This is a genomic window from Sphingobacterium sp. E70 (assembly GCF_019285695.1).
Taxonomy (GTDB): Bacteria; Bacteroidota; Bacteroidia; order Sphingobacteriales; family Sphingobacteriaceae; genus Sphingobacterium; species Sphingobacterium detergens.
Genome location: NZ_CP079104.1, coordinates 1,217,962 through 1,274,729, shown reverse-complemented (window position 1 = coordinate 1,274,729; position 56,768 = coordinate 1,217,962). Strand labels below are relative to the sequence as shown.

General features: G+C 36.9%; 77 protein-coding genes and 1 pseudogene (2 of these 78 only partly in view). 43 read left to right on the top strand and 35 right to left on the bottom strand.

Annotated features, from left to right (window positions below; all coding sequences use genetic code 11):
* Window positions 1–108, bottom strand: partial view of an ADP-ribosylglycohydrolase family protein gene (locus KUH03_RS09280; protein WP_257092779.1) — the 5' end (the start) only. The gene continues 765 nt to the left of window position 1, outside the view; the window shows 108 of its 873 coding nt (coding positions 1–108); it begins with the start codon at window positions 106–108; the stop codon falls past the left edge of the window.
* A gap of 154 nt (window positions 109–262) precedes the next feature.
* Between KUH03_RS09280 and KUH03_RS09275 the strand changes: the two genes are divergently transcribed.
* The 24 genes from KUH03_RS09275 (at window position 263) to KUH03_RS09165 (ending at window position 17,437) form a co-directional block, all read left to right on the top strand.
* The gene (locus tag KUH03_RS09275) at window positions 263–514 is read left to right on the top strand and encodes a hypothetical protein (RefSeq protein ID WP_257092777.1); all 252 of its coding nucleotides are present in this window, start codon (window positions 263–265) and stop codon (window positions 512–514) included.
* Window positions 515–981: 467 nt separating this feature from the next.
* Window positions 982–1,935 (top strand): S41 family peptidase, encoded by a 954-nt coding sequence (locus KUH03_RS09270; protein WP_257092775.1) that lies wholly within the window; start codon window positions 982–984, stop codon window positions 1,933–1,935.
* An 832-nt stretch (window positions 1,936–2,767) separates the two neighbouring features.
* Window positions 2,768–3,160 (top strand): hypothetical protein, encoded by a 393-nt coding sequence (locus KUH03_RS09265; RefSeq protein ID WP_257092773.1) that lies wholly within the window; start codon window positions 2,768–2,770, stop codon window positions 3,158–3,160.
* 417 nt (window positions 3,161–3,577) lie between these two features.
* Window positions 3,578–3,865, top strand: coding sequence for a hypothetical protein (locus KUH03_RS09260; protein WP_257092771.1), 288 nt, complete (start codon window positions 3,578–3,580; stop codon window positions 3,863–3,865).
* A gap of 44 nt (window positions 3,866–3,909) precedes the next feature.
* Complete coding sequence (locus KUH03_RS09255) at window positions 3,910–4,023, top strand: nuclear transport factor 2 family protein (RefSeq protein WP_257092769.1); 114 nt, start codon at window positions 3,910–3,912, stop codon at window positions 4,021–4,023.
* A 533-nt stretch (window positions 4,024–4,556) separates the two neighbouring features.
* Window positions 4,557–5,174, top strand: coding sequence for a cysteine peptidase family C39 domain-containing protein (locus tag KUH03_RS09250; RefSeq protein WP_257092767.1), 618 nt, complete (start codon window positions 4,557–4,559; stop codon window positions 5,172–5,174).
* Window positions 5,125–5,361 (top strand): vitamin K epoxide reductase family protein, encoded by a 237-nt coding sequence (locus KUH03_RS48390; protein WP_373564670.1) that lies wholly within the window; start codon window positions 5,125–5,127, stop codon window positions 5,359–5,361. The genes KUH03_RS09250 and KUH03_RS48390 overlap by 50 nt, the downstream gene beginning before the upstream one ends.
* A gap of 188 nt (window positions 5,362–5,549) precedes the next feature.
* On the top strand, window positions 5,550–5,930 hold the full coding sequence (locus KUH03_RS09245) for a hypothetical protein (RefSeq protein WP_257092765.1): 381 nt from the start codon (window positions 5,550–5,552) through the stop codon (window positions 5,928–5,930).
* Complete coding sequence (locus KUH03_RS09240) at window positions 5,908–6,231, top strand: DsbA family protein (RefSeq protein ID WP_257092764.1); 324 nt, start codon at window positions 5,908–5,910, stop codon at window positions 6,229–6,231. Before KUH03_RS09245 ends, KUH03_RS09240 begins: the two co-directional genes overlap by 23 nt.
* A gap of 563 nt (window positions 6,232–6,794) precedes the next feature.
* Window positions 6,795–7,709 carry a TlpA disulfide reductase family protein gene (locus KUH03_RS09235; RefSeq protein ID WP_257092762.1) on the top strand — a complete coding sequence of 305 codons (915 nt, stop codon included), beginning with the start codon at window positions 6,795–6,797 and terminating at the stop codon, window positions 7,707–7,709.
* Window positions 7,710–7,721: 12 nt separating this feature from the next.
* On the top strand, window positions 7,722–8,138 hold the full coding sequence (locus KUH03_RS09230; RefSeq protein WP_257092753.1) for a hypothetical protein: 417 nt from the start codon (window positions 7,722–7,724) through the stop codon (window positions 8,136–8,138).
* Window positions 8,139–8,143: 5 nt separating this feature from the next.
* On the top strand, window positions 8,144–8,491 hold the full coding sequence (locus KUH03_RS09225; protein WP_257092751.1) for a hypothetical protein: 348 nt from the start codon (window positions 8,144–8,146) through the stop codon (window positions 8,489–8,491).
* Window positions 8,492–8,496: 5 nt separating this feature from the next.
* Complete coding sequence (locus tag KUH03_RS09220) at window positions 8,497–9,252, top strand: hypothetical protein (protein WP_257092749.1); 756 nt, start codon at window positions 8,497–8,499, stop codon at window positions 9,250–9,252.
* 89 nt (window positions 9,253–9,341) lie between these two features.
* Window positions 9,342–11,012, top strand: a complete 1,671-nt coding sequence (locus KUH03_RS09215) for a glycosyltransferase family A protein (protein WP_257096817.1) — start codon at window positions 9,342–9,344, stop codon at window positions 11,010–11,012.
* A 6-nt stretch (window positions 11,013–11,018) separates the two neighbouring features.
* Window positions 11,019–12,167 (top strand): TlpA disulfide reductase family protein, encoded by a 1,149-nt coding sequence (locus tag KUH03_RS09210; RefSeq protein ID WP_257092747.1) that lies wholly within the window; start codon window positions 11,019–11,021, stop codon window positions 12,165–12,167.
* A 172-nt stretch (window positions 12,168–12,339) separates the two neighbouring features.
* Window positions 12,340–12,573 carry a hypothetical protein gene (locus KUH03_RS09205; RefSeq protein ID WP_257092746.1) on the top strand — a complete coding sequence of 78 codons (234 nt, stop codon included), beginning with the start codon at window positions 12,340–12,342 and terminating at the stop codon, window positions 12,571–12,573.
* 242 nt (window positions 12,574–12,815) lie between these two features.
* A complete protein-coding gene (locus KUH03_RS09200) occupies window positions 12,816–13,352 on the top strand; it encodes a bifunctional 2-polyprenyl-6-hydroxyphenol methylase/3-demethylubiquinol 3-O-methyltransferase UbiG (protein ID WP_257092744.1) in 537 nt (178 codons plus the stop codon).
* A 16-nt stretch (window positions 13,353–13,368) separates the two neighbouring features.
* Window positions 13,369–13,797: a hypothetical protein gene (locus KUH03_RS09195; RefSeq protein WP_257092742.1), complete on the top strand. Its 429-nt coding sequence runs from the start codon at window positions 13,369–13,371 to the stop codon at window positions 13,795–13,797.
* A 259-nt stretch (window positions 13,798–14,056) separates the two neighbouring features.
* On the top strand, window positions 14,057–14,884 hold the full coding sequence (locus tag KUH03_RS09190) for a hypothetical protein (RefSeq protein ID WP_257092740.1): 828 nt from the start codon (window positions 14,057–14,059) through the stop codon (window positions 14,882–14,884).
* A 33-nt stretch (window positions 14,885–14,917) separates the two neighbouring features.
* Window positions 14,918–15,145 carry a cysteine peptidase family C39 domain-containing protein gene (locus KUH03_RS09185; protein WP_257092738.1) on the top strand — a complete coding sequence of 76 codons (228 nt, stop codon included), beginning with the start codon at window positions 14,918–14,920 and terminating at the stop codon, window positions 15,143–15,145.
* A gap of 524 nt (window positions 15,146–15,669) precedes the next feature.
* Window positions 15,670–16,293, top strand: coding sequence for a hypothetical protein (locus KUH03_RS09180; RefSeq protein WP_257092735.1), 624 nt, complete (start codon window positions 15,670–15,672; stop codon window positions 16,291–16,293).
* The gene (locus KUH03_RS09175) at window positions 16,293–16,751 is read left to right on the top strand and encodes a S41 family peptidase (protein WP_257092733.1); all 459 of its coding nucleotides are present in this window, start codon (window positions 16,293–16,295) and stop codon (window positions 16,749–16,751) included. The genes KUH03_RS09180 and KUH03_RS09175 overlap by 1 nt, the downstream gene beginning before the upstream one ends.
* Window positions 16,752–16,992: 241 nt before the next feature.
* Window positions 16,993–17,256: a hypothetical protein gene (locus KUH03_RS09170; protein WP_257092731.1), complete on the top strand. Its 264-nt coding sequence runs from the start codon at window positions 16,993–16,995 to the stop codon at window positions 17,254–17,256.
* Between the two features lie 67 nt (window positions 17,257–17,323).
* Complete coding sequence (locus tag KUH03_RS09165) at window positions 17,324–17,437, top strand: nuclear transport factor 2 family protein (protein ID WP_257092728.1); 114 nt, start codon at window positions 17,324–17,326, stop codon at window positions 17,435–17,437.
* Window positions 17,438–17,642: 205 nt separating this feature from the next.
* On the opposite strand, the gene KUH03_RS09160 is transcribed toward KUH03_RS09165, so the two are convergent.
* The 9 genes from KUH03_RS09160 to KUH03_RS09120 all read right to left on the bottom strand — a co-directional run bounded on the left by KUH03_RS09160 (window position 17,643) and on the right by KUH03_RS09120 (window position 24,170).
* Entirely contained in the window at window positions 17,643–18,350 is a 708-nt protein-coding gene (locus KUH03_RS09160; protein WP_257092726.1) for a hypothetical protein, read from the bottom strand.
* The gene (locus KUH03_RS09155) at window positions 18,347–18,628 is read right to left on the bottom strand and encodes a hypothetical protein (protein WP_257092724.1); all 282 of its coding nucleotides are present in this window, start codon (window positions 18,626–18,628) and stop codon (window positions 18,347–18,349) included. Before KUH03_RS09155 ends, KUH03_RS09160 begins: the two co-directional genes overlap by 4 nt.
* An 11-nt stretch (window positions 18,629–18,639) precedes the next feature.
* Window positions 18,640–18,792: a hypothetical protein gene (locus tag KUH03_RS09150; RefSeq protein WP_257092722.1), complete on the bottom strand. Its 153-nt coding sequence runs from the start codon at window positions 18,790–18,792 to the stop codon at window positions 18,640–18,642.
* Between the two features lie 137 nt (window positions 18,793–18,929).
* Window positions 18,930–19,262: a hypothetical protein gene (locus tag KUH03_RS09145; protein ID WP_257092720.1), complete on the bottom strand. Its 333-nt coding sequence runs from the start codon at window positions 19,260–19,262 to the stop codon at window positions 18,930–18,932.
* Window positions 19,263–19,518: 256 nt separating this feature from the next.
* Complete coding sequence (locus tag KUH03_RS09140) at window positions 19,519–20,979, bottom strand: hypothetical protein (protein WP_257092718.1); 1,461 nt, start codon at window positions 20,977–20,979, stop codon at window positions 19,519–19,521.
* Between the two features lie 10 nt (window positions 20,980–20,989).
* Entirely contained in the window at window positions 20,990–21,469 is a 480-nt protein-coding gene (locus tag KUH03_RS09135) for an IPT/TIG domain-containing protein (RefSeq protein ID WP_257092716.1), read from the bottom strand.
* Window positions 21,454–22,725: a DUF4873 domain-containing protein gene (locus tag KUH03_RS09130; protein ID WP_257092714.1), complete on the bottom strand. Its 1,272-nt coding sequence runs from the start codon at window positions 22,723–22,725 to the stop codon at window positions 21,454–21,456. Before KUH03_RS09130 ends, KUH03_RS09135 begins: the two co-directional genes overlap by 16 nt.
* Before the next feature lie 16 nt (window positions 22,726–22,741).
* Complete coding sequence (locus KUH03_RS09125; RefSeq protein ID WP_257092712.1) at window positions 22,742–23,482, bottom strand: hypothetical protein; 741 nt, start codon at window positions 23,480–23,482, stop codon at window positions 22,742–22,744.
* A 112-nt stretch (window positions 23,483–23,594) separates the two neighbouring features.
* Window positions 23,595–24,170: a hypothetical protein gene (locus tag KUH03_RS09120; RefSeq protein WP_257092710.1), complete on the bottom strand. Its 576-nt coding sequence runs from the start codon at window positions 24,168–24,170 to the stop codon at window positions 23,595–23,597.
* A gap of 475 nt (window positions 24,171–24,645) precedes the next feature.
* Here KUH03_RS09120 and KUH03_RS09115 point away from each other — a divergent pair, with 475 nt between their 5' ends.
* The gene (locus tag KUH03_RS09115; protein ID WP_257092708.1) at window positions 24,646–24,945 is read left to right on the top strand and encodes a hypothetical protein; all 300 of its coding nucleotides are present in this window, start codon (window positions 24,646–24,648) and stop codon (window positions 24,943–24,945) included.
* Between the two features lie 936 nt (window positions 24,946–25,881).
* On the opposite strand, the gene KUH03_RS09110 is transcribed toward KUH03_RS09115, so the two are convergent.
* The 3 genes from KUH03_RS09110 to KUH03_RS09100 all read right to left on the bottom strand — a co-directional run bounded on the left by KUH03_RS09110 (window position 25,882) and on the right by KUH03_RS09100 (window position 27,346).
* Window positions 25,882–26,583, bottom strand: coding sequence for a S41 family peptidase (locus tag KUH03_RS09110; RefSeq protein WP_257096807.1), 702 nt, complete (start codon window positions 26,581–26,583; stop codon window positions 25,882–25,884).
* Between the two features lie 47 nt (window positions 26,584–26,630).
* On the bottom strand, window positions 26,631–26,843 hold the full coding sequence (locus tag KUH03_RS09105; RefSeq protein ID WP_257092707.1) for a hypothetical protein: 213 nt from the start codon (window positions 26,841–26,843) through the stop codon (window positions 26,631–26,633).
* Between the two features lie 65 nt (window positions 26,844–26,908).
* Entirely contained in the window at window positions 26,909–27,346 is a 438-nt protein-coding gene (locus KUH03_RS09100; protein WP_257092705.1) for a hypothetical protein, read from the bottom strand.
* A gap of 340 nt (window positions 27,347–27,686) precedes the next feature.
* Between KUH03_RS09100 and KUH03_RS09095 the strand changes: the two genes are divergently transcribed.
* Together KUH03_RS09095 and KUH03_RS09090 are read left to right on the top strand one after the other, a co-directional pair.
* On the top strand, window positions 27,687–27,965 hold the full coding sequence (locus KUH03_RS09095) for a hypothetical protein (RefSeq protein ID WP_257092704.1): 279 nt from the start codon (window positions 27,687–27,689) through the stop codon (window positions 27,963–27,965).
* A gap of 4 nt (window positions 27,966–27,969) precedes the next feature.
* A complete protein-coding gene (locus KUH03_RS09090) occupies window positions 27,970–28,131 on the top strand; it encodes a nuclear transport factor 2 family protein (RefSeq protein WP_257092702.1) in 162 nt (53 codons plus the stop codon).
* A 111-nt stretch (window positions 28,132–28,242) separates the two neighbouring features.
* Here KUH03_RS09090 and KUH03_RS09085 read toward each other — a convergent pair whose 3' ends face one another.
* Window positions 28,243–29,109, bottom strand: a complete 867-nt coding sequence (locus KUH03_RS09085) for a nucleotidyl transferase AbiEii/AbiGii toxin family protein (protein ID WP_257092699.1) — start codon at window positions 29,107–29,109, stop codon at window positions 28,243–28,245.
* A gap of 418 nt (window positions 29,110–29,527) precedes the next feature.
* Between KUH03_RS09085 and KUH03_RS09080 the strand changes: the two genes are divergently transcribed.
* The 8 genes from KUH03_RS09080 to KUH03_RS09045 all read left to right on the top strand — a co-directional run bounded on the left by KUH03_RS09080 (window position 29,528) and on the right by KUH03_RS09045 (window position 34,031).
* Complete coding sequence (locus tag KUH03_RS09080; RefSeq protein ID WP_257092697.1) at window positions 29,528–30,709, top strand: hypothetical protein; 1,182 nt, start codon at window positions 29,528–29,530, stop codon at window positions 30,707–30,709.
* Between the two features lie 71 nt (window positions 30,710–30,780).
* A complete protein-coding gene (locus KUH03_RS09075) occupies window positions 30,781–31,584 on the top strand; it encodes an McrB family protein (RefSeq protein WP_257092695.1) in 804 nt (267 codons plus the stop codon).
* Window position 31,585: 1 nt separating this feature from the next.
* The gene (locus KUH03_RS09070; protein ID WP_257092693.1) at window positions 31,586–31,786 is read left to right on the top strand and encodes a hypothetical protein; all 201 of its coding nucleotides are present in this window, start codon (window positions 31,586–31,588) and stop codon (window positions 31,784–31,786) included.
* 20 nt (window positions 31,787–31,806) lie between these two features.
* Window positions 31,807–32,235, top strand: a complete 429-nt coding sequence (locus KUH03_RS09065) for an McrC family protein (RefSeq protein ID WP_257092691.1) — start codon at window positions 31,807–31,809, stop codon at window positions 32,233–32,235.
* Window positions 32,222–32,506 carry an McrC family protein gene (locus tag KUH03_RS09060; RefSeq protein WP_257092689.1) on the top strand — a complete coding sequence of 95 codons (285 nt, stop codon included), beginning with the start codon at window positions 32,222–32,224 and terminating at the stop codon, window positions 32,504–32,506. The genes KUH03_RS09065 and KUH03_RS09060 overlap by 14 nt, the downstream gene beginning before the upstream one ends.
* Entirely contained in the window at window positions 32,488–32,679 is a 192-nt protein-coding gene (locus tag KUH03_RS09055) for an McrC family protein (protein ID WP_257092687.1), read from the top strand. Before KUH03_RS09060 ends, KUH03_RS09055 begins: the two co-directional genes overlap by 19 nt.
* 332 nt (window positions 32,680–33,011) lie before the next feature.
* Window positions 33,012–33,632 (top strand): nucleoid-associated protein, encoded by a 621-nt coding sequence (locus KUH03_RS09050; RefSeq protein WP_257092685.1) that lies wholly within the window; start codon window positions 33,012–33,014, stop codon window positions 33,630–33,632.
* An 84-nt stretch (window positions 33,633–33,716) separates the two neighbouring features.
* A complete protein-coding gene (locus KUH03_RS09045; RefSeq protein WP_257096805.1) occupies window positions 33,717–34,031 on the top strand; it encodes a nucleoid-associated protein in 315 nt (104 codons plus the stop codon).
* A 1,402-nt stretch (window positions 34,032–35,433) separates the two neighbouring features.
* Here KUH03_RS09045 and KUH03_RS09040 read toward each other — a convergent pair.
* The 17 genes and pseudogenes from KUH03_RS09040 to KUH03_RS08960 all read right to left on the bottom strand — a co-directional run bounded on the left by KUH03_RS09040 (window position 35,434) and on the right by KUH03_RS08960 (window position 46,404).
* Complete coding sequence (locus KUH03_RS09040) at window positions 35,434–36,201, bottom strand: HNH endonuclease signature motif containing protein (RefSeq protein WP_257092683.1); 768 nt, start codon at window positions 36,199–36,201, stop codon at window positions 35,434–35,436.
* A complete protein-coding gene (locus KUH03_RS09035) occupies window positions 36,198–37,550 on the bottom strand; it encodes a hypothetical protein (protein ID WP_257092681.1) in 1,353 nt (450 codons plus the stop codon). The genes KUH03_RS09040 and KUH03_RS09035 overlap by 4 nt, the downstream gene beginning before the upstream one ends.
* On the bottom strand, window positions 37,496–37,942 hold the full coding sequence (locus KUH03_RS09030) for a hypothetical protein (protein ID WP_257092679.1): 447 nt from the start codon (window positions 37,940–37,942) through the stop codon (window positions 37,496–37,498). The genes KUH03_RS09035 and KUH03_RS09030 overlap by 55 nt, the downstream gene beginning before the upstream one ends.
* Window positions 37,943–38,223: 281 nt before the next feature.
* Window positions 38,224–38,895 carry a hypothetical protein gene (locus KUH03_RS09025; protein ID WP_257092670.1) on the bottom strand — a complete coding sequence of 224 codons (672 nt, stop codon included), beginning with the start codon at window positions 38,893–38,895 and terminating at the stop codon, window positions 38,224–38,226.
* A 25-nt stretch (window positions 38,896–38,920) separates the two neighbouring features.
* A pseudogene (locus KUH03_RS09020) lies at window positions 38,921–39,801 on the bottom strand (DUF3387 domain-containing protein).
* Between the two features lie 19 nt (window positions 39,802–39,820).
* Window positions 39,821–39,919: a DUF3387 domain-containing protein gene (locus KUH03_RS09015; RefSeq protein WP_257096804.1), complete on the bottom strand. Its 99-nt coding sequence runs from the start codon at window positions 39,917–39,919 to the stop codon at window positions 39,821–39,823.
* 32 nt (window positions 39,920–39,951) lie between these two features.
* Window positions 39,952–40,407: a hypothetical protein gene (locus KUH03_RS09010; protein ID WP_257092669.1), complete on the bottom strand. Its 456-nt coding sequence runs from the start codon at window positions 40,405–40,407 to the stop codon at window positions 39,952–39,954.
* Window positions 40,404–41,264: a DEAD/DEAH box helicase family protein gene (locus KUH03_RS09005; RefSeq protein ID WP_257096802.1), complete on the bottom strand. Its 861-nt coding sequence runs from the start codon at window positions 41,262–41,264 to the stop codon at window positions 40,404–40,406. The genes KUH03_RS09010 and KUH03_RS09005 overlap by 4 nt, the downstream gene beginning before the upstream one ends.
* Before the next feature lie 8 nt (window positions 41,265–41,272).
* A complete protein-coding gene (locus tag KUH03_RS09000; protein ID WP_257092667.1) occupies window positions 41,273–42,034 on the bottom strand; it encodes a type I restriction endonuclease in 762 nt (253 codons plus the stop codon).
* Between the two features lie 85 nt (window positions 42,035–42,119).
* Window positions 42,120–42,428, bottom strand: coding sequence for a hypothetical protein (locus KUH03_RS08995; RefSeq protein WP_257092665.1), 309 nt, complete (start codon window positions 42,426–42,428; stop codon window positions 42,120–42,122).
* A gap of 150 nt (window positions 42,429–42,578) precedes the next feature.
* Entirely contained in the window at window positions 42,579–43,076 is a 498-nt protein-coding gene (locus tag KUH03_RS08990; RefSeq protein ID WP_257092663.1) for a hypothetical protein, read from the bottom strand.
* 8 nt (window positions 43,077–43,084) lie between these two features.
* On the bottom strand, window positions 43,085–43,396 hold the full coding sequence (locus tag KUH03_RS08985) for a hypothetical protein (RefSeq protein ID WP_257092661.1): 312 nt from the start codon (window positions 43,394–43,396) through the stop codon (window positions 43,085–43,087).
* Between the two features lie 2 nt (window positions 43,397–43,398).
* Complete coding sequence (locus tag KUH03_RS08980; RefSeq protein WP_257092659.1) at window positions 43,399–43,569, bottom strand: hypothetical protein; 171 nt, start codon at window positions 43,567–43,569, stop codon at window positions 43,399–43,401.
* Window positions 43,527–44,345: a restriction endonuclease subunit S gene (locus KUH03_RS08975; RefSeq protein ID WP_257092657.1), complete on the bottom strand. Its 819-nt coding sequence runs from the start codon at window positions 44,343–44,345 to the stop codon at window positions 43,527–43,529. The genes KUH03_RS08980 and KUH03_RS08975 overlap by 43 nt, the downstream gene beginning before the upstream one ends.
* The gene (locus KUH03_RS08970; RefSeq protein WP_257092655.1) at window positions 44,335–45,294 is read right to left on the bottom strand and encodes an SAM-dependent methyltransferase; all 960 of its coding nucleotides are present in this window, start codon (window positions 45,292–45,294) and stop codon (window positions 44,335–44,337) included. The genes KUH03_RS08975 and KUH03_RS08970 overlap by 11 nt, the downstream gene beginning before the upstream one ends.
* 182 nt (window positions 45,295–45,476) lie before the next feature.
* A complete protein-coding gene (locus KUH03_RS08965) occupies window positions 45,477–45,854 on the bottom strand; it encodes a type I restriction-modification system subunit M N-terminal domain-containing protein (RefSeq protein ID WP_257092653.1) in 378 nt (125 codons plus the stop codon).
* Window positions 45,855–45,996: 142 nt separating this feature from the next.
* Complete coding sequence (locus tag KUH03_RS08960; RefSeq protein ID WP_257092651.1) at window positions 45,997–46,404, bottom strand: helix-turn-helix domain-containing protein; 408 nt, start codon at window positions 46,402–46,404, stop codon at window positions 45,997–45,999.
* Between the two features lie 243 nt (window positions 46,405–46,647).
* Here KUH03_RS08960 and KUH03_RS08955 point away from each other — a divergent pair, with 243 nt between their 5' ends.
* The 6 genes from KUH03_RS08955 to KUH03_RS08930 all read left to right on the top strand — a co-directional run bounded on the left by KUH03_RS08955 (window position 46,648) and on the right by KUH03_RS08930 (window position 53,268).
* Window positions 46,648–46,839, top strand: coding sequence for a hypothetical protein (locus KUH03_RS08955; RefSeq protein ID WP_257092649.1), 192 nt, complete (start codon window positions 46,648–46,650; stop codon window positions 46,837–46,839).
* 367 nt (window positions 46,840–47,206) lie between these two features.
* Window positions 47,207–48,739 carry a TlpA disulfide reductase family protein gene (locus KUH03_RS08950; RefSeq protein ID WP_257092647.1) on the top strand — a complete coding sequence of 511 codons (1,533 nt, stop codon included), beginning with the start codon at window positions 47,207–47,209 and terminating at the stop codon, window positions 48,737–48,739.
* On the top strand, window positions 48,723–51,179 hold the full coding sequence (locus KUH03_RS08945; RefSeq protein WP_257092645.1) for a SusC/RagA family TonB-linked outer membrane protein: 2,457 nt from the start codon (window positions 48,723–48,725) through the stop codon (window positions 51,177–51,179). Before KUH03_RS08950 ends, KUH03_RS08945 begins: the two co-directional genes overlap by 17 nt.
* A gap of 5 nt (window positions 51,180–51,184) precedes the next feature.
* Window positions 51,185–51,913: a hypothetical protein gene (locus KUH03_RS08940; protein ID WP_257092643.1), complete on the top strand. Its 729-nt coding sequence runs from the start codon at window positions 51,185–51,187 to the stop codon at window positions 51,911–51,913.
* A 3-nt stretch (window positions 51,914–51,916) separates the two neighbouring features.
* Window positions 51,917–52,366 carry a RagB/SusD family nutrient uptake outer membrane protein gene (locus KUH03_RS08935; RefSeq protein WP_257092641.1) on the top strand — a complete coding sequence of 150 codons (450 nt, stop codon included), beginning with the start codon at window positions 51,917–51,919 and terminating at the stop codon, window positions 52,364–52,366.
* Window positions 52,297–53,268 carry a RagB/SusD family nutrient uptake outer membrane protein gene (locus tag KUH03_RS08930; RefSeq protein WP_257092639.1) on the top strand — a complete coding sequence of 324 codons (972 nt, stop codon included), beginning with the start codon at window positions 52,297–52,299 and terminating at the stop codon, window positions 53,266–53,268. The genes KUH03_RS08935 and KUH03_RS08930 overlap by 70 nt, the downstream gene beginning before the upstream one ends.
* A 160-nt stretch (window positions 53,269–53,428) precedes the next feature.
* Here KUH03_RS08930 and KUH03_RS08925 read toward each other — a convergent pair whose 3' ends face one another.
* From KUH03_RS08925 to KUH03_RS08910, 4 genes are all read right to left on the bottom strand, one after another.
* Window positions 53,429–53,713 carry a hypothetical protein gene (locus KUH03_RS08925; protein WP_257092638.1) on the bottom strand — a complete coding sequence of 95 codons (285 nt, stop codon included), beginning with the start codon at window positions 53,711–53,713 and terminating at the stop codon, window positions 53,429–53,431.
* A 48-nt stretch (window positions 53,714–53,761) separates the two neighbouring features.
* The gene (locus KUH03_RS08920; protein WP_257092636.1) at window positions 53,762–54,553 is read right to left on the bottom strand and encodes a hypothetical protein; all 792 of its coding nucleotides are present in this window, start codon (window positions 54,551–54,553) and stop codon (window positions 53,762–53,764) included.
* Between the two features lie 158 nt (window positions 54,554–54,711).
* Window positions 54,712–55,065, bottom strand: coding sequence for a helix-turn-helix domain-containing protein (locus KUH03_RS08915; protein WP_257092634.1), 354 nt, complete (start codon window positions 55,063–55,065; stop codon window positions 54,712–54,714).
* Entirely contained in the window at window positions 55,035–55,673 is a 639-nt protein-coding gene (locus KUH03_RS08910) for a hypothetical protein (RefSeq protein ID WP_257092631.1), read from the bottom strand. Before KUH03_RS08910 ends, KUH03_RS08915 begins: the two co-directional genes overlap by 31 nt.
* A 389-nt stretch (window positions 55,674–56,062) precedes the next feature.
* Between KUH03_RS08910 and KUH03_RS08905 the strand changes: the two genes are divergently transcribed.
* Window positions 56,063–56,737, top strand: a complete 675-nt coding sequence (locus KUH03_RS08905; protein WP_306429712.1) for an RNA polymerase sigma-70 factor — start codon at window positions 56,063–56,065, stop codon at window positions 56,735–56,737.
* A protein-coding gene (locus KUH03_RS08900) for a hypothetical protein (protein ID WP_257092629.1) crosses the window boundary here: on the top strand, window positions 56,659–56,768 show its start. It continues 172 nt past the right edge of the window; 110 of the gene's 282 nt are visible here — the first part of the coding sequence; it begins with the start codon at window positions 56,659–56,661; the stop codon falls past the right edge of the window. The genes KUH03_RS08905 and KUH03_RS08900 overlap by 79 nt, the downstream gene beginning before the upstream one ends.

The following is a 56,768-nucleotide window of genomic DNA, read 5'->3' as shown; positions in this document are numbered from 1 at the left end:
AAACAATGCTCCATACATTCTATTTTTCGCTTGGCTAGCCGATGTATTCGGATCACTAGCAGATCTGTTTGATTGTTCGTTCATAAATGATTGGATGAATGATTTCACATTAAGATAATAAAAATATTTACCTGCCCATTTCCACCATTCACCGAGTTTTCCTATCTATTAGTCTAAAGCCCATAGGCTAGGGGCGTATTGTGTTGTAGTTTTGAATCAACAAATAAGAACAATATAACTAACAATATAAAATAAAGACATTATGAAAGCATTAGTAAAAACATTCGCAGCAGCAGCTTTAATCGCAGTATCAACATTTGCAATGGCAGCTGAAGGACCCGGCTCAAAATCAGCAAAAGCAAATGTTAACCTTTCCACAGCAGATTTTGCCCTTGAGCATTATGTTGCGGTAACGACAGAAGGCGAGTCAGCGGGAGAGAGCAATTGTTTACAGGAGACTTCAGCCAAAAGGTTCAAGCTTCTAATGCGCAAAGCCATAGTCGTAGCGCGTTGATCAAATCTTTGAAAAAACAAAAAGGCGAGAAGCTAAACTGTGCAGTTAGTACTGACATCATCGAAGAATCAGCAGATTATATGGTAGCCAAAGTAACTCTAAAATTTGAAAACTTTACCAAGACTGATCTTGTGACTTTGGTACGTGAAGGTAATAATTGGAAAGTAACTAGTTCAGTTAACTCCTATAAATAGTTCCCAATAACTAGTTGTCAGCTCGGTCATACCGAGAGCTGACAACTAATGAATCATATGTTTATTTAAGGCCATGTCGTGAGATGTGGCTTTTTCAGTATATATTTCTACAAACGTTAAATAGAATTGGTGTTATTTCTTTATTTTTGATATATTATTAATCTTTAATTTATGTACAAAGCCTTTTTTTTCATAGCTTGTTTTTCCATTTTAAATATTTGCCGTGCTCAAAATAGGGAGGTAATCAAATTAGCAAATCAATTTATCGATACGTTGGAAGTCCATTCTTTTATGCGTAGCAAGATCAACTTCGACCAATTACGCACAGAGACCAATGCAAAGGTTAAGCATATGAATAAGACAGATTCATTATTGCCGACATTTAAAGAAATAGTTTCCGGATTAAGTGACCTTCATTCCAGCGTGGGCTACGTTAAAGATACAATGGATAATTTGGCATTAATTAAAATGATCGCAAGTACGACCTATGAGAAAGAAGGAATGCCTCCGCTCAATTTTCAACATCGTTTCATTGAAGATAAATATGCATATATCAATGTTCCTGGTGTACTTTTAGAGCATAGACGCTATATTGATACTTTACAAAAACAGTTGCGTGAACTGGATGGAAAGCAGCCGAAAGCCTGGATTATTGACTTAACTGAAAATGATGGGGGCGCTTTTGTACCAATGGTCACTCCATTCCATAGCTTAATTGATACGACTCAAACTTTTTCTTATTTCGATGGAACCTTAGATAAAGATGGTAAGGAGGTTTTAATCAATAAATTTCAGATTCCTCAAAATGGTCTATATATTGACAATAGCATTGAAGCTAAATATTGTAAATTCGATACCGTCCAAGCTCAACCACTTAGAAATAATCAGATACCCATTATTGTCCTGGTCTCAAATATCACTGCAAGTTCTGGCGAAATTACTGCGAGTCATTTCCTAGGACAAAAGAATGTCACTTTAATCGGAGCGAAGACGAATGGTTTAACTTCGAACAATGAACTCTATTATGTGGATAAAGGTTATTCCGTTAATTTAATGACAGCATTGTTGCATGATCGGAAAGGAAAGTCTTATCATGTCGGGGAAGGTGTAATCCCAGATATCATCGTTGACCTGGAATATCCGGAAAATATCCGAACTTTTAAAGAACGTTATCGATTTACATTAGAAAAAAATCAGTATTTATCAATAAAGCAATTGAGTTTTTGAGAGCAAAGGGGATTTAACTTCGAACAGTAAAATTGAAGTTTATAGAGTAAAAGACAGATGGACGAAAAGGAACTATTTGATTTGTTTTGAAATTTTTGAAAAAGGTATTACTATTGAGCTTCTTTTGTTTTGTTATTAGTACAGCTAAATCACAAACCGGAAATGATTTTCCCTAATAGAGAAGGTGGATAAAAGATTGGAAAGGGTATTTTTAAAGAGGATTCTACAAGCGGAAAGGTCATTCATGACATGGATGCTATTTTGTATTTCGATAAACGAGATTCTATACTCGAGATTTATTATATGGATAGGTCTGCATTTTACAATTATCTTTTGAGTAACTCAAGTTCTATATATGGGATTTTTATTCATAATAAACTCCTTGCGATAGATCGCGGTGCTAAAGAATTCTTCCAATTTCAAAGTGAGTCGCGGATTTCTTCTTCAATATTGATTAAGAAACGAAAAAATAATTCGAAAAATTTAATCGAGATACCTGAACCTACTGATTATAGATATTCAAAATATAAAAAAATTCAGTCCGGTTTTAAATTTATCAATAGAAATTTTTTAGTTCCAGAGTAATCTTATGAATTGGACTAATAATCTAGGCATAGTAAATAGAACAGGTAATTGGGGAAAATATATTATCAGAAAAGCCACATCGTGAGATGAGGCTTTTTGCTTTATTCATAGTCGGATGTATACCCACGGTAAATGGATTGATGCTATACAGCGAATAATAACTGGTGCATGGCGAATATTAAAAAGTTAATTTATACGAAGGAGAAATGATGTAGCTTTAAGTAAGCTTCCTTGCTTAGGTGCACAAATGACAAATCAAGTAATCACGATGTACATCAGGAAGATGTGGGAAATAAAACAACACCAAAGACTTCAATCAGAAAGAATGGACAATAAACCCAAAACCGATTTTATGGGAGGAATAGCAGGCGTTTTTAAGCCGCTGATGATATTACTCGTAGGACTCTTCTTTGTAGGAAAAAGCATAAAAGAAGATTATGATAAATATCATAAAATCTATGAGCAGGTTCCAATTACGGCACTTGATCGCATGCAATCAGATGAATTTGAGCTTACAGGATTTAAGATTAAAGAAGCACAGCTAAATGGAAAAAAAAGCGGAGGTATTGATTTGTATGTAGATGATAAAGAAAGCGAATCTAACGTTACTGTAATCGTTGATGATATAGGCTATTTTTAGAAGACTATCACTCAAAAAACAAGATAATCGTTAAAAATTTGAAGGCGTACATCAAGGTTCACCAAACGAAGTAAAAGAGTATATTGCTACTTATGGAGTCAATAATAGCAATCATAAACCGACAAAAATTCTTATCTACGAAGAGTATTTCAGATGGAAATCTGTGTTAGGCATATATGCGCTATTTGCAATAGGTATTTTATTTATTGTGTTTATCCTATTAGCAAGAATAAGAGTCTATTAAAAACAGCTAGAACGCTCAAGTTTATTTTTATGTAAACTTCACCTCCCCATTCCTGTCATTCACCGAGTTTTCCTGTCCGTTGGTCTAAAGCCCATAGGCTAGGGGCATATTGTGTTGTAGTTTTGAGTCAACAAATAAGAACAATATAACTAACACAATAAAATAAAGACATTATGAAAGCATTAATAAAAACATTTACAGCAGCAGCCCTAATCGCAGTATCTACATTCGCTATGGCCGCTGAAGGACCAGGTTCAAAATCAGCAAAAGCAAACGTTAACCTTTCCACAGCAGACTTTGCCCTTGAGCATTATGTTGCAGTTACGACAGAAGGCGAGTCAGCAGGCGTAGAGCAATTATTTGCTGAAGATTTCAGCCAAAAAATTCAATCAGCAAATGCAAAGACCAACAGCCGGAATGAAGTCGTTAAATACTTGAAAAAACAAAAGGCGAGAAGCTAAACTGTACAGTTAGTACTGACATCATCGAAGAATCAGCAGATTATATGGTAGCAAAAGTGACCCTGAAGTTTGAAAACTTCACCAAGACTGATCTTGTGACTTTGGTACGCGAGGGTAATGACTGGAAAGTATCCAAATCGATCAATTCATATAAATAGTACCTTATCACTGGTGGATTGCTCGTAATAAAACCCAATCCACTAGTGAATCATATGTTTATTTAGGGCCACGTCGTGAGATGTGGCTTTTTTAGTTTGTCCATTTGTTGATAATTATGAATTTATTTTTAATATCTATATAATTTTCTAAAACAATAAGACCAATATTAGTACAATCGATAACCACCTTGTCAATTATAGACTTTACATTATCCCAAACTATATCCCAAAAACCAAGACCTATTTTGGGTCGTGCTTTCATATTTGTGGGAGCAAAAAGACAATGGTAAATATTACTAATTAACAAGTTTACAAATATGTTCATAACAAACGATGTCCCTGTTATGAATTGATAGTACGAAAAGGTATTCGTAAATAGAGCAAACGTTTGTGTACTAAAAAAATGTTGAAAATTTTTATCTCAATCCATACATTGGTAATACTTAATGCGTAAATGATCATTACTTAGTTATCATTTAAAGTAATATCTTTCGAGGATAAGTAACCAAACAAGAACCGTAAATATAAACTTAATGAGATTTTTAAAGGAGATAGTAAAATCTGAATCCGCCGTAAAAATTGCCTGCGCATGTATTCTAAAATTTTATCAAGTAAAATTTACATCTTCCAATTTATTGTCATTGATTGATGGACATAATGATCCTCATTCTATGTTGGCAATAAAAGATGTTCTTGATGAATATAGCGTAAAAAGTCTCGCTATTTTGAGAAAGAATATAAAATATGAAGACATTGAGACACCATTCGTCAGTGTAATTCAAAAAGAAGACTGGCCAGCTGCTAGCTTCACGGTGGTTATCGCAGTAAATGGAAATAAAATTAGCTTTCTTGATCCTCAAACCAATAACCTGGTTACAGCAGAAATCAGCTATTTTGAATCTATTGATAAAGATGTTTTACTGCTTCTCGATGGTAGAAAGAAAAAGATGAATACAATTATGAGCAAAATAGGATCAATGAGAAAACAAGCAATTTTTTTCAAATCTACCCTTCTATCTTGGAGGCTTTTTAATTTTAACCCTACTTTTTCTACAAGTATTTATTTTCAAAAATACAGCCTGGATTTCGCCAATTTTTCTGTTGACTTCAACAATTGGGACACTCTGTTCTACACTATTGATATGGCATGAAATTGATGCTTTTAATCCACTTATAAGAGAGGTCTGCGGCAGTCTTGGTAGCAAATCAAATTGTAATGCTGTACTTTCATCCAGAGGAGCGAGGTTTCTTGGGATAAGCTGGTCCATATGGGGATTTGCCTACTTCTCTTCATTTTTTTATATCAATTACTGTTTGCGGATTCTGTTTCTCATGTAAACCTATGGTCGTACATAGCTTTAATGACATTTCCGTATGTTATTTATTCCTTATACTATCAAGCTAAAGTAGTCAGGCAATGGTGTCCTTTATGTTTAATTGTTCAGTGTGTTATAACATTTAACGCGTGTGCAAGTCTTATATATATATCGGTTCAAAATAACTTCACGGAGTTTGGTTTAATGCCTTTGATCAATACAATTTCAATTTTTTCCATTTCTCTGATGCTAACCTATTTCCTTCTACCTGTTTTGAAAAAGGCTCAGCAGGCTAAAAACCACGAATTGCAATTGAAGAAAATACGCTACAGGCGAGAAGTATTTGACGCATTGCTCTCCACCAGCAATTCTATTACACAGTCTCCAGACGGGCTTGGGATACTCCTTGGAGACCCGAATGCAAAGAATGAAATTATAAAAGTCTGTAATCCGTATTGCGGGCCCTGTTCAAAAGCCCATCCAGAATTAGAAGCCATCGTAGCCGGTAATCCAGATACGAAACTCAGAATTATTTTTTCTGCAACTGGCGAAGACTGGGATATAAAAAATGCGCCTGTATCCTCTTTCTAGAGATACAGGAAAAAATGGGGACCAAGTAGCACATACTGCCCTAGATAAATGGTATGCTGGTGGCTCAAAGGATTTTAATAAGTTTTCTGAAGAATACCAATTGGATAACTATTTAGTACATCAGCATCATAAAATACGTAAAATGAGGGAATGGTATGATACAATGAAAATAAGAGTGACTCCGACGATATTCGTTAATGGACGTGAAATGCCCGATGGTTATAGGGTAAAGGAGCTAAAAATTTCTTTTTATAGAGTCTATATAGATCATTGTTGCGGTTGCAAACGTAACAAAATATAAGCTGGCAACTTCAAATGCCCTCTCAAGATGTTCCGGAGCGAATGAACATCATCAGAACAAAAATATAATTATGAAAAAAATTTCATTAGAAAATTTGAACTTGAAAGAGATAGAACAACTATCTCGTGAGCAGTTAAAAGATGTTTTAGGGGATGGTCTATAAGCACAGCACAAACTGGTGGCTCTACAGTAAATTGTAATGATCACTCCGGAGATCCGGAAAACTGTTCAGGTAGCTGTGAGATATCCGCCGGAAATCCCGGCACATGTTTGACGGAATCCAACGGTTGTTATTGCGGCTAAACATCTGGTAGAATAACTGGAGCAGTAAACTCCAGTTGTTCTACTTTTAAATAATAAGAACTGATATGAAAATCCTGCTATCCTTACTACTTCTCATTGGCAATAGCTTTTACCTATTTAGCCAAAATATACTAAGAGTCGATATCAACGGGAAAAAATATGCAAACCTTATTTTAAAAGTCAATGTAGAAAAAGAGGTGCTTTTCTTTGAGGGCATCGAAAAAGAACCTAATTCATGGGTCTTCTCTTATCCCGACAGCGTGTATAAGAAAGCAATTTTCTTTAGCCTTTTTTCCAAAGAGGATTCTATTCAAAATGATATCGTCCTGCATCAAAAGGTAGAAAACAAGGAGCTCTTTTGTATTTCCTGCTTTTATTCTCCTAAAAGTACCACTGTTCTGTCTTATGACTCAATAGGAAGCTCTTCTTATAATGCACTAGCATATGATTTTCGAGCAAAAAGGCGTGTCATGACTAAAAATATTCGGGATCATTTTAGTATAATTCACACTGATGATAGTGAATTAATCGCTGCAATGGTCTCAACCGACTCAAAGTTCTCAGAATTTAAGCAAGATAATTATACAGAAAGAATTGATGAATTCCGGACTATTGTCAAAAGATATCCCAGATCTAGTGCTTTAATGGCCCGATTAGCTTTAAATGCCAATCGATTCTCTGATAAAAATGATCTACGTTCTATTTTTAATCAATTTGGGGCTAGTCTTTTGGAGACTTTTTATGGGGAAAAAATACGGAATTATTTAATGGATAGATTTCCGAATAGCCTGCTTTTAAATGTTGCTACGGGCGCTACAGAACCTATTATTTTAAAACCAGAAATTCCGACTTTAGTGGTCTTTTCTGCTTCATGGTGTATTCCATGCCATAAAATGATACCACTGGTTAAAGAAATAAATAATGATTTAGGTGATAGATTAGCAATCGTTTATATATCTGTGGATCTCGAAAATACGAGAGATAATTGGAAAAAGATGCTCAAGCAAGAGAAATTTCCCTTTCGGAGCCTCTTTCCAGCCGATGTAAATGCTTTCAAACAGCGTATCGGTGCGACATCTTTGCCACTATGTTACCTCGTTGAAAAAGATGGTTTTTTTCAGCTGTGGAGATCAGATCACAAGCCGGGAAAAATAAACTGTATGAAACAGTTATGAACTAATTTTATCATGAATAGTACAATTTTCCTATCAGCGCAACCCGACAATATTTATTTTATATGGCAATTGGAACTACAGTTGCGTAATCTAAAGTCACTAGCTATAGATAAAGAAGCTATTCATGTTGTGGTAGGATATAATCCCAAAAGGGGTATAAATCCAGCGTTCAATAAATTTATCAATGACCATTTGGATTTTGCGCAGTTTTTCCTTTACCCAGACAATCGTATTGAGCCCTGTTATACATCTTCTATACGCCCACACATTCTGAAACAGCATTTTTCAAGCTTTTGTGAACTTCAATTCAAGACAATCTTTTATCATGATTCGGACGTTCTTTTTCAAGAATACCTCAAACTCCAAAATCCGATATTAATGAGTGTTTTGTTTCTGACACGAGAGGCTACCTCGATCTTAACTATATAAGACGGGTGGCAAACGAGGCTCTTTTGGACGATATGCTGTCAATTGTGGGCTTAGATAAAAGCATAATTGAAGGTGAAGATGCAAATACAGGTGGAGCACAGTATATATTAAATGGGATCGATGCCAATTTTTGGGATAAGGTCGAAAGAGATGCTGAATCTTTATATCTGTGCATGCGAGAATATAATGATAAGTTATGGCAAAATAATTATGAGCAAACAAGGGAATATCGGTCAAAAAAAAAGGGGAATACAGGCCTGGTGCGCAGATATGTGGGCTGTGTTATGGAATCTATGGTTAGTTGGAAAAAAAGTATCTATTCACCAGGAACTCGATTTTTCTTGGCCCTATAGCCCGATTGAGCAATGGACAACAAAAGCGATTTTGCATTATTCAGGAGATGTCAAACGCAAGGAAGATTTCTTTAAGAAAAATGAGTATCTCAATAGGGTTCCCTGGTATGACTGTTCCCTTTGTCTATCCCCAGCAAAACTGCAGCTCAAAGATCGTAGAATTCATACTCCAAAGAAAGAGAGAACTGGACAGTCAACGAAATAGCTATTTAAAATCTTGTTTGATTTTAGAGATTGATACAATCGATAATAATATTATTAGCGATTTAGATTTATTTCACACAGTTATTTCCAAATATCTTAATATTTCATTTTATGTTTTAACAAAATTTGGAATAATAGAACCCAATGAAATACATCAACCTATTTTAACATATTCAGATTTACTTCCTGAAAATTATCAGCAAGTTATTTTTATACCGATAGCAAGTATACCTGCCATCAAAGATCTGAAGGAGATGTTGCGTATCGGAGAAAAGGATAATCTAAACAATACTTATCTCAAAGTTTTACCCAATAAAAATTTGCATGTTGACGCTTTGTTTAAAGAGGTATTTACTAAAGTATTAGATTTTGAAGTCTTGTCAGCCAACCAAGGGAAATTCAATCAGTCTCTTCCACGAAAGGCGCATGAAATTCGAATCCTAAATTTTAAACATGGTTATTCAGCCTCTAAATCAATTGGAGATCTTCTACATGATCCTACCATCTCCAGAAAACATTTCGGATATGTACTTGATTCCACTTATAATTTTTCTTAAATCATGGTAATAACCGATACAAATAATACCTATACAATATTGTCTACGATTATTGAGGATATCTTAGACAAAAAAACATTAGTACATTGGTGGAAGATTATGTTTCAACTGTTCTTTCCAGGAGCGAATTTAATTTTGAAGGCGGCGTCCTCGGACTTGGCTGGCTGATTGCATTTCTACTTAATAGAGATTTTCTAGTAGGAGAAGAGGATGAAATACTTGAAGACTTTGATGATCAAATTTATAAACTGACTATAAAAGAAGTTCTCTCAGCACAGCCAAACGTTGATACATTATTAGATTTTATGTCTTATTACCAATTGAGGATCAATCCCAAATCTATTACCGCTCCATATTATCGTCGATTTACACATTTTGAATGTATAAAATTAATTATTCAACGCTTGAATCAATACCTAACAGAGGAAAAAGGTGATGATGTAGTAGCTAAATTGAACATTGTACTTCGATATAGTTATCTGTCCGGAACAACTGTTTCGGAGAGTTTATTTGAAAACGAATTTTATAAAACTGTTGAGGAAATCCTTGATTTTATAGAAAAGGAAGATACAGCGCAAATCCCGCATTCAGATCTATCCAAATTATACGTTTGTGTGCATCAGTATAATAATGATTTTTGGAAAAATAAGATAAGGCGAAAATTGAAGGATATACCTTATCGTTATACATCTAAAATATGGAATTCTGTTATAGCCGATTGGAAAGACAACTATATCTGTATTCCACACGCTGGTTTATTTTTAGATAATAATGAGCGGGGTAAATTTCTAGTTTATCTTTTTCAAATTTCAAAAATGTTCAGATTACGTATGCAAACAATTGAAATTTCCATTGTGATCCCATTGTACAATAATCGGAAGTATGTCGAAAAAACGATCGAAAGTATTCAGCAGCAGACTTTAGTCTGCTGGCATTGTTTCATTATTGATGACGGTTCAACAGATGGAGGAAGGCAGATCGTCGAAGATAAGATACAAGACGACTTGCGGTTTTCATTATTTAAAAGAGAAGAATACTCTTCTCACAAAGGTGCAAACGTGTGTCGTAATTTAGGACTGTCCTTTTTGAAGTCGGCATATGTGATGTTTGTTGATGCTGATGATTATTTGTCTAACAATTGCTTACAGAATAGGCTAGCTTATATAAAGGAGTATGGCAGTTTTGATCTATATATCTTTAAGACAGCATTTATTGACACAGAGGAGCGAATCAGAGGGGAGTTTAAAGTCTTGGATCAGGATATCCAACGTTTGATTGTAAATCTGGTAAAACATAAAATACCTTGGCATACAATGTCCGGAGTTTGGCGTGTTGGTTTTTTAAAAGCAATTGGCGGTTGGAACGAGCAGTATGAAAGGTTGCAAGATGTAGAACTCAATCTGAGGGCATTATTAAATAATCCTAAAATAAAGTATGCGCATCTTTCAATAGATAGTTTTTATAGGTATGATAATCTGACAATTGAAAAGCAGAAAGCTGCAAGAATGGGGTTTTGCAGATTAACAAAGGATTATTATAAACAATTTCTTTCCTCTGCAATTTTGAATAAACACAATAAATCTAAAGTAAATAGCGAATTTCAGAAGCTTATTGAACTTCAGCTCGTACATTATCTCTATAACGAGACAGAGAAAGATCCCAAATGGGAATCCCTATACTTAGATACCTTATGTGCGCTGGAAGTATCAAAATCTGATATCGAATCTGTAAACAAAATCTTTGATAAATTTCAACTATAACTTTTTATGAAAAAGGCATTTTATAAATTTTTTATTGTGATTAATTTATTGACCATTTCGGCACTAGTTTATGGACAAGACCTTAAAAATAGGTTGGTATTAAACTTTTACGATGGTCCTAATTTGGACGGTCTATCCATGGAAATCAGGACTCTTGAAAATGTTAAATATATCTTTTCAGCGGACATATCGGATAAATCAAAATATATTTTTGAATATCCCAAGCGTCTTTATGATTCCATCAGTCAGATAGATCTAGGTTTTTATGACGAGAAATATGCTGTAAAAAATTACATTGGGTTTAGTGTGCCATTTAAAGAGGATACGGTAACGTGTGCAGGCTGCCTCTTCTCCAATAAAGATATTGTTTTGGATCTTACTTATCTAAAAACGGATGTATATCCCAATAGCATCCGGATCAATCCGAGCACTGGAAGTGTGGAAAGAGTAACAGCAAAGCGCCATCTCTATTCACCGAATGATATCGATGCCGAATTGCTCGTTTCGGCTGTTTCCATGGAGTCTGGTTTTTCCATGTTTAACAGGTCACCCAAAAATAAGGGAAAGACTTACACGACGATGCTGGAGGAGGGGTTAAACTTGATTCAAATGTTTCCAAATTCCAGTACATTGTTGAAAAAGTTATTTTCAACATTAAATTTTTATAAAGAGTCAGCTGATATTAAACCACTTTTTGAGGCTTTTGATTCAGATATTCAATCTAGCCCTACCGGACAGCAAATCAGGAGATATCAAGAAGCCAAGTTTGATAATTTATCGTTAATTAATACATCTACCCGGAAAACTGAGAAAGTTATTCCAGACAAATCCCGGGCAACGTTATTGATATTTTCCGCCTCCTGGTGTATTCCATGCCATCAGATGATTCCTTTGGTTAATCAGCTTTATGGACAGACAAAAGAAAAATTAGACATTGTCTATATTTCAATTGATGAACCCCAAACAGAAAAACTATGGCAGCAGATGATCTACGATGGAACCATTATTTACCGAAGCTTATCGGCGATGGATAACGTGAAAGATGTTAAAAGAAATTATCTGGTTGATCTAATTCCCTTTAGCTATATCGTAGGAGCAGATGGAAAATATCGATCTATAAATATCCGCAAAAAGATGCATACGAGCAACTTGTGACCAATTATGGTCAATAATAAAAATACTATATAGATGAGTATCCGGTCGGTTGCAAACGATCGTATAGACAGTCGAGCAGCTGCTAACAAGCTCTCCTAATAAATAGCCTGGGAGATGTGGCTATTATACTTTTAATAATTATAAATCAAAAAAATGAAAAAAAAAAATTTCGTTGGCAAATCTAAATCTCAAAGAAATAGAACAGCTTTCTAGAGGGCAGCTAAAGGATGTTCTTGGCGGATGGAATGGTGGTACTAGCCCAGAGACTAACCCCGTTACAGCGGATGAAAACGGATATTGCCCAGTAAATGGATCTGGTGATGACTGGTGTTCGGGTTCATGCACGAATGGCGGAACTTCCGGTACATGTGTTAATGTTGAATCGAACGCCTGTGTATGTCAATAATACATAGATAAGCATTTAGCTGTTAGGCCAAAGGGTATTAATCTTTTTGGTCTAATAGCTAGATGTATCAAAATCATTATATATATGATATGTCCGTTTTGTTTTGGGATTCATACAGATCTTCTTCCGGTCGGAGTTGATCATCCTGTTATTGTTAGGAAGAAAATTATAGGTGCTGGCTATAGATTTGTGAAATGTCCAACATGTGGTTCCAAGGACCGGGACCGTTTGGTATATACTTTTTGGTTGATTATCTTGGTGTATTCAAAAAGCAATTTTCAATATTACATATTGCACCCGAAAAGGTAATTTTAAAAAGACTTACCGGTCATGTTTATGATTATGTTACCGGTGATATTGATTTATCACGTTATTCTAAAAGCGATAATATTCGACAGACAGACCTGCTGAATACGGGGTTTTCTGATGGTAGATTTGACTTAATCATCTGTAATCATGTTTTAGAACATATCGTAGATGAGCAAAGAGCTTTACAAGAAATTAAACGGATACTTAGGGTAGGAGGTAGTGCCATCCTCCAAGTTCCAATATCACCTTTGCTTCAAATTACAGAGGAGGATCCTAAGATAATAACCAATAAAGATAGACTTGAACATTTTGGTCAGCATGATCACGTCAGACTGTATGGAATAGATTATGAGGATCGTTTGAAGAAGATAGGATTCAAACTACAGTCATTCTCTCTATTTGAAAAATACCCAAATTTTGGCTTAAATCCAGAGGAGAAACTTTACCTGGCGAGCAAATCCGACGATTAAAATACTGTTTTAAAGTATGGAATTGATAGAGAATATTTTTATACCAACATATGTAGTCAATCTACGAAAACGAGTAGACAGATTGGCGCATATAAAGAGAGAATTTGCAGGTAGAGAAGAATTCAAGGTCACTTATATTGAGGCCGTCGAAGATACGATTGGTGCTTTAGGTTTATGGAAATCCTTAGTAAAGGTTATTCATGAAGCAAAAAATGCCGGGGATGAACTTATAATTTTCTGTGAGGACGATCATCAGTTTACAGCCAATTATAGTAAACAAAAGCTATTTGAGATTATCCAGGAAGGGTATAAATTAAATGCTGAGCTGCTAATAGGAGGCTCGAGTGGAGGATTTAAGACTTCGCTGCCAGTTTCGGAAAATCTTTTGTGGGTACAAAGTTATTGTTCAAATCAATTTTTGGTGATCTACAAACGATTTTTTTGACATCATTCTTCAGAAGACGGATTTTGATCCTAAAAAGAAGGTTGACAATACAATTTCAGATTTAGCGCTCTCAAAGTTTGTCATTTTGCCTTATCTCTCCAATCAGAAATGTTTTTATTATTCAGATGTGACCATGTTTAACCAGTTGTATCCCGAAAATCAACTTGAGCGCTTTACTGAGGCCGAGCAAAATCTTGGTAAGATTATGAAAATCTATCAAATGTTTCGTTCAAAGCTAACATAATGTAAACTAAAAGCTATGAAAATCAGATTAACTACTTTTGCAAGACCAGATCAAGATCTGCTTTTTCGGTTCTCACACCGTTATCTACAGGGACAAAATAAATGGAAAGATCTTGAGTTTGTTACCGATGATCATTATGACCGTCTGGTGATATTGACTTTTCCTCATCAGCAGACACTTGAGAAAGGATACGATGAAAGGAAGAGTATTACTTTTATGACCGAATCCAGCCTTTCATCCTTTGCGCGGCAGCACCCCACCTCACGGATGATGAATGTGCATTTGCATTTGCCATTTTTTCCAGTCAATTTTTCGACCGATGGAGAATCAGATCGTGTTGATAAAACCGAGCTCCTATCGGCCGTAGTCAGTGAATTAGCGGGATTTCCTGGGCACAGAGCTCGTCTGGAATTCATTTTAGCATTGGACAAAGTATTCAAGGACGGTTTCGATGTTTATGGACGTCCATCACATGGTAAGTTTTTTAATCTTCTAAATAATTATAAAGGGTATCTAAAAGATAAGTATGAAGGCTTATGGAGATATACCTACCATGTAGCTTGCGAAAACGCTTATGAAAATGGATATTTTACAGAGAAAATCGTAGATCCCATTATTACAGAATCATTGTGTTTCTACGCAGGATGTCCTAATCTTGCAGAATATATTAATCCAAAAGCGTTTGTTCGGATTGATCCTTATTGTATTGGTTCATCTTTGGAAACCATTATTGCATCTGTAAAGACAATATATGGGCAAAGAGACTGCCCTATATCTTACAGGAAAAAGACGCTTTCTGACCGATCTTCATCCCATGAACATGATCTGGATGGCCGCGCATGATAAAGACCTGGGTAAATTATATAATAGCTCGTTGTGATAAAGAGATTTCCTCATTATAAGCAGATGGTCGTGATGGATTGCGGTGCTACATGTCTTCGAATGATGTTTAAATTTTATGAACAGACGATTTCAATTCATAAAATCAGAAAACTATGCCAGACCACAAAAAACGATGTCAAGCTATTAGAAATTAATGAAGCTGCAGAGAAATTAGGTTTTCGGACTTGTAGTATGCGATTAAGTTTGAATCAGTTAACATAGATTGAACTTCCTTGTATACTGCATTGGAATCAAATTTAATCCCTTAAATAAACGGAGATTAGTCAAGGATCTTCTGGACTTAAATATGATAAGGATTTAATTACAAAGACGTCTCATAATAGTAGTAACGATGGAATTTGGATCGAGAAGCGAAGTTTTGGAGAGATCGTTTCATAAATACTATATCATCTGCTTAAAAAGTAGAAGTAGACTTAAATACTGCTAAGAACATCGTTGATTTTACTATTAATATTTAAATATTTTTTACAAAATGAAAAAAGCAAGCACATAATTATTTTGATATTGGCTATTTTATTCCAACAAGGGATTATAAAGGCACAGTGAACAGACAAAAGAGAGAAACCCACCATACCTATTGAGGTTAAATTTGGGACGATTACTAAACCGAACAGGAATGATTCCGCGATGGTTGCTTTCCCAACACTTGGTCTGTTTTCAAACTAAGGTTTATTATTTAAGTAATTAATCAATGAAAAAAAATTCTTTTTATCTTATATTTGAGCATGATGAGATCTTCTTTACTTATTGTACTATCGTTTTTTACGTTTTGTTTTAATGCAGTTGCCCAAAATAAGGACATTCTGCAATTAACAAATGCTTTTATTGATACTGTTAAATCCAATGCATATTCCAGTGCCAATGTAAATTGGGATTCTATTGCTCCGATTGTCATCAAGAAAAGTTGTGGTATTAAAGAAGCTAAAGATTTACTCCCCTTATTCAAGATGCTTCTGAGCGATCTTCGGGATGTGCATTCCTCTGTACAATATCATGAGACCGATACGGGCATTCAAGAAGATTTTATGGTTCAGTTGCGTCAGATGGCGAAGATGACTGATGCAGATGCAGGCCTGCCTCCCAAAAATTATCAATCTTATATGATTGATAAAAAATATGCTTATATAAATATCCCTCCAGTTCGGTTGGAGCAGGCAAAATATATAGACACCATTGGAAAACAGCTCAAATTTTTGGATGATAATAATCCCCAAGCTTGGATAATAGACCTTACCGAAAACAGTGGCGGAGCCAACTACCCCATGATATGGCATTTTGCGTCATTAATAGATGTCGATTACAGCTATTCAGATGTTTTGAATACGGGGAGGAAAAGAAGATTTCGGTAGTGCTTAAACCAGAAGGTAAACAAGCTAAGCAAGTATATGATATTTTGGAGCTAGATCCCAAAAAACGTCCGCCCATTAAATTGAAGAATACGCAAGTTCCCATTGTTATTTTGACCAGTTATTATACTGCCAGTGCTGCCGAGGCATTTTTATTACATTTTAAAGGACAGAAAAATGTGATAACTGTTGGTCAAAAGACACACGGTCTCACATCAACCAATCAATATTATGAGATTGGGAATAATTTTTCGCTGGATTTGACTATAAGTGTTTTAAAAGACCGCAATGGGAAAACATATAAAATTAACGAAGGAGTGAATCCTGATTTTCTTTTGCCATTTGATCTTTCAAATATTAAAACCACGAATCAATTATTAGAAGCGGTGATTAATAGTAAGAAAGACTACATTGAAAAAGCTTTGGAAATTATAAGCAAGCGAAGTAATTTCTCTTTATGAAAATACATAGATTCACATAGCGTATTTTTACAGCAAGCGATCATTATTCAAATAAAGACCATAAGATCATTATAACAGTAAAAAATAATCATTGCAGTGAGTCTTTTCACCTCTCCATTCCCACCATTCACCGAGTTTTCCCGTCCGTTGGTCTAAAGCCCATAGGCTAGGGGCGTATTGTGTTGTAGTTTTGAGTCAACAAATAAGAACAACAGAACTAACACAATAAAATAAAGACATTATGAAAGCATTAATAAAAACATTTACAGCAGCAGCCCTAATCGCAGTATCTACATTCGCTATGGCCGCTGAAGGACCAGGTTCAAAATCAGCAAAAGCAAACGTTAACCTTTCCACAGCAGACTTTGCCCTTGAGCATTATGTTGCAGTTACGACAGAAGGCGAGTCAGCAGGCGTAGAGCAATTATTTGCTGAAGATTTCAGCCAAAAATTCAATCAGCAAATGCAAAGACCAACAGCCGGAATGAAGTCGTTAAATACTTGAAAAAACAAAAGGCGAGAAGCTAAACTGTACAGTTAGTACTGACATCATCGAAGAATCAGCAGATTATATGGTAGCAAAAGTGACCCTGAAGTTTGAAAACTTCACCAAGACTGATTTTGTGACTTTGGTGCGTGAAGGGAATAATTGGAAAGTAACTAGTTCAGTTAACTCCTATAAATAGTTCCCAATAACTAGTTGTCAGCTCCGTCATACCGGAAGCTGACAACTAGTGAATCATATGTTTATTTAAGGCCACGTCTTGAGATGTGGCTTTTTTACATCATGCTCTTTTCTTCTAACGTTTCACTGCATCGTAATTTTTATGCGGATTTATATAATTTCAAAATATTCGTTTGATTCGAAAACTTGGTTGTCAATCAATATTTTTATTTTTGTCTTTCCTTTTTGTTGACCGTAGGAACCATAAATTCCATTTCTCCAAGTTTGACGGATATAGGGCTAACCTCAATACCGCCGATCCCGATTCGGTAATAATTTGTCTTTGCACCCCGTACTTTTAATTTGACAATATCTCCAGGAGCTCCTTTGGTAGGATAGAAGCTATCTATACTCAATCCGTTTACTTTTATGACTTTACTATCAACCTCAAAAAAATTGCCACCATACTTTGCATAGCCTATTTTTACATTATTATCCCCTTTTAAAAGGGTAAAAGGACATGGGAATACAAGTTCACCATTCTTGGGAAAGCCAAAATATACCTCGAAGTCACCCGATTTGATAACATATTCTTGATTAGGAAGGAAATTCCCTTTTATACGTATCGGGTCTTCATAATAACCAGTCCCAGCGTCTACAGCAGTAATACGAAGGTTTTGAACGATCAATTGGTCATTGATTTTAAGATCGCCGTATACGTTGCTATTGATGGCTATAGGATATTTTCCTTCCGGAATGTCCCCAATATGTACCGGAATATCCTTTTCAAAATTAATCATAGCAAGATCTCCCTCATACTTCCCTATTGCTAATTTATACTTGCTATTGACAAGATATTTGAAAAAATCGAGTCCTTCAAGTTCTGTATGTCCAAAAGGGTGCACTATTTTATACTTTAGCGCTGCTGTTTTCATATCAGGAACCTCAAGATTCCATGTTTCTTTGAGGTAAATTGTATCCTGCCCCAGATGTAGCCTAATTTATAGGAATGTCCATTAAGCGGGAGGTAAGGAGCATAATAATTGTCTTCATAGCGCAGTACTTTGTCACCTAAAATAATTTTAAAATCATGATATAAGTAATCTGATAACCCAATAGCCTTCAGCTTGATTGGATCTGTATAATAGTGTGTCCCCGGACTCGGCGGCAATAACCGCGCAGCAATTTTAAAACTTAATAAATATTGCCGCACTTCCTGATAATTTATTTTTTTGATAACACCATGCGAGCTTCGGCCCCATGGTATAGATTTTTACTGGGCATCGTAAAAGTTAGCGATTCTTTGTCCTTGTCCAGCGTAAAAGGGATTTCATTGTTCTGACCGTTGTAGGCATCCCCGATAGAGAGTTTAAACAAATCATCTACCTGTTTAAATTGGCCCTTGATCGTGATGATATCACCGGGACTGGCATATTGTATTTTGGAATTGTCTACCCAGATGTCGTTGACCGTAAAATATACAGGTCTTCCTTCGTATGTATTTTTATCAGTCTTTACATAAAAATATATTGATAAAATTCACCGATTTTGAAAGTCGATTGGAGGTCATAACTTATTATACCCACTTTAGCTTGTTTTCCTAAAGAGATCGTTCTGAAGGTTGTTTCTTCCCTTAATGCAATCTTAAAGCCATAGTCAAGAATCTGTTCATCATTTAGATAATGGATTTCGCCGTATAAAATGGCGTGATTGTTTCTGAGATCCCCGGCCTCTAGCGTACCTACTGTTATTGGTGTTTTATCGATTACCTGTTCATCCTTCTTACATGAACCAAGAACGAAAAATAAAAGAATGATGTAAGTGAGTTTGATAATGTGCTGCTTCATGGTCTCTGATTATTGGATTTCTAACAATGTTTTTGCTTCAACTTTTCCATAGTTAGTATCCATCCATACCTTATATTTGCCCGGTTTTATTCCTTGAGGAATGTTGATTATTCGTTCATTTTCATTTAACGTATATGCATATACCTCTTGCCCCCAATGTAAAATTTAAACTCATTGGACAAGCCTCTACCTTCTAAAATGATAGCGTATTCACTGGTGATCTTGTGTGGACTGAAATCCGAAATAATAGGCATTTTTATTTCGATGGTTTTCTCTTCGGGGCATAATACTTTTTGCTATCATAGTATCCATGGTAATAGGTCTTGATTTTATACTGGCCAGGTCTGAGCTGCGGTATTTTAAAACCAACGAGATTATTTTTCAATTCACTGTTATATACAGCATTTTCGCCCGAAAATTCTAGGTTGTAACCTACTGTGTTGTAAAAGTTTCCTGTTAGCTGGACCGTATCTCCGGAAAAAAATATGTTTTGATTGATAGCGTCCCAATGTAATTTCTTCACTTCAACTTTCTTTTTGCTGGTGACAGTGGATAATCCACTTGTCAGGGTAACCGGATATTTTCCGTCTTGGAGATTATTCGGGATAGTCAAATAGGTGCTGTTGCCGTTATTCCCGATAGATCCTGTTGCAGCCAAATTACCTACAAGTATTTTGGAGATTTCATCACCAAAATATTTATAAAAATCAATTCCCTTAGCCTCTATCATGCAGCCAGGATGGGTTAGTGTCGTTTCTAATGTGATATTGTCTGCTGAAGGTTGTTCGAGTAGGATTTCTTTATCGAGATAGATGCTATCGCGGCCATTGGCATATCCCAGTCGAAAAGATTCGCCCTTGAGCTTCGCTATTTGGCGGAAAAATATATTGTTTGTAAAAGGGATGCGTTGGTCATCGATCAATAGAAATAAGTCATCCGCATAACCATATTGGGGTAAACCGATACCATTGATCTGAATCCCCTCATTAAAAGCGAAACTATTTTTACTCGGTTCGGTGATTTTAGCAACTATTTTTGTTTCGATCAGCTGTTTTGAACTTACATATTCGCGTCCGTTAACCGGTTTTTGAAGGGTAATCGCCAATTTGTTTCCATGATAATATCCACTTTTTGGCAGGGTTACAGCTAAAGTTGTTTTGTTATCTTTTAGCGTAAAAGCTAACCGTTGTTCGGTATTTCCGCCAGCAATTAAATAGTAATTTTCCTTAAATTGCTTAAAATTTCCTTTGAATAATACGGTCTCACCAAGATAAGCCAATACAAGTTTGTTGTCTGTGACATTAATATTGTCGACATTGAAACGGACAGGCTGACTTTTGTAAAAACCTTTAGCAGTCTTGACATAGAATTCATATTGATAGATTAAATCCAGATCAAAAGGTTCTTTTACGGTCAAAGTAAAGTCTACTGTTTTGCCGTTGATCAATTTTTGTTTGCCCGCGGAGATCTCCTGTAGGATGGTACTTCCGGATTGTTTAGTCTCGGATAAAATAAAGCCTACATCCAAAATTTCTTCCTTATTTGAGGTTGTTATTTCACCATGCATGGTGACTTGGGAATCTGTCACTTCCGAAGGTGCCATAGCAACTACCGTCATTGGCGTATTAATAACGACGACTTCCTCCGTTTTCTTACAGGCCGATAGCGCTGCAATGATGGAAACGCCAATTTGTATGCGTCGAATGATTCTTTTCATAATAACTTTTCTATTGAACTTCGAAATAGTCTGGTGATAGCAGAATTGTATTTCCATAGGCGGAGGCTGAAATCCGCACTTTTCCTTTTGTCTGAAAAGCAGGAATGGTAATCGTGACCTCGTCTACACTTTTTATGAGCGGGTATACTTGCGTATCGCCAACCCGGATCATATGGGCCAAGCCGATTCCCTTTCCTTTGAGCTGTACAACAGTTCCTGGCAGCCCGGTTTTTGGCGATAAACTGTCGAAAGTCATACCCAAGCTTTTAAATGGTAATGTTTTCGGATGCATATACAGTCGCCATCCGGTTTCCGTAAATTCGTTGTACACAATATGGAGTGACTCACTTTCTTGAAAGAATGTCTGGACCTGAAATGTTAATTTACCGTCCTCGCTACATACCACTGGCATTTTAAAGAAATCATCTCCGTAAATCTCGTACTCAAAACCTTTGATGAAATTTCCAGTGAGCGTTAGGTAGTCGCCCACATAGGCCTCGCTTTTATCAATAGACGTCCAGTCAAACTTTTTGATCTGTATCGTCTTTGTACTTTCGATATTAAAAATCCATTGTCCAGGCGTAATTTATAATGCCCCTCCGGAATATTCTTAATCGGTATCGAAATGGTTTCCGTTGGATAATCGCCATTTACCTCCATCTCATTAACCTGATATTTCCCGAAATAATATTTTGTCTGGTACATATCAAAGAATGAATAGAATGAAAAACCATTGACAATAGCGTGCGTATTGGGGTGCGCTACTGCATTGACAAAATAGATGTCTGCGGGATTGGGGGACCGAATGATATAGTCAGCCGAGAATAATACCGAGTCTCTACCATTTTTGTAGCCAATTTTAAAGCTTTTTCCCACTAACCCTTTCAGGTCTTTGATAGCAATTTCCCGTGTATAGGGAATAGTAATGTTTCCAATGATTATCTGAAAAGACTTGTCGTTATCTCCAGAGTATGGTAAACAGGAACCGTAGAATCGTATCAGGTCTGTAAAACCATAGGTCAGTATTGCCGGTGGAACGAGTTTACCTAGTAAACTGATTTGAACTAATTGTCTGTTGAAAGAACCATTTGCTGAATTTTTCTGTAAGTCTATTCTCAGCTTTTTACCATGTTGAGAGCCTTCAACATCCGGGATCTTAAAAGTTAGGCTCTTACCGTCTGGTGCAATTTGATAATCAATTTGTTGGGTTTTATCTAATCTACCATATAATTTATAGTTACCATCCAGCATAGAAAAGCGACCTTTGAGACGCACTTCTTCACCCGGCATTCCCAAGATCTCCGAGGGTGATTCTACCTGCATACCATCCATCTGAAATGAATTCAATGAGCCTTTGAAGAAGCCATTTTTAGTCTTGACATAAAAAGCGTAGGAATAGACTGTATTCATGTCAAAATTTTCTTCGGGTTTATAGATGAAAACAACCTCTTTATCGGTCATTTTCTTACCTATCGGAATTTCCAGCTCAGGCCCGGCATACCCGTTATTATCTTTTATGCCCAATATAAAGCCGTATTCTAGAATATTGGGAAGCATAGCCATTTCACCCACCGTTCCATGGAGCACGATCGAAGATTCCGTCATTTTTTCAAAGCTTCCGGTGACTGCACTTATTTGGGTGTTCGTGGGAGGCTCAGTCTTATTTTCTTTCTTGCAGGCCGTCAAGATGCAGCATAATATTGCTATTAACTTCACAAATTTTGTTGTCCCCGCTTTAGCGTACATTTTCATAAATTTTTGGTTATAATAATTCAAATGCCTCTTTGCATTCAATCCAATCCGTTTTGTATTGTGCACTGATGCGCACCTTTCCTTTGAAGATGACATCCCTGGGTATAAATACTTGCGGTTCGTCTATTGTTCCACCCACTGAGATCAGCCGGACGCCACCCATAAAAATCGCACAGTAGGCCAGCCCTTTTCCTTTTAATGTGATAACGTCGCCAGGCTTGCCCGATTTTGGATATAAATCATCAAAGATAGGAGCGAGGACTTCCACTTGATGTTCGGTGGGGAATACGTGCTGTTTGCCATGATCGTCATTGTACATCACCGTAATTTTTACTTTTCCCGGTTTAATATTGGGGATATCGAGCGTAGCGCTACCATTGGAAACCTGCAAGCTCTCATCTCCCTGGTCCCCGAGTCTGGCATAGTAGTGATCTCCCGCAATGAAATTACCCGGAATTTTTATCTGTGCACCATAATATCCTTTTGATGAGCTTGCTCCGGTTATTTTTAAGGACTTTACGACAATTTTTTCTTTACTTTCAAATCTGGCGAAAGGTCCTTCCATAATAAATGGATAGTTTCCATCCGGAAGATCACTGATTGTTATTTTATCATCACCGTTCCATGTTGCATAGTAACTCGCGTTTTTACCGCCCACACTCATCGTAGGCATAAAACTATAATTATATGGAATAATACCCGTGACGGGAATCGACCGCCCTGGATGGACAAAGGATCGACGGATAGCCAAATCTGTAGCTTTTGGGGTATTTAGGGTAATCTTTTGTCGAAAATAACGGTATCCCGTCCATTATAATACCCGATTCTGTAGGCCATTTTGGGCTGATCATAGATCATGTCACTCAGTAATAACTCTTGATAATAAGGGAACAGCTTATCACCAATGATGACATAAAATGACGAAGCCCGATCTGGGGGAGTCCAACTCCCGACAGGCGCAGGTAATCATTGTAATTGTAATTATATTGCGTGGGTGGGGTGAGTGTTCCCAATATGCTAACCGATGCTAGACCGATATCGCCATTTAAATTTGTTACGCCTTGGATTGGACTTAGATAGAAACTGAGATTTACGCCATGACGATACCCACCTGGTACTGTAAATGTTATTTTCTTCTTTGTGGCGTCGATGTTATAATCTATTTCTATAGGGCTGTTGTAATCGCAACGAAGCTTATAGTTTTCCTTTTTTACATCTTTGAAGTCACCGCTTACTGTGATTGTCTCGCCAGCGGTAGCCAATAAGCCGGTTTGATAGTCTATAAAAACATTTGATAGCTGAAATCTGACGGTTTCACCATAATAAGTACTTTTGTCCGTTTCGATATAAAATCTATATTCTCCCCGACCAGTTTCGAGGACTTCCGCTGGCGGTTCAATTTTCTTCAGTATCTTACCAATCTGAATGGTAGTTCCCAATGAATATTTTTTTCTACATTAGAGGTTCCAAAACCAGATTTCAATACGAACCCATGATCCTTTATTTTTTCACCATTGAGATACAATACACGGCCCGCAAACACGATACTCTTCCTGTTGGCAGCATCAACGCCTATAGTTTCTAATTTTAGGGGCTGATTTTCTACTGGAGTGGGTTGTTCGCTCTTTTTGCAACTAAAGCAAATCATTAAAATTAAAAAATAGAGAACAAGTGTTTTCCTTGGGATTTATTCACCTTTCTAGGCGGAGTACTTTTCATTTTTTTATTTGGCTAAATAAGTAGTCAAAGATATAATTATTTTTTTACCTACAGTATCTTACCTGCCCATTTCCACCATTCACCGAGTTTTCCTGATCGTTGGTCTAAAGCCCATAGGCTAGGGGCATATTGTGTTGTAGTTTTGAGTCAACAAATAAGAACATATATAAACTAACAATATAAAATAAAGACATTATGAAAACTCTAGTAAAAACATTCGCAGCAGTAGCTTTAATCGCAGTATCTACTTTCGCTATGGCCGCTGAAGGACCAGGTTCCAAATCAGCAAAAGCAACTATTAACCTTTCTACAGCAGACTTCGCCCTTGAGCATTATGTTGCGGTCACGACCGAAGGCGAATCAGCAGGTGTAGAGCAATTGTTCGCTGCTGATTTCAACCAAAAGATCCAATCTTCCAATGCACAATCTCATAGCCGTGAAGCAGTGGTTAAATCTTTGAAAAAAAAAAAGGCGAGAAGCTCAACTGTACAGTAACTACCGACATCATCGAAGAGTCAGCAGATTATATGGTAGCTAAGGTGACTCTAAAATTTGAAAATTTCAGCAAAGTAGACCTTGTGACTTTGGTACGTGAAGGTAATAGCTGGAAAGTATCCAAATCAATCAATTCCTATAAATAAGAGCCATCCCTTACAAATATATAAGTTGTGAAGCCATATCTACGGATGTGGCTTTTTCTGTTTTAGCTCCTTTCCATTCTTTTAATGTTTTTGCAGCAAATGGGATTCAAAGAGGGATCAAATTTGCTGTTTAAACAGAGCTTGTTCAGTGCTCGTTCAGTGCTTGCTCTGTGATTACTCAATGAATGCTGAATAACTAATGACTAATTACTGTCTAAAAATTGGTTGAAAATTGTGATTAGGGATAATTTGGTATCTGTATGTATTAGTTTTAATGCAGATCTAAATTACCGGCTTCTAAAATCAGGGATATGCTATAGTCGTCCGGACATCAGCAGCGATAGTCATTTAGATTCGGTGTTTTGATCCAGTACCTGTACATTTTAACGTCAAAAGGGCCTGATTTTCATCAGACCCTTTCTCTTAGCGTTTTCTTGTACAGTAATTTTTATGTTTCTTATCGTTTCCTCTTTTTTGTTTCGTCATCCAATGTTTTTAAAGACAATTAGATTTTCACTGTACGACGCCAATTTTTATGTTGGTCCTTTCTTTCGAAAGGCAGCTTGTGGCCGTTTTGTATTGTAAGAACAGTAGTCGGTTTGAAATAGTTTTATTGGAGTGAATTTTTACTAAATGTTCTACTTATTTAGGATTCTCTACGCACTGCGTAGAGAGTCCTAAATCTGATACGCAGTGCGTAACGAATTTTTAGTATTTCATTAAGACAAAGTCAAATTACTATTCAAACCTTTACATCAATAGATGATATAAAGGCATGTATCATAGACCATCATTTTAAGTTCTCCAGGACAAATCCAACCCAATCTTTTTGGTGAATTGAAGGGTCGAGGTAATGATCTGGCTGTAGGCCCACATTGTCAATTGCCATTTCTGGGATCCGGTAGCTTTTCGACCTGCAGTACCACAACTGAAATTCACCACTTGGAGAAATGGCGTGGTGCATATTTGAAATATCCAAAGAGCCATAGGTACTTTTTCCATAAAGTTTAACCTTTGCGCTCTGTTTTGCCTCGAGCAGAAACTGCTCGGTTGTACTTCCACAATATTCGTTTATCAATACGGCTACCTTTTGCGGAAACGGAAGGATTCGATCCATACTATCAATAGAGATCATATTTTCTTTAACCCGAACATATTTGCCGAGATTTAAGTTCAGCTTGTCATAAATCTCCTTAAATTCTTTCCTTGATTTTTCGTCATATAGGGTATCCTTGGAGAGCGCCAGCAAAGCAGCGTTGTTCAACTCTGTGGAAAGCAATTCCAAGCCTACCGTTCTAATAGGATTAGTATATAGATAGGGGATCAGTGCAGAATATGCATCATCGGATCCTCCTCCATTGTTCCTTAGGTCTATGATTAGATTTTGGGTATGAATAATTTTTTCATGGTTTACACGCAGAACGCTATCGATAGATCTTTTATTAGACATCGCAAAACTCGGTATACGGACATATGCTGTCTTGTCTGAAATTTGTTCAAAGTAAGGACCACTGGAATATAAATAGTTTATATAACTTTTTACAAGAGGTGTGTCCTCAAATGATTTGGATTTGCGTACAAAAAGGCCATACCATTGATATGGATAATATTGTTTCCGATAAATTCTACTGATACCTTATCTCTGGCATTAAAGTTTCTCATCCAGATTGTTGCTTGATAGTTTTCTCCGTTCTTATATAGTTTGAATTTTACCTGACCTTTATTCCAAGGTGTCCCTGGCGCATCCAGCACAAGGCCGGCATAGCCACTATCGGTAGGAACTATAGCAACTTTGTAGGGAGCGCTTTCCCATATGCCTATAGGTGAGGGTTCGCTCTCATTGTCAATCGTACGATTGAGCTCTTTTCCTTTAAGGTTACTTTTTCATGCATTCTGACTTTATTTTTATCTGGCTCAATGAGTTGCACAGGTTCATTATCCTTTTTTAGATCAACAATTCCAAGATGTCCCTTCCTGAAGAATTTAAACCATCTATAAATCAATTTTATACAGTCAGCTTTGTTTGTGGCAGTTTTAGCCATATTCATTATTTCCGCTGTATGAAGGTCATAGGCTTGTTGCCCTTTTTCTTTTAATATGTACTCAAATCCAGCGTCGTTTTTTTCGAAAGTGTTCTTGATCCATGTAAATTCAGCATGACAATCGCATTGAGATCCTGCTAACAATTCGTTATTAGAGAGCAAAAAGGAATTGGACAGAACAAACCAAAATAAGATGTTTCTAATGACTTTCATAAGGACTATAAATGTTATTTTATTGGATGTAAATTTTTATTTTGTTTCAAAAAATGATTCTCAATAGTCGATCCATTTTAGTAACATGTTGATATAGAGTGTTGAAATAAGGTAAATTAGTTCGGTAACTGTTCGGAAGTGGACATAACCGTTCGATAATGATCAATAATTTTTTTATTTCCTCATTTAAAAGTGAAGATAGCTTTCACCTCCCCATTCCCGCCACTCACCGAGTTTTCCCGATCGTTAGTCTAAAGCCCGTAGGCTAAGGGCCTATTGTGTTGTAGTTTTGAGTCAACAAATAAGAACAACAAAACTAACACAATAAAATAAAGACATTATGAACTCATTAGTAAAAACATTCGCAGCAGCAGCTTTAATCACAGTATCTACTTTCGCTATGGCAGCTGAAGGACCAGGTGCAAAATCAGCAAAAGCAAACGTTAACCTTTCCACAGCCGACTTTGCACTGGATCACTACGTTGCGGTCACTACCGAAGGCGAATCAGCAGGTGTAGAGCAATTGTTCGCAGCTGATTTCAACCAAAAGATCCAATCTTCCAATGCACAATCTCATAGCCGTGAAGCAGTGGTTAAATCTCTGAAAAAAAAAAGGTGAGCGTTTGAACTGTGCAGTAAGCACCGATATCATCGAGGAGTCAGCAGACTATATGGTGGCAAAAGTGACCATGGAATTTGAAAACTTCACCAAGACTGACCTTGTGACTTTGGTACGCGAAGGCAACAACTGGAAAGTATCCAAATCAACCAATTCGTATAAATAGTACCTTATCACTGGTGGTTTGCCAGTCATAAAAGACAAACCACTAGTGAATCATATGTTTATTTAAGGCCACGTCGTGAGATGTGGCTTTTTGTGTTTTAGGATAATAACTTTAAATAATTCCTATATCCCATTCCATCTCGCTCATTCGTTCTTTGATGAGTAATAAGGTCTCCAAAACTTGGCCGGACTTGGGAAGCGCACCATAGACCAGCATGCTGAAATCATCATTATAAATTTGCTCAAAATGGCGTAACCAGTTTTCCTCTAAGCCGCTAAAGAATAAACTTTCTATGGGGTGATATCTGAGCCATTGGTTGTTATTTCTTAGACTTTTGGCATCTCGGTTGGCGACACTAAGTATCATCTCAAAAAAACGATCTGATTTAAGGAAAGCTTGAAATTCCTTGTAGTATAGCAATTGGTGGAGATCATACATATGCTTAACCTTCTTTTTCAAATCCTGTATGGGCGTTTCGGAATATGAAAACCGAACCAAGCTCATGATCTTTTCACAGAAAGTTCGGTAATGATCGAGTACTTTCACTTCAAAGGGAAGTAACGAGAACTTTTCTATTAAAGCATACTGATCTGTCTGTCTCAATGCTTCTCCGATATAGGAATTAAGGAATAATTTTCTACAGGGCCTATCACAGCCTAGCCAAGTGTAGTCAATAGTAACAAGATTCTTTTCAGCGCAGTAGCTTTCAATAGTTGTATGATAATAACTATGTGCTGTCTTACGGTTCATTCCTCTCTTTCTCGTAAGACCTTCAATATTAATTTCGGGTAGTTCTTTGGTAATGATGCTACCGATCTGTCTTAATTTTGATTTAAGTCGGCTGTCTGTTTCGCCTTCGTTTCTTGAAATAACAAGATCAATATCATCTGGTATACGTTCTATCAATTTAAAACACGTTGATAAAGCTACACCTCCTTTCAATACAATATCTTCACTTATCGGTTCCTGAGTAAGCAAAAATAGGGTATAGGTTTGCCAATAGTCTTTTTCTATTAGAGATGGGGAAGGTTAATCAAACTGGCTGTAAATTGAATTACTTTGTGAAACTGGATGCTATTTTGGTGTAAATTCATGGGATCCGATTTTAATTAAATAGCAATTGTACATTTAATGAGCCTATTCCCAAATTTTTAATGGGCTATTCAACTGTCTTTTGGTTAATTATTTGTTTTATGTATATTTAATACACGAAAGCTATATTTTCCTTCCTACGAATAGTTTCAGAAAATCTGTGTTCACAACATCTGTTGATGCTTAATAACTATTTTATCTAGGGACTAGTGCAAATATTAGATTCGGCTTCTATACCTTCTGTCGGGATAGAATTTTAAATATTGAATGGAAACAACATAAGAAAGAGAAAAAGCCTGCTTGAATGGAAAAAAATGAAATAATCAAATTTAAAAAATTACTAGCCTATTTTGTCTCACATTTAGAATGGGTCAATAGCAAAAATGACAATAGTAGGGGTTACGTCGATTATATTAAACCTTTTGTTGATAATAAAACTTTTAGGGTAACCGGACAAGGATATAATGGCGATAAAATTCAAAACCAAATTGAACAATGGTCAGACTTTGAGCATGGTAAAATATGTATTACTGTACAAGCCAATTTTGGAAATTACAAGACATCTAAATGTTACTTAAATTGGAAAGGAACCGGATTGAATATTGTTTCGACATGGGACAATGATAGTATTATTTCATTATATCAGGAGGAATATCAAAATCAGGATGGGAAGAGAAGTAGAATGCGCCTTTGTGAAGCGATGTCTGTTGAAAGTTTGGGATTATTTGATGAAACCGAAATCAGTCCCAATTTAGTGAGTTTCTTTGAGGATTTTGATAATCAGATAGTGAAGTTTATTCAGCATAACCGGAATATCGTAGAAGCTAAAGAAGTTGAATCATCAATAGAACCGATTAGTTATTCAAAACAAATTATCTTATATGGCCCTCCGGGCACTGGTAAAACATACAAAACCATAGATAGAGCACTGGCTATTATCGAATGCAAAAGTGACAAGAGCTCCTCGCCTCAAGATAGAAAAGTACGTTATCAGCATTATGTAGACAGAGGGCAGATTCTTTTTACGACTTTCCATCAAAGCATGAGTTACGAGGATTTTGTTGAAGGTATTAAGCCAAAATTTGATGAATCCGAAGATGGTGCCAAGCAGCTTGTGTATGAAGTTGAAAGTGGTCTATTTAAGATAGCCTGTGCACATGCTGCATACAACAGCTATCTTGAACTTCAAAATAAGTCCCCGAATAAACGTAATTATACTTTTGATGATTTGTACACAAGTTTTATAGATTATGTTCAGGACTGTTTGGACAATGATATTAAGCCGACTTATAAAAGCTTGAGCGGACGAGAGACCAGTATTATAAAGATCAATGGAAACGGTTCTATACATGCGCACGCTAAAAATTCTTCTGGAATCAAGAGTCCAGCTCCATTAACAAAAGATAATCTACAGAAACTGTATGATCGCTATAAAGATACTTCTGAAATTAAATCGTTGTCACAGGTAAGAGAAGTTGTGGGGTAATACCTCGGACAACAGAGTTTTATGCAGTATTTGGTGGTCTTAAACAATATGAACGTGAACATCTAAAGGAGTTGGCCGAAACTGCAGCAGAGATAAATTTCTCGGAAGAGATCTTTGATAGTGCTGCTCTAGTCAGCAAGTTTAATTCCGGAGTATTTCATCAGGCAATGTTCGATCAAACAATAGAAGGTAAGCCTGTGGTTTTAATTATCGATGAGATCAATCGAGGTAATGTATCTGCGATTTTTGGTGAACTAATTACATTGATTGAAGAAACAAAGCGTTCAGGAAGTAATGAAGCTCTAGAAGTTATCCTTCCCTATAGCAAACAGAAATTTTCCGTGCCATCCAATCTGTATATTATTGGCACGATGAACACGGCTGACCGATCTGTAGAAGCTTTGGATACCGCTTTACGACGTCGTTTTGCATTTGAAGAAATGATGCCGCAGCCTGCACTCATTCGTGAGGATGGTGCTTTAAAAGCAACTAATGGCGTGCTTTCTATAAAAGAGGGTGGCGAGATCGATCTTGTGAAAGTACTGGAAATTATCAATAAGCGTATTGTCGCACTTTTGGATAAGGATCACCAGATCGGACATTCCTACCTGATCAATGTGCAATCCGTTCAGGATTTGGTTCATGCCTTCAATAATTGTATCATACCATTATTAAAAGAATATTTCTATCACGACGAAGAGAAAATAGCTTTAGTCTTAGGGACAGGCTTTTTTACAATGGAAAATGAAACAATGGAAGAAGAGCTATTTCCAGCAATTTCGAAATTCCGAATACCGCAAAGCAAGCCGAGGCTCCGTATCCATACGCTAGCTGAAGATAGTATTATCGAAGCTTTAAATAAGCTGATTGGATAATATGCAGCACATCATACAAGTATATGAGCATGATACCCTGTATCTCAATCAGTATTACAAGACTGATTCGCAAGGTACAGTGCGTTTTGGCGATACTTATTTCAATGCCTTGCTCAAATACAATGATCTGCATGGCGGTAAATATTTTGCACCTATCTATCAAGGAATCCGGTTTAAGAGTTATGTGGGGTCATCCAAATAGATGATCTGATCATTGAGATTTTGCCTAAGATCCAAAGGACTCCAACTACAGTCAATTGGCGTGATGTATTGATTGAGATGCTCCGAAAGACTGAACAATTAAAAATTACCGAGATGGGCAAAGCTCACGTCGATAAACAGAAGATCCATCTTTTGGATATATACTTTGACTGGTATTTGACGGAGGTGGAAGAACTGCTGCACTGTGGATTGGCCAAACAATATTATCAGGAAACTAAAAATACCCTAGCGCTCAAAGGAAAGCTGGAGTTTTCGGGGCATCTGCAACGCAATCTCGTTCATCAGGAGCGCTTTTATAATACCCATCAGGTTTACGGACTGACCACCGCTTGCATCAGATTCTCAGGCTGGGTTTGGAGGTTGTCGCACGTTTATCGAAGGAAGTTATCGGTACGGACGTTGCAAAAGGGTACAGTTGCACTTTCCTGAGGTCAAAGAGATTTTGGTCGATCAGCAGATATTTGATAGGCTATCTTACAGCCGTAAGACAGAATCTTATCGTACCGCAATTGATTTGGCGAGATTAATTATTCTAAGCTATGCGCCTAATGTTAAGGCGGGAGAGGAAAATATGTTAGCTCTGCTTTTCAATATGAATGATCTTTGGGAACAATATGTGCTTACGCAGCTGGTTAATTGTTCGAAAGAGTGGACGGTATGGGGACAGGAGAGTAAACGGTTTTGGCGGACAAGCCTTTAAGGCCAGATATTCTACTTAAGCATTGTAGTGGAAAGCAGTTTATTATTGATACCAAATGGAAGAATTATAGCTACGATAGTATTTCTTCGCAAGATCTGCGTCAGATCTATGTTTATGCAGATTATTGGGATGCGGTAGGGGTATGTTGCTTTATCCACATGCAAACACTTTAAAGAAGGATGAACTTTGCTCTACTTATCATGGAAAGGCTTATTCTGCCCAGATAGGCCTGTTGTCTATATTGGACGAGGAGGGGAACTTGAGTAGGACGTTGGGAAAGGATATTCTTGGGTTGTTAAGTTTTAAGTGACTTTTGCGATCGCATATTTAACTATCAAATACAAAATTTGAGAGCCTAAATGGGATACATATATCTCTTTTATGAAGTATTTAATGTGCAAATAAGTTTTTATTTGGTAAATATTTATTAATTTAAGCAACAGTATTTTGTTGATACTAGCCATTATCAGCAATAATTTTTTTAACCTTTTTTAAGCTGCATAGCATGAAATTAAATCGAATAATAATTCACGAATTAATCAAAGAAGCTGGAAAGACTGAGGCCAGTTTTAAACCATCCACGAGCCTTTTGACCGTGAATGATGGTTTAGCAAGTATGATCCAAGAGGTACACGAATCATTTGAGAAATTAATAAATAGTTATCATAAGTTTAAGCCCCATAGTGAGCATAAATCTGTTTTTATTAACATTCATAAATACACTAAAGATGACGAAACTGATAACCGCTTTTATAATTGGAGTAAAACAAGCATGCGTGAATTGGAGGGTGAAATTAAATCGGTTCCATTTGCTACGGGTGGTTATTATGTGTTTTCAGATTATGAAATAAACGGACTAAGGTTCTTATCAATTGTTATTGTACGTAATAAGGAAGCATTTAATATAAAATGGGATCCTACTACTGAAATGTATAATGTTGATAGTACAGAGAATATAAACATTGATCAAATGGCAATGGGATTCAGGTTAAATGTGAATCTTTATAAAGTTGCCACCAATCGAAACTATATTGCGCTCATTAATAAGAAGGAGATGGAGCATCACAGTATTTTAAAGATTGGGTCTGTGTGGATGAGGGACTGGACCAAAACAGAATACCAATAATTTCATAAATATTATTAAGAAAATAGGTCTTCCGGAAAACTTTGAAGGTGATGAAGATGCTTTTTTAAACATGTCTATGATAGTATTGATGCAGAGTATAAGGGAAATAATGGTTTCGTTAATGTAGATAGAATTAGCGAATTATTCTATAGAGATAGAGCTCATATAAGAAAGTATGCTGAGGAAGAGTATGGTCAGGAGTTAGATTCTGAATTCAAAATTCATACTGATTCTTTAAAAAAGTTAATAAGATTCAAAGCTGCTGTAAAAGGGCTTACAATTAGCTTGGACATTGGTCTATTTCAAAATGACACTGTTGTATTGAAAGACAACTCTGTCATCATTAGAAATCAATCTATCTATGACCAATTATTGAAACAACGCAATGAAGGAAATTGATAATTTGTCAGATTTATTACAACTACACGACATAATTGAAAGATCTTCTTTTTTGATAGTGTAAGTTATAATGAAGGAATCCTGGAAATCCTGTTAACAGGTGATATATCGGAGATTAGCGCTGGTTTAGAAAGTGCCAAAATTGAGTATGATAAATCTGGGAGTAAAAGTTTCGAGGTTAAAATTGACCGAGATCAGATTCTTCTATTTCTTGATGAAGTGTCACTTTACGATAGGTTAAATAACAACGATTTATCTCTAATTGGTAAAAATATATTTATTTGGACTTTTGATACGTCTTGTTTATTATATGAAAATTTTACAATCGAAAATGCCATTCAAAATCCAAATAATAACGGTAATTTTTATTAAATGTCGTCCAATATCGAGATTTCTTAAAAATATTTTTAAGAGAGGAAAATGGATTAATCGAACTAAATAAAGCGCATCCGTGGAATGAACTTTTTATAACTTCTAAGGGAGATGAAAAATTATTGGTAAAGTTAGTTTATGACAAAGTTGTAAGAGAGTTATATTACAAAGATTTTGAGTATATCAATATCAAACAGTTTTTGGAGAGAATAAAAATAATGAATGGTTAGCTTGTTTCAAAAATACGGTATGCGCATTTTTTGATCAACAGTCGGAACCTAAAAGAACATTTCGATGGCTTTACGAGAACTTTGCTTATTTATTCGCAAATACAGAAAAAGTTACTTTTTATATATAAGTAAGTTCTCTTTCGATAAGATATCTAGACAGTTTAAAAAAGATCGAGAACACTACTTTAATAGCCTTGGCGAATATCAAAATAAGCTAAGTGGTCAATTAATATCTATTCCCTTAACTATAGGTGCAGCTTTATTAAGTAATAATTTCGTAACCAACAATGGCCTTGCCAATAACTCGGTTATATTCCTGATCTCAGCATATGTTATATTTGTTATGGGAACAATATCTTTTATCCTGTTCGACCTAAAAAAGTTAAAAAAGATTTACAAAATGAAAGTGACATGCTTAAACAAATGTATATGGATATTTACGACAATTTTAAAAGAGACTTTACCTACATATTACGTAAATCTAAAATGATGATTTGGTTTGGTTTTCTACTTCTACTATTATTTGTTGTCGTTTTGTTTATTGTTTGGTTTGCACCAGTTTCTTCATCGCCTAAAGAAGTACTTTTTGTCAATTAATTATTTCTTTTTATCAAGCCTACTTGTTTTGCTATATCCATTGTAAATTTGGCCATAGGACGCTTATGAAGATCTTCTTCTGTGGAATAGTTACCTAGTAATAGTCTGTTGAAAATTCCTTCATTAGTAAACAACATAGGAAATTGTTTTTTAAGTTCTTTTTGTACTCCTCAGTATATATTTCCGCTTTTAAAATCAACTCTTCAGCAACGTCCTTTTTGTGTATCATAGATTTCTTGGATTTTAAATACTTCTTGAAATGATTTAGTGGGCGCTAAAACCATAGGTTCCAAAAACTTGTATTGGATATCTTCTACGTTGCGACTTATTAAATATTTTGCTACAGTACCTTTTTCTAAATCAAACTTATAGCCATTTGAAGTGAGGTTTTGTTCATCTGAATAGAGATTGAAATCCACAATACTCTTTGATTTTGCTATATTACAATTAGCACAAACCGGATACAAATTATATAAAGATATGCTAAAACAAGGGTAGTCGGCCTTCGGAAGAAAATGGTCTACTTGAAATTTAGCCGTATAATCAATTCTTGTTTTTGTCTTTAGATTTACTTTTTCCTCTATTGTTACAGCGAGTTGTGCATTGCAATATACACAGGCTTTTATACCTAATTGATGAAAATATTTAGGGTAAAAATCTGATCTTCTTGATGCATATTCTAATGCTCCCAAGATTTTGTCCTTAAAATCAATATAGGCTTTACTAGCCATAAGTTTTGGAGTTAATATTGCATCAAATTCCGCTTTTAATGTATTAATTACTTCAGGTTTACCTGCTATTATTTTGTCAATATTTATTTTAATATGATTGATATATGCTTTTTTATCTTTAGGCGTTCTGGGAAAGATCAATGAGTCTAAATTATTCAAAATTTTCTTTTTAAATATTGTCAACCGTGCATCGAATGCAATAATTGTTGAGTCTACTTTTTGAAAAGATATAGGTCTCATTTTTTTATCCTTTCTTTTAATACTTTCAGTCTTTTTATTTCTTCATCTATTTCAGATAAAGAATATTCCGATTCATGCAAACCTATTTTCTCATGATACAAATCTAAAAGGCTTTCTTTTATTAATGGTTCACCAATAATTTTTATAAATTGATAAATTGCTTCTTTTTCTTTGTTTTTATCCTTAGTCTTATTTTCTTTCCAGAGGCTAAGAGTTTCGATCGTTTCTTTTATTTTTCTATTTGCAAATTCGCCCATATAACCTTTTTCTAGAAAGAAGTCATTCGCCAAGAGGTCATGAATATTTGCTCCAAAAGTTTCTTCAGTATTCTTCATTTTAGTAGGTTTCCCAGATTTTAATCGCAGTATATTACTAGATGGGATATCAGATAGAATAAATGGAGAATGGGTAATGAAAATAATATTAATATCCGTTATGTCATCAATCTGTAATTGCTTTAGATGAAATAGTAGATTATTAACATAAGATTTTTGCATTTCAGGATGAAAGTATAGTTCGACCTCATCGAAAATGATATTAACTTTTGAATAATTGATATGGTTTTCAAATGAACTTACAGAACTGATATTATATAAATGATATCCAATAGTATTTACGGATAATATTTGCTGCTTTTGCCCAGAGCTAAGATTGGAAAAAGTGCTACCGTCTTCAAATGCAATTTCTATGTCAAAGAAGGATGGAGGTACAAGATCAATAGTTCGTAAGAAATCGTTTGTTTTATGCACATCTATTTTTTCAATTATTTGTATAATTGAAGAATCGGAATTTTCGGGATAAATTCCGAATTTGTAAAAATTAATTGCTTGTCTTAGCTTAAAAGTGACATGACTACGATCATCATTTAGTTTTTTTATAAATTCATAAAGTTTGCTCTTGTCATCCGATGCCCATTTAGGCAAATCACGATACTTATTTTTATAAAAAAGATACTTGTTAGCGATGTCATTAACTTTCAAAAAGATATAATTTCTAGTTTCCTTTTTTGCAAAAGAGATGTTATTGCTTTCACCAACTAATAAATTTAGGACGTCATCAACAAGCATTTTGTCAATTGAACCATATTGCTTTTCAAACTTGGTTAATTTTTCATTTATTTTATTTTTGTTGAGCGTCAACCGTATTGACTTCGGTGTACAATTTGGCGCAATTTCTGGAATTTCTTTTTTTTCAAAGTCAATTAAGTCTGGATCAAGAATATTTGAAAGTAAACGTGACTTTGCCAACCATTCTTCTCTATTAACATTGATATTACCTTCTATTCTCATAGGGTTTAATACCAAAGGAACTTGATATCCGTCATTTTTATGAAATAGGGAACCACCCAATCGCCAATAATTTTAGAGTTCAATGCATATAGGGAATAGTTGATTGCTATCGTGTAAAATAGGTCCTCCAAGTCGAATTCATTTATTTCAATTGGAGTTTTGTTAATTCTATATATACCGTCGCTTACATATTTATATTTGAAAATTTCAATTTTATCGCCTACGGATATTTTATAAACAGTATCGAGGTGTACGAACAAATCTGCGTAAACTCTTTCATTAACAAGTTCTTGTTCAGAGCTTACTCTCTTCAGAAAAGCTATTTTGTTAATGATTAGATAAATAAAATCTGCAATGGTACTTTTTCCACTCCCATTCATCCCTACAATTGCTGAAATAGAGATGTTTAATTCTCCTTTATTATAAAGATTTAAATCTTTATCCTTATCCAAACTTATGGTTCTATCACTATTTTTTATGTTGTATGAATTGTATAATTGATAAAGTTGATCTTCTATCAGGTTTTTTAGATGTTTCTGCCTTTTTCCTCTATATTTTTTTGTTGGTCTTATAGCAATTATCTTAAAACCATTTAATCTTTCCTCTTTTATTCTTTTTACTATGTCATTCTTCTTGGTAAGACCTCTTCTATTAGTGATTAATAATTTGGATGAATTATCACTTAAGGTATAAGAACCTTGTTCAAAATTAAATACTTTATAAGAATCTAAAACTATATCTCTGTAAACTGACTTTTTGAAAAATTACCTTCAGTATTATTTTTGATGTCTTGACATATTTTTATATAATCAGAATAATTCTTTGGAGAATAGTTGATTAGCTCAATAGATTTTAGAAACCCAATCGTATTTTTATCAGCAGGCAGGAATTCTTCAGAATTAATCCAAAACAAAAACATCGTAAAAGACGTAAGCTTGATACCTCGCCAATTATTTAAGCTAATAAAATGATCCTCCTTTAAAGCACCAAATCCACTTTGTAATAATTCCTTAAATACAGCCCATATTTCATTTTGTTTTTGAAATCCTCTGTATTGTGCTATTTGCGTAATAATAGGAGTTGGAACGCCTTCGAATGATATATAGTTGACAGTCTTGTCCGAGCCAAGTTCAAATAATAATGCATTTATCAATTCTATTCTTCTATATGTATCTATTTTGGTATAGTTAAATGTTGAAAAAACCTGAATGGGATCAAGTCCCCATTCATCAGTCCTGGTTAAACTATCCCTAAATAATCTGCCACGATTTAAGTCTGCAAACTTAGTGTTTTTTAGATGGTCATAAAGATCTTTTGATGGATTATCACTATCGCCAAATTTTTGCAACAGTAATTCTGCAATTAATTTGTAAGCTTCGTACCAATTGTGGATAATTTCACGCATACGTTAAATTCCTTTACAACACCCCTTAATCTTTTGTCCAATAGTCAGCTAGTAATTCAGCTTGCCCCAATACTTTGTTTACTGATTCTGTATAATCTCCAGTCTCTATATCATCTGGTGGATATTTATATTTACGTAGAATACGTTTTACTAATACCCTCAATTTAGCCTGTACACTTTCTTTCAGTTGCCAATCTATAGATGTATTTCGTCTTACGCTGTCCACTAGTTCGTGAGCAATAGCTTTTAAAATTTCGTCGCCTAAAACAGTTTCTGCTTTTGGATTATCCGCAAGTGCATCATAAAATGCTAATTCATCAATTCGTAGATTTAGTTTTTCGCCACGTTGGTCCGCAGCCTTTATATCTTGGGCCAACTTGATCAATTCGTCAATTACTTGTGTAGCTTCAATCAGTCCGCTTTGGTAGCGCTTTACAGCTTCTGCAAGCATTTCTGAAAACTTACGGCTCTGAACCAAGTTTGTGTTTGAACGAATTTTAATTTCTTCATTCAATAATCGTTTCAGAAGTTCAAGCGCTAAATTCTTTCTTGGTAAATTTTTAATTTGTTCTAAAAACTCATCGTTAAGAATTTCGATTGTTGGTTTTGCAATTCCTGCTGCATGAAAGATGTCTATTACATCCGTTGATATTAGAGCATCAGAAATTATTTGACGGATAGCAGTTTCTACTTCTTCATCACTTCTTTTTTCTTGCTTTCCCTTAATTTAGAGATCCTTGCTTTAATAGCTTGAAAGAAGCTTAAATCATCACGAATAGCGATAGCTTTTGGATGTGGAACTGAAATAGCAAATGCTTTGGAGAGATTAGAAACATTTATACTGAAACGTTCTTGCCCTTTATCAAGTCCTAAAATAAAATCTGTTGCATCTAAAAGGAAGTTCAATTTTTCTCTTGGTTGTAAACTAAAGAATTTTTTTGTAATCAAAACCGTGAAATAAGTCAACAACTATTTCATACAGTTCCTCCATTCTTGCAACGGCTTCTTCCTGATCAAATTCAATTTTACCTTTCCCGCCACTTGCTGTATAAACACTTAATGCTTTTTTAAATCATGCGCAATTCCCAAATAATCTACAATTAAACCGCCTTCTTTATCTTTGAAAACTCGGTTTACTCTTGCTATGCCTTGCATTAAATTATGACCTGTCATTGGCTTATCTACATATAAAGTATGTAAACATGGTGCGTCAAAACCAGTTAACCACATATCACGAACTAAAACCAATTTCAAACCATCTTTTGGGTCTTTTAAACGGTCGCCAATTGATTTTCTTCTTGGTTTGTTTCTGATGTGTTCTTGCCAATCTAAAGGGTCAGAAGATGAACCAGTCATAATCACTTTAATAGCTCCTTTATCATCATCGCCACTGTACCATTCAGGTCTAATTTTTATGATTGCATCAAATAGAGCTACGCAAATTCTACGGCTCATACAAACAATCATTCCTTTCCCATCAAACACCTCACTGCGTTGCTCAAAATGTTTCACAATGTCGGTAGCAACTTGTTGTAAACGTTTTCACTTCCAACAACGGCCTCTTGTTGCGTCCATTTAGCAAAGCGTTGTTGGCGTTCGGTTAATTCGTCTTCTTCTGTTACTTCTTCAATGCGTTGGTCAATTATTTTCTGTTCTTCGGGGTCGAGTTCAATTTTGGCTAAACGACTTTCATAAAAAATACGAACAGTTGCACCATCTTCAACGGCTTGTTGTATGTCGTAAATGTCGACATACTCTCCAAAAATTGCTTGTGTATTTTTATCTTCTTTTTCAATTGGAGTACCAGTAAAACCTATAAAAGAAGCATTTGGTAAAGCATCTCTCATATGCCTTGCATAGCCATCAATAAAATCATATTGACTTCTATGTGCTTCATCGGCAATCACAACAATATTTCTACGGTCTGATAGCTTTGGATAGGTGCCGCCTTTTTCCTCAGGCATAAATTTTTGAATGGTCGTAAACACGACACCGCCCGAAGCAACAGATAACAAGCTTTGTAAATGATTTCTATTTTCTGCTTGTACTGGAGTTTGCCTGATTAATTGCTGACAATTACTAAATGTTTCAAAAAGTTGTTGGTCTAAATCGTTTCTGTCTGTTAAAACAACAATGGTTGGATTATTCAGTTGTGGTGTTACCACCATTTTACCTGAATAAAAAACCATACTTAGACTCTTACCACTTCCCTGTGTATGCCAAACAACACCAGCTCTTTGGTCGCCTGATAAAGATGCTGCTTTTACAGTTGATTGAATGGCTTTGTTAACTGCATAGTATTGATGATAAGCAGCAATCTTTTTAACGGTTTTTTCTTTTGTTTTTTCAAAAACAACAAAGTATCTGATTAAATCAATTAAGGTTCTTTTTCCAACATTCCATTTAAAACCACATCCATTTCCAAATGAGTTGATTCTTTTGGAAACAAGGTTGAATTATAAGTTCCTTCAGGTTCAGCAATAATGTTAGATGTTTCAGGCTTAGTTGGTGGTATTTTCCAACCACTAAAACGGCTCCAATCGCTTGTGATGGTCCCTGCTTTAGCAAACCAACCATCTGTTGCTATCAAAATACTGTTATAATTAAATAGAGTAGGTATAGCTTGTTTGTATGTTTGCAATTGATTAAAGGCTGCTTTTACGTCTGCTTTTTTATCCGTTGCATTCTTGATTTCAATCACAACCAATGGTAAACCATTTACAAAAATGATTACATCAGGTCTTTTGTTGTTGTGGTTTTCTACAATAGTAAACTGATTAACGGCTGCAAAATCATTATTAGCTGGATTTTGAAAGTCAACTAACCACACTTTAAATGTTTTGATTTGCTCCCCATCTCTGCCCTTTACGTCAACTCCTTCTGTGAGTAGTTTGTGAAATGCTTCGTTATTTGCTAATAATGTGGTGAACTGAACCCTTAAAACATTTCTTAATGCTTTTTCTCTTATATCGGCTGGGATTTCTGGATTTATTTTATCTATAGCATTTTGTAAACAATTAATTAATACAACTTCGTTAAAAGGTCTTTCGATGGTTGAGCCATTTATAATTTCATAACCTAGCTCTTGCAAAGTTTGCAAAGCCAATTGTTCTATTTCTTCTTCTGTTAGTACGTTCATTATGGCACAATTAAATTTTGTAATTCCTCTTTTTCTGCATTAAAACGTGCTTGTAGAGGGTCGTAGCAAATGTTGTTTCTAACTTTTACGGGTTCATACCAAAATTTGCTTTCTCGTTTTCCTTTGTAAACACACAAATAAGTTTCGTGTCCCGTTGTATCGTGTAAATAATGCATAAAGGTGACAGACTAAAAATATCATCTTCCCATTTTGCAAAAATCACGGAGCCAGGATTAGTCATTACATACCCTTGTTGAGAAGCTTGTACTTCAATTGTTTCATCAAACTCTCTATTTAATGAATGAGCTTTAAAGGTTTGGAAACGGCAAACTGTTGTAAAGCTGTCAAAGCGAAGTATGCTTATTTCTTCAAAAAACCGAAGGTTTTTTAACACTGTTCTAAAAAAGAGGAGTAACAATATTCAATTCGGCTTCGGCTTGTTCTCTTGTTGGTGTTGCAGTATGTGAAAAATGATTTCTATTGCTTTGCAATTCATATAACGTTTCTATTAATTCCAGTGTAATAAAATTTCCACACTTTAAATTCAAATCATTTTCATTTGAAAAATTGACAATTGCTTTAACATTTTCAGTATTTGCTTCAATTCATCAGATAACAAAACTCTTGAATTAAATCGTTGATTGGGTTGACCGCTATGGTAAACATCTGCTGTTTTTAGATCAGTTCCTTTTGCTCTAACTTCACCCCAAACCAAAGCATTCAAAGTAAAAATAACCGCCTCCCAACTATCTTTTAAATGTAAAAATCTTTCAATTGGATTATTTGAATTGGGTCCTCGTTGAGATTGCCAATAATGATATGAAATACAATCGGGCAAAACATTAAAAGCTAATTGTTTTAATTCCTCTGTTTGTTGGTTCTCAAAATCGGTTAAGGCAATCCGATACGTTTCTTTCTCTAAAGTGAATAAAACTTTGCTTGCTCTAAATGAAGTACTTAAAATAGTTATTGCACCTTCATCATCATCAATAGATTGATTAAAGTCTTCGTGATCTTCATATATCAAATCGTCTAATTCCATAGTTTAAATTATTCGTTTGAAATATTTACATCAATTTCCCCCGACATCAATTTGGGTAACAAACTGTCTCGGGTATTTTTTAAAGTTTCGTTCTCGGCAAGGTTGTCCAATATTTTTTCAAACATAGGATTTACCATTTTACCGAATACTTCAATTAACTCAGCAGGTGGAATTATAGCACGAATACTTTCAATAGCTGATGCACTGATATTGGGCTGAGCACTACCCAAAGCTGAATTTTGAATATCTGTTTGGTATGTTTCAGTAGAAAGTAACAAGTACACAAATAAATTGCCGTAAGCAATTTTTTCTTTAAACATTCCTACTCGTTGATTAAGCCAAAGGTTTTTTCGGTTAATGGAACTAAACCAATTTTTCCAACCTCTGCACCGGTCATTGCGATAAGCAGAGAGCCACTTTCTATTTTAAATTTCTTGTCCAGTCGTTCAACTACATTTGCATTAACAAAGTCAGTTTTCTCAATATCAACCACGTTACCATTGATGTTTTTATTTTGATAATGCCAACTTCGCCTTCTTCTTTAAAATCGTTGCTCTTAAAAGCATATCCATTCTGAACATAGCAAATTTCTCCAATTCCTAAAACTTCCCAATCTGTTGGTATTTCTCCAAACTCACTATGTTTTCTACGACCATCAGCACTTGGGTAATTGAAGTTTACAAACCATTCTTTGAAAATAGTTCTAGCAATTTCTTCAAGGGTTTGATTTGTACCTAAATTATTTTCTATTTTATCATCAAGCGAATTCAATATAGAAGAAATTCTATTTTGTACTTCTTCAGATGGAAATGGAATTTCAATTTCTTTAAGTTCTTTTAAATTTAAAGTAGACTGAACGGTATGTGTAGCAAAATAATCAAATGCTTTTTGGACATCAGGTTGTTTTAAAGCCCAAAAAATGAAGTCACGATTAAGTTCTTTTTTTATTGGTAAAACGCCAATTGCCCTAACAACATTCCACCCAATTTGTTCTTGTGAAACTCTAAAAACATAACCTAAACTACCAACTAGTGAAATGAGAATTTCATTTCCTTTAAGCCTTGTTTTAGAGTATTTACTTTCAATTTCATTTTTAACTTTTTGAACATCCTTTAATCCATATTTGCGTTCAGTTAAGTTATTAACTTTAAGAACAGGAACTCCTTCATATTTGATAAACTCTCCAGGTTGAACAATACCATATGATATTCCTCTTTCTTGTTCTACCAAGTCTCCAATTCTATATTTTGTCCATTCGTTAGAACTCATATCCAATTCCTTTTAAGTTTTCACGAATAGTATTTTCTAACTCATTGTCTTTAGCGAATTGTGCAGAAAGTTTTGCCGTGAGATTTTGCATTTTTTCATCAAACGGTATTACATCTATTTCTTCGTCTTTGGATGCTACGTATCTTCCAGGCATCAATACATAATTGTTTTGTTTCACTTCTTCCATTGTTGCAGACTTACAAAAACCTGCAATGTCTTCATAGCCTCCATTTGGGTTTCTCCATTTATGGTAAGTGTTACTTATTAGTGCAATATTATCAGTCGTCAACTCACGATTTCGTCTGTTAACCATTACACCTAATTTTCTTGCATCAATAAAAAGTATTTCGTTTTCACGGTTTCTAAATTTTCCATTGGATTTGTTTTTTGCTAAAAACCATAAAGATGCTGCAATTGTAGTGTTGTAAAATAAATTGGCAGGTAGTGTAACCATACAGTCAACTACTCTTGCTTCAATCATATTTTTTCTAATATCGCCTTCGCTTCCTGTACTACTGTTCATACTTCCATTCGCCAATACAATACCTGCTGTACCATTTGAACTCAATTTGTGTATAAAATGTTGTAACCAAGCGTAGTTGGCGTTGCCAACTGGCGGTATGCCAAATTTCCAGCGTTTATCGTCTCTTAATTGTTCGCCTTTCCAATCACTGATGTTAAACGGTGGGTTAGCAATAATATAATCTGCTTTTAAGTCAGGATGTAAATCATTACTAAATGTATCGCCAAATTGAATGTTGGCATCTATACCACGAATAGCCAAATTCATCTTGGCCAACTTTACGGTTGTAGGATTGCTCTCTTGACCATAGATACTCAAATCGCCAATTTTGCCTTGATGATTTTTAATGAATTTTTCGCTTTGCACAAACATACCACCACTGCCGCAACAACCATCATAAATTCTTCCCTTGTAAGGCTCAAGCATTTCAACTAGAAGCTTTACTATACTTTGCGGTGTATAGAACTGCCCCCGTTTTTACCTTCGGCATCTGCAAACATTCCTAAAAATATTCATACACTTGGCCTAAAAGGTCTTTGCCTTGGTGACCTTCGCCACCAAAACCTATTTTACTTATCAGATCAATTAGTTCCCTAAACGTGGTTTGTCTAAATCGGGATCAGCATAGTTTTTGGTAAAACACCTTTTAGATTGTCGTTTATTTTTTCAATGTTGTCCATCGCTTGGTCAATCAATACACCAATTTCAGGTTGTTTAGCATTGTCACGTAGGAATGTCCAACGAGCTTTTTCAGGTACATAAAAAACGTTGTATGCCAAATATTCATCTGGGTCTTCTGGATCTGCGCCTTCAAACTCTCTTTCGCCTTGTTCTAGCTTTTGATGTAAGTCATTGAATGCATCAGAAATATATTTTAGAAAAATCAGTCCAAGTACAATGTGTTTATATTCAGCTGCATCCATGTTACTGCGAAGCTTATCTGCTGCTGTCCAAAGTGTTTTTTCTAAATCTTTTATATCAGTCATTTAATTTTTATTTTCTATTTATTAAACATAAAAAAGACCATAAAGCTCAAAAAGAGATTACAGCCTTAAAATATTTTAACTAAAGTCTATTGTTAAATCTGCAACTACATTGTTTAATTCGATGACAGCTTGCGTTTTTAATTTATACTTTCTTCAAATTAGCCAACTCCGCTTTCAATTCCTCAACCTGCTTTTTTAATTCCACAATTCTCTCGTATCTTTCTTCGAGCAATTCATTTTTAGTTTTCAAATGATCCTCATAAATAGACTTTAATAACTCAATATCGCTTTCATGATAAGTTTGAGGACTAATTACTTGATTGCCTTCTCCAGTATTTGTATTATGATTAAATACTTTTGTCTCAAAAAAATATTCTGGATCAACCTCAAATAATTCACCAAGCTTTACAGCATTATCCCAAGATAATTTATTCTGATCCGACTCTAATTTGGATATAGCGGGTTGAGATATTCCTAACTCAGCTGCTAAGACGTCTTGTCCCCAGCCCTTTTGCTCTCTCAATAATCTTATTTTAGTACCAGTTGTCATTTTATTAATATTTATAACCAAATATAACTCAAAAGTTATGTTTATATAACTGAATGCTATTTGATTGTCGTACAGAAATTTAAATCTTTGTAAAGTTAATTACCAAATATACTAAAATTAGAGAAGAAATTTAAAATTGGAAAAAAAGCGTAAAAAATAATAGATTAGCTCCATCTTATAGGTGGATGTACTATGGGTCTTGTTGGCGAAACGTGAGAAATTTCAACTGGAACAAGGCGATAAGTGGATCAATACGCCCGTCAGCAATGGCGTGGCGTCCGCTTACTCGTTCCAAAGGCTTCTCACGGCCTCGCTGACGGTAGGTTGGATGCTACGCCATTGCAGTTTCTAATGCCTGCTAGAAGACTTGTTGCCAATAAAACGAGTTATGAACAAAAACAACAATCAAAGAACATCATTACGGCCCGAGAGTAGCTCGGCGACCAAAGTCATCCGATGACTTTTTTAGCTGCTGAAGACGTATCAAACCAATTATAGTAACTTAAAAGCGACCACTCAAACGTCTTGCGCTTCCCGCATTTACAACAATTTTTTTATTTGTGACCTAAGTTAGACTTAGGAGCAAGACGATACGTTTGTAAGTATCCTAAAAAAATCCCAGTCAGCAGGTCACAGCCCTCAACACCTTTAAAAATGAACAGTTTTTACAAGGGTGGGAGTGAACTGCCTACTGTGAAAGTTTCCTCCTGCTCATACCAAATTAACTCCAAAAATATAGGGTCAAATCCCTAAACTATTGCCCCTTTTTAGACTATACTTTACAAGTATAGCTCCAGTACTGATGAAGTACTTGCTAAGTACAGATATAGTACTATTTATGCAACTGTTGCGTAAGCAAATTAACAAAGGAAAAACGTACTATAAAATTGCTTGTCGGATACGGGGAAATTACTGGATCAGCCAAGGCATTTTAGTTGCTTTAAAGTGCTTTCAAAAAAGCAGAAAAGGAGGCTTATTCGAGTGGCCTTCGGGTTTTGCTCGGAAAGTCTTCGAGACCGCGTCGTACCAAGGTCGACTCTCCTTCGGGAGTGCTTCGACTGTTGTTCGACTTCTCTTCGAGAACTTCCCGAAGCGCAGTCGAAGCGTTGTCGAAGCCGAGTCGAAGCATTGTGGAGCCATTCCCGAACGATTCTCGAACAAACCTCGAAGCTGCGTCAAAGACCACCCGACGAGGGGAGGGACATCACCTTTTTCGGACTTTTTCCTGACCATCTTCGCCCCATCTTCTACCTTTCTTCTGCCTGGCAGGCAATTTTGCTCGGGCTGTCCTTCGGGTTTACTCGGGGCTAACCCGATGCTGGCCCGATGCCGACCCGATGAAAACTCGATCAACGGGCGAAGTTGGTTGGGAGTTGGTAGGGCATTATGTCGTCTATTCCTTGCCCATAAAGGTACTGGTGATTCACGGTTAAGCTACTGGGACTGTACTGAAAAGGTACCAAAAAGGCACAGCGAATGTACCAAAAAGCTACCGAAGGGTTACCAAATAGCTACGGGAGAGTTACAGACTACTAGTAGCTTTTTGGTGAAGCAGGGCTATAAATGCTGTGCCATAGCTTGCAACCAAGCAAAGGTGGTAAATACCGAGGCTGTCAATAGAGGGGAGTCAGCATATTTAAAATTTGATGCTTTTAAGGTGATTTGCGGACGTGTTTATAGTGCCGTTGACTCTTTTATGGTTAAGGGTGTTTTGAGGCTTCAGAGTGATTTAAAATGCTTTTCAGTAGTTGCAGGTTACGGAAGCGGATATCGTATGTCTCTGACATGCCTGTTCTTAATACTGATTTCTATGTTTAGTTTATCAGCTCAGACGCCCCGCAAGGACAGCGGGGCGGAGGGGCTATCTAATGTGACTCCAATTGGAGTTGATTATCGTGTTCCAGATGATTTTTGGGGACAGCGGCTAAAGGTCTATAGCCAAGGCGATACATCGCTTGTCACAATGACAAAATTCAGAGGGAAGCCACTAATCGTGGACTTCTGGAGTATTTCCTGTGCCTCCTGTATCAGCAAATTTCCCAAGTTGCAGGCGCTACAAAAGGAATTTTACGGAAATTTCAATTTTATGCTCGTAGCCCAGGAAAATAGCAAACAGATTCACACGATGAGAAATGAATTTCTTCGTGAGAATAGGCTGCCCACGGTATACAATGATAAATACCTGAATACATTGTTTCCGCACCGGGCTGTGCCACATTATGTCTGGATCACACCAGTTGGACGTATTGCCGCCATCACAAGCGCTGAATTTGTGGATCACGGGCGGGTAAAGGCTTTTATTAATTATTGTCTGCAATATGAGATGCCTAATTAGTCTGTTGGCGCTACTATGTGTTAGTGTCATGGTATCTGCCCAGGGTAGATACAGTGGTACAGTGGTCGATCAAAGCGGTAAACCAGTTCACAATGCAAGTATCAGGTTGGCGGAGTCCAAGTTAAGTTATAAAACGGATCTGAATGGAGATTTTGTGATCCCCATAATCGCCAAACCGCTACAGGTTTCGATTTCAATGCTGGGTTATGAATCACAGCTGCTGCTATGGAATGACTTTGCGGATAAGATCAGGGTTGTTTTAAAATCTAAAGAACAAATATTGGATGTTGTCGAAGTCAACACTGGTTATCAGTCTCTTCCAAAAGAACGATCTGCCGCCAGTTTTTCGTTGATCGATAGTGCCAAGTTGGCTACGCGGATCTCAAATAATATACTACAGAAACTGGAATATCTGGCTCCGGGCCTACAATTTGACAACCGTACAGGAAAGTCGGTCATCAATATTCGTGGCATTAATACTTTTTCGGATAATCTGATGCAGCCGCTGATTATTGTGGACAATTTTCCATATTCCGGAGATATAGCCAATATAAACCCCAATGATGTGGAATCGGTAACCTTATTGAAAGATGCTTCGGCAGCTTCTATCTGGGGTGCACGTGCCGGTAATGGGGTGATTGTGATCAATCTCAAAAAGAATAGCAAAGGGTACAATAAAATGGAGTTTACCCATAACCTGACCTTTAGCGAAAAGCAGGATCTATTTTATCTGCGTAATATTGCCTCATCTGATTTTATAGCTGTCGAACGCATGTTGTTTGACAAGGGATTCTACAATACGGCGCTTGGTAGTGTCAATAGTCGGCTGCTGGTATTCTCTCCGGTGATTCAGCTGCTCAACCAGCAATCCAAAGGTTTGCTCTCAATGGAAGAAGTGGAGAGACAGATCAATTCCTTTCGGAACCACGATTACAGACGGGAGGTAATGGATAATCTCTATCGTAATCCCTTGCGGCAACAGTATCATCTTTCCTATGATCTGGGTAGAAACCGGTTTGCTAACCGTACTGCCCTTGGGTATGATAACAATACCGAACAGCAGATGGCGAGCAGTTCAAAACGCTTTACATTGCAAACTGCTAACCGCTATGATTTTACCGATCGGCTACAGCTTCAGCTGGGGATGACCTGGTCTGACCAACGATCGGATGGAAGTCCTACTTTCCCGAATTTTCCGATCAATCCACTGGGAGGGAAGGCTGCCTTGTATCCTTATGCGCAATTGAAAGGAGAGGATGGATCTGCGCTCGCTATTCCGTATAATTATAACCTTTCTTTCGTACAAAATATACCGGATCCACAGCTGTTGGATTGGACATATAGGCCCTTGGAGGATTATACGGAGAGCCGTATAACCACTGGTACAAAGGATATTGTATTGAACGGAGCGCTATCCTATAAACCTTTTTCATTTTTGAGTCTTAGTGGCTTGTATAATTATGAGAACCAAGCTACCGATACGGAAAAGCTCAATAGCGTGAATTCATTCTACACACGTGATCTGATCAATAGGTTTAGTCAGGTAAAGAATGGGGTTATTACGCGGATCATTCCACTGGGTGGTATTATGCAGAATAGTACGAGTCGAATGGTGGCTCACAAGGCGCGGTTTCAGGCGAGCTCGGATTTTGCATTGGCTGGCGACTGGAAGTTTAATTTATTCGCTGGAGCTGAGATCAGTCATGCAAGTACGGACACAAGGCTGAATACAGCGTATGGTTATGATGAAAACACAATGACCAATATCAATGTTGATCCGATCAATACCTATCCGATCTACGGTGGTCTGGCCGGCAACTCACGGATTCCGTTTGCCAATGGATTCGGGCGGAGGAGCAATCGTTTTGTTTCCTTCTTTGGTAATGCTGCGGTGACTTACAGAAATAGATACATTGCTAATTTTTCTACCCGTAAGGATGCCTCTAATTTATTTGGGGTAAAGACCAACGATAAATGGAATCCGCTTTGGTCTGCCGGTTTGGCGTGGATCCTTACCAATGAAAAATTTATGGCTGATCTGGATTGGATAAATCTCTTGAAAATACGTACGACGGTGGGGCATTCGGGTAACTTGGGTGGGGTATCGACGACACTTCCGACTATTTATTATGGCAATCCGACTGGTGGATTGGAGACTGAACGGAAGGCCAGTGTTGGCACTCTTCCCAATCCAAACCTCAAATGGGAGGATGTAAGGATGAACAACTTCGCCGTTGATTTTGCTTTTTTGCAGAATAGACTATCCGGGAGCTTTGATTATTATATCAAAAAATCAACAGACTTGCTGGCATCGGAAGCAATAGATCCGACGTTAGGCTTTTACAATATGCGCCGCAATGTCGGTGAGTTAAAAGGAAGGGGTTTCGATCTGACCCTTAACTTTCGCCAGGCATTGGGCAGCTCCTGCACATTGGGATAGAAACCTTGTTTGGTTATAGTACGGATAAAGTATCAAAATACAAGGGAACGATATCCAGCGCATCATTTTATGCCTCTGCTGGTGGAAGAGCCCTGATGCCATTGGAGGGAAAAGGTCTTTACCCCATTTTTTCTTATCAGTTCAAAGGACTTGATCCCAATACAGGGGATCCACAAGGTTGGTATCGCGGAGAAATCAGTAAAGAATATGTTAAGATTTTGTACGACTCTGTCCAAAACCTGAACTACCACGGAAGGGCATTGCCAACTTATCAGGGCAGCTTAAGGCCCAGTATCCAGTGGAAGGGATTTCAGGCTTCAGTCAATGTTGTATATAAATTCGGTTATTTCTTCCAAAAAGAGACAATCCGCTATGCGACGCTTTTCAGATCATGGATAGGCCATGCGGACTTTGCCGACAGATGGCAGCAGCCCGGTGATGAGGCAAAGACTTCGGTTCCATCGATGATCTATCCGGCGGATGCCAATCGTGACGATTTTTATGCCAATTCGTCAAGCAACATTCTTAAAGGTGACCATATCCGTATTTCGGATATCCGTGTAGGTTATTCATTCAATGCCAAAGCAGGACAACGACCAGTTGGAATATCATTGAATGGCTATATCAATAATGTGGGTATTATATGGCGAAAGAATAGGTATGGACTTGATCCGGATAGCTACGGAATTCCGGCTATCCGCACTTATGGTTTGAATATTAACATAAAATATTAGCAGATGAAGAACTGTATTTTTTTGATCTTACTTTGTGGACTCTTCGTTTTACAGTCCTGCGAAAAATATCTTGACCTGAAACCGGATGCCGCAATTGCCGTACCCGAAACAATGACAGATGTAAGGGGATTGCTCAATGATGTCAGCAATCTGAATCTGTTCGCCTCCTCCTTGTTGGAGAACGGTACGGATGACTATTATCTGGATGATAATAGCCTTAAGAATATGAGTGAAACCGATCGGGGCATGTATCTATGGAAAAAGGAATACCCGGCATTGGATCTGTCAGGTGATTGGTTCAACGGTTATCGTGCGGTCATGACGGTAAATGTAGTTTTGGAAGCTCTTCAGCGAATTAAAGCTGATGAAAATGAGAAGGGATTATGCGTGGTGAGGCGTTGTTTACAAGGGCTTTTGTGCATTATGGTGAGGCACAGGTGTATTCAGAAATAGGTCGGGTTGGGTCGGATTCGAAACCGGGAATCCCCATTCGGCTGACTTCAGATTATACCGTAGTCTCGCAGCGTGGTACGGTAGCTGAAAATATTGCTGCCATACTGAAAGACCTCAACGAGGCTTTGGAACTGTTACCAGCGACTTCGTCGTCGAAGGTGAAACCTTCAAAGGCGGCGGTTTATGCATTGTTGTCACGAATTTACTTGTCGTTCCGTCAGTATGATCTAGCAGAAAAATATGCGGATGCAGCATTGAATCTTTATAATAAAGTAACGGATCTGAATACGTTGGACTTGGAGAGTATGAGTCCATTTCCGATTGGACATGATGAAATTATCTATGCTGTATATAGCCGTAATGGCAATCTGTTATTACAAACGGTAGCAAATGTAAATAAGACTTTATATGGTCAATACACGGAGAATGATCTTCGTAAAAAGGCTTATTTTTATGATAAAGGGAATGGGCATATCGGCTTTAAAGGAAATTATCCCGGTGTGTTTTCCACTTTATTCTTTGGACCGACTACCGATGAACTTCTGCTGAACACAGCAGAATGTGCTGCACGTAGAGGCGATCTGAATAAAGCAGCTGAGCAGCTTAATAAGCTACTGATGCATAAATGGAAATCGGGAACCTTTATTCCGATTAAATTTGCTGATAAGGAAAAGGCAATTAATCTGATCTTGGAGGAACGTCGGAAGGAATTGAGCTTTCGTGGGTTGAGGTGGAGCGATATCAAACGCTTAAATCAAGAGAAAGGACGGGAAGTTATTTTACAAAGGAAGGATGATAGTGGAAATATCATCGCAGAATTACCGGCAAATGATAGCCGTTATTATTACCTCATACCTGATGAAGTGGTAAGGCAGGCGGGCATGCAGCAAAATATACGTTAATTGAAAAGGGGCACTCCAGTAGAGCGCTCCCTTTTCGGCTTTGTGCTAGAAACAAACTAAAACGAACGAAGGCTTTTCACCGTGTTGTTTGTTGTAGGAATAGGATTCGAGACTGAGTTCTGAATATCCGCACCAACTGTTGATGAGCCAACCGAAGCACTCATATCCGGGTGTCCGGGATTTGAAAGATCTTCTGGGGCAGATATTCGGCAGATTGTCTGCGGAGTACCTCCACAGGTTGCCGACCCAGCGGGAGAATAATTGTCAGAATCAAGAGCCTGGGATAGATCGTTAGATGTTCCTTCATACTTCCATTCAACGAAGTCAGCCTTTTCTCAACGCGAATAGCGTCTTTTTCAGTAAAGCTTTGTGCACCGTAAGCGATGCCCAAAGAAAGTAAAAGTAATGTGCTGGTACGTAACCAGCTGTTTTTTGTGGTTCTCATAACGAAAACTTTAAGTTTATATAATTATTTATGTAGCACCTCCATGTGCTACATGACAAAGTTGCACACTGAAATCCCCTGATTTTGGCTCCATATAGCCGTGCTATTTTCGGCGTTTTTTCGGGTCGCCAGGAAATAGGTCGCCCGCTGTATCGTATTGCGGGAAATATCCAGTAGTGCGGCCTGCTCGGTTTGTGAGGTGACGGCCCTGATCTCAGGCATGAGCTGAACAAAACTGAGGTAACGTTCAAAGGATGAATATTCGCGGAGAAGCTGTTGCAAGAGGATAAGCTGCCGCTTCTCTTTGTTGCAAAAGACATCAACCAAGGTATCGACTGATTTCTCGTATTCCTGAAAGCGTCGCAGTACGCTATGCGGAAGAGCGATAATAATCCCGGGTCTTAGTGCAATAATTTCTCCGGGCCGGATACTGTGGCTGTGGAGATGGACGGTGCTCATCAGGGCCATATTGGGAAGTGCCAGGCTGGTAATTTTGCGTTTGCCTGTATTGGGGTCATCCACAGCACGTGCGAGTATGCCTGTAGCAACAAAATAACTGATCTCGGTCGTATGTCCGGGCGGCTCGAGTACCTCTCCACGTTTGACAGCAAGGACTTTAAGGTGGTCTTTGGCCCATTGATAATGGAAATTGTCCAGTGCGTGGTATTTTTCCCAGAAAGCAAAAAAGAGCTTGAGGCCTTTATGAACATAATATTTATCTGCCATATCCGATTGCGGGCTTGGAATGTGGAGTAAAAAACGGCTATTGCTCAGACAGCATAGCGGACAGCGGCTAGCTTGGATTGGGTAATCGCTCCGGAGGGCAAAGGTATTTTTCATTGTCTCAATCGATTAAATTTATAATTAGTGAGTCATAAATTTCGCTAGGACAGGAAAAATAGGAAAGGACTGAATGAGCAAAATGCGCTCAAATCAAAGGCATGTCAGGTGCTTTTTGTTCATCTGATCCAATACGGTTGGCAAAGGTGAGGCTGGCACTAAAATCTTTTGCTGCCGTCGAGCTGTGCTACGTAGTTTTTATAGGCTTTGCGCAAGGAGTTTTCATTGTTATAACCGACCAGGAGGTAGACCTCCGCAAAGCTCAGCTGTCCCTCTGTCAGCAGCCGATGGGCATGACGCAGGCGCACCTGGATACAATAATTTCGAATCGTGTAGCCGTATTCGCTTTTAAAGAGCCGTATGACAGTGGCCGAAGACAAGGCATGCCTGGCGATCAGGCTACAGGTATCCAGGTTGGGATCGTCATAATACCGGTCGATATGTAATTTGATCAGATACAACTGGGTGCGGTTCGAGCGGCTTAGCAACTGTGCATAATGTCCCAGACCCATAATAAGGTATTTCTGCAGCTCTGCCTGCTGGGCAAAGGATTCTCATGCTCAAAGGCAAGCACGCTAAAAAGCCATTGACAGAGCTCCTGATCAATCCGGAAGTGGGGCAGTACATCAAAAGGATTGGTCGATTCGGTCAGAAAGGATACGGCTTCCCGGAATATCGGATACTGCTTGACCACCTTGCTGAGCCATTGGGGGTTTAGGGATATGATGACCAGATCTGTTGCACCCGAAAGACATTCGGCCCGATAGCGACCGGCCTGCTCAGCTGAAAGATAGAAGCTGCAGCTCCCCGGACGGGTCACATGTTCACCGGTACCGGTGGTAAAGGCAATTGGCTCGGAAAGAACGAAATTGAAAAAGATCCGCTGCTGGTCCAATGTATAGTGGACAACAAAGGGATCCACGGTATCCAGCTGAAAGATATCGATCTCGAAAAGCTCACAATGGATCGTCTGCTGCAGCAAAGTAGCACCCTCAAAATCAAATTGCCGTGCCCTGTTTGCCATCGGTACCGGGTAACGACAAAAATCAGGCAGCCGTCCGCTTACATTGTTTACTTTTAATAAGGGCTTTGAAAAACGTAGTTTATAATCTTGCTCCATCTGTGGAAGATAATGTATCACCTACCTGTTGCAGTGCATCTGGTATCAATCGGAATGATAGACAGCCGCTGCACACTTTATACGGGTACAAAATTAATACATGGAATGCTTTTATTTATAGGACTATTTTGCTAAATGTAGGTACAATTCAATCAAAAACAGGATAATTCGTGTATTTGTAGCTAAGGTTATAAAGATTGAACTTGTTTGCTGGCTGCTCGGCATTTGCCTGATGCGGTACAGCGAAAGCTATATTTTTCCGCTCTTTAGGGTTAGCCCGGTCCCCATAAATCATAGGCAGAGAATTTGTAATTTGTTAATTTTAACGTAAGTTTGATTTCAGGTCCTGACTAACGAATGTATTGCTACACAGATTTATCGGATAAAGAATTGCTAGCACTTGTTCTAAAAAAGATGAACAAGCGTTTGGCCTCCTATATGAACGATATTTCCCACTTTTATTTATCTATGCGAGTAAAATCATCTCCGATGAAGAGGTGGTCAAGGATATTCTTCAGGATGTATTTGTTTCCCTTTGGTCAAAAACGGGGCTGGAAATAAACACAAGTTTCTCTGCTTACATCTATGCCGCCGTGCGTTTCCAGTTATTCGACTACATCGACAAGCAAAAAGTGAGACAGGGCTATGCAGATTCGCTACAGCATTTTTTGGATCAGGGCGTATACTCGACCGACAACTACCTCCTCGAAAAAGAACTGCAACAACAGATCGAAAAAGAAATCATGAATCTGCCGCCCAAGATGCGCGAGATATTCATCCTGAGCCGTCAGGAAGAAAAAAGCTATGAAGAAATTGCAAGACAGAGCAATGTGTCCCTAAATACGGTACGTAAACAGGTCAGTAACGCCTTGAAAATCATGCGTTCAAAATTCACATCGCTGTTTTTTACTTTTTTAAATTCCATCTACTACTTTTTCCACTTGAACCTACATATAGCAAAGAAACGTATTAAACCTTTGTTATCATGGAGACCAAAAACGCAAAAGAAATTCTTGAACGTTACCGCCAAGGCACCTGTTCCGAAGAGGAGAAATCCTGGGTAGAAAACTGGCATCTTCAACAACTCAAAGAAAG

Coding starts and splice junctions, on each gene's coding strand:
- KUH03_RS09160 (WP_257092726.1), bottom strand. CDS start 18,350: ATGAAAACAGCAGCGCTAAAGTATAAAATAGTGCACCCTTTTGGACAT.
- KUH03_RS08910 (WP_257092631.1), bottom strand. CDS start 55,673: ATGGAGCAAGATTATAAACTACGTTTTTCAAAGCCCTTATTAAAAGTA.
- KUH03_RS09140 (WP_257092718.1), bottom strand. CDS start 20,979: ATGAAAAGAATCATTCGACGCATACAAATTGGCGTTTCCATCATTGCA.
- KUH03_RS08960 (WP_257092651.1), bottom strand. CDS start 46,404: ATGACAACTGGTACTAAAATAAGATTATTGAGAGAGCAAAAGGGCTGG.
- KUH03_RS08925 (WP_257092638.1), bottom strand. CDS start 53,713: ATGAGAACCACAAAAAACAGCTGGTTACGTACCAGCACATTACTTTTA.
- KUH03_RS09080 (WP_257092697.1), top strand. CDS start 29,528: ATGGAAAAAAATGAAATAATCAAATTTAAAAAATTACTAGCCTATTTT.
- KUH03_RS09130 (WP_257092714.1), bottom strand. CDS start 22,725: ATGTACGCTAAAGCGGGGACAACAAAATTTGTGAAGTTAATAGCAATA.
- KUH03_RS08920 (WP_257092636.1), bottom strand. CDS start 54,553: ATGAAAAATACCTTTGCCCTCCGGAGCGATTACCCAATCCAAGCTAGC.
- KUH03_RS09095 (WP_257092704.1), top strand. CDS start 27,687: ATGAACTCATTAGTAAAAACATTCGCAGCAGCAGCTTTAATCACAGTA.
- KUH03_RS08950 (WP_257092647.1), top strand. CDS start 47,207: ATGAAGTACTTGCTAAGTACAGATATAGTACTATTTATGCAACTGTTG.
- KUH03_RS08965 (WP_257092653.1), bottom strand. CDS start 45,854: ATGACTGATATAAAAGATTTAGAAAAAACACTTTGGACAGCAGCAGAT.
- KUH03_RS08985 (WP_257092661.1), bottom strand. CDS start 43,396: ATGTTTAAAGAAAAAATTGCTTACGGCAATTTATTTGTGTACTTGTTA.
- KUH03_RS09025 (WP_257092670.1), bottom strand. CDS start 38,895: ATGCGTGAAATTATCCACAATTGGTACGAAGCTTACAAATTAATTGCA.
- KUH03_RS09275 (WP_257092777.1), top strand. CDS start 263: ATGAAAGCATTAGTAAAAACATTCGCAGCAGCAGCTTTAATCGCAGTA.
- KUH03_RS09195 (WP_257092742.1), top strand. CDS start 13,369: ATGGAATTGATAGAGAATATTTTTATACCAACATATGTAGTCAATCTA.
- KUH03_RS09255 (WP_257092769.1), top strand. CDS start 3,910: ATGGTAGCAAAAGTGACCCTGAAGTTTGAAAACTTCACCAAGACTGAT.
- KUH03_RS08990 (WP_257092663.1), bottom strand. CDS start 43,076: ATGGAATTAGACGATTTGATATATGAAGATCACGAAGACTTTAATCAA.
- KUH03_RS09070 (WP_257092693.1), top strand. CDS start 31,586: ATGCAGCACATCATACAAGTATATGAGCATGATACCCTGTATCTCAAT.
- KUH03_RS09265 (WP_257092773.1), top strand. CDS start 2,768: ATGACAAATCAAGTAATCACGATGTACATCAGGAAGATGTGGGAAATA.
- KUH03_RS08935 (WP_257092641.1), top strand. CDS start 51,917: ATGAAGAACTGTATTTTTTTGATCTTACTTTGTGGACTCTTCGTTTTA.
- KUH03_RS09190 (WP_257092740.1), top strand. CDS start 14,057: ATGAAAATCAGATTAACTACTTTTGCAAGACCAGATCAAGATCTGCTT.
- KUH03_RS09145 (WP_257092720.1), bottom strand. CDS start 19,262: ATGAAGCAGCACATTATCAAACTCACTTACATCATTCTTTTATTTTTC.
- KUH03_RS09230 (WP_257092753.1), top strand. CDS start 7,722: ATGAATAGTACAATTTTCCTATCAGCGCAACCCGACAATATTTATTTT.
- KUH03_RS08970 (WP_257092655.1), bottom strand. CDS start 45,294: ATGCTTGAGCCTTACAAGGGAAGAATTTATGATGGTTGTTGCGGCAGT.
- KUH03_RS09180 (WP_257092735.1), top strand. CDS start 15,670: ATGATGAGATCTTCTTTACTTATTGTACTATCGTTTTTTACGTTTTGT.
- KUH03_RS09115 (WP_257092708.1), top strand. CDS start 24,646: ATGAAAACTCTAGTAAAAACATTCGCAGCAGTAGCTTTAATCGCAGTA.
- KUH03_RS08930 (WP_257092639.1), top strand. CDS start 52,297: ATGCGTGGTGAGGCGTTGTTTACAAGGGCTTTTGTGCATTATGGTGAG.
- KUH03_RS09210 (WP_257092747.1), top strand. CDS start 11,019: ATGAAAAAGGCATTTTATAAATTTTTTATTGTGATTAATTTATTGACC.
- KUH03_RS09240 (WP_257092764.1), top strand. CDS start 5,908: ATGCGCCTGTATCCTCTTTCTAGAGATACAGGAAAAAATGGGGACCAA.
- KUH03_RS09165 (WP_257092728.1), top strand. CDS start 17,324: ATGGTAGCAAAAGTGACCCTGAAGTTTGAAAACTTCACCAAGACTGAT.
- KUH03_RS09000 (WP_257092667.1), bottom strand. CDS start 42,034: ATGAACGTACTAACAGAAGAAGAAATAGAACAATTGGCTTTGCAAACT.
- KUH03_RS09260 (WP_257092771.1), top strand. CDS start 3,578: ATGAAAGCATTAATAAAAACATTTACAGCAGCAGCCCTAATCGCAGTA.
- KUH03_RS09100 (WP_257092705.1), bottom strand. CDS start 27,346: ATGAAAGTCATTAGAAACATCTTATTTTGGTTTGTTCTGTCCAATTCC.
- KUH03_RS09170 (WP_257092731.1), top strand. CDS start 16,993: ATGAAAGCATTAATAAAAACATTTACAGCAGCAGCCCTAATCGCAGTA.
- KUH03_RS08975 (WP_257092657.1), bottom strand. CDS start 44,345: ATGAGTTCTAACGAATGGACAAAATATAGAATTGGAGACTTGGTAGAA.
- KUH03_RS09050 (WP_257092685.1), top strand. CDS start 33,012: ATGAAATTAAATCGAATAATAATTCACGAATTAATCAAAGAAGCTGGA.
- KUH03_RS08945 (WP_257092645.1), top strand. CDS start 48,723: ATGAGATGCCTAATTAGTCTGTTGGCGCTACTATGTGTTAGTGTCATG.
- KUH03_RS08915 (WP_257092634.1), bottom strand. CDS start 55,065: ATGGGTCTGGGACATTATGCACAGTTGCTAAGCCGCTCGAACCGCACC.
- KUH03_RS09040 (WP_257092683.1), bottom strand. CDS start 36,201: ATGAGACCTATATCTTTTCAAAAAGTAGACTCAACAATTATTGCATTC.
- KUH03_RS09250 (WP_257092767.1), top strand. CDS start 4,557: ATGAGATTTTTAAAGGAGATAGTAAAATCTGAATCCGCCGTAAAAATT.